The 53,264-nt window shown below is 61.6% G+C and carries 46 protein-coding genes, 2 tRNA genes and 1 pseudogene; 33 read left to right on the forward strand and 16 right to left on the reverse strand.

All coding sequences use genetic code 11. From position 1 onward, the window contains the following. The first annotated feature begins 294 nt into the window (after positions 1-294). Entirely contained in the window at positions 295-1,032 is a 738-nt protein-coding gene (locus tag ACQ4WN_RS23645; protein WP_436553720.1) for a PleD family two-component system response regulator, read from the forward strand. On the opposite strand, the gene ACQ4WN_RS23650 is transcribed toward ACQ4WN_RS23645, so the two are convergent. Both ACQ4WN_RS23650 and ACQ4WN_RS23655 read right to left on the reverse strand, forming a co-directional pair. Next, complete coding sequence (locus ACQ4WN_RS23650) at positions 1,029-3,560, reverse strand: ABC transporter permease (protein WP_436553721.1); 2,532 nt, start codon at positions 3,558-3,560, stop codon at positions 1,029-1,031. The genes ACQ4WN_RS23645 and ACQ4WN_RS23650 overlap by 4 nt on opposite strands. 27 nt (positions 3,561-3,587) lie before the next feature. Continuing rightward, positions 3,588-4,619 (reverse strand): adenosine deaminase, encoded by a 1,032-nt coding sequence (locus ACQ4WN_RS23655; RefSeq protein WP_436553722.1) that lies wholly within the window; start codon positions 4,617-4,619, stop codon positions 3,588-3,590. Positions 4,620-4,736: 117 nt separating this feature from the next. Between ACQ4WN_RS23655 and ACQ4WN_RS23660 the strand changes: the two genes are divergently transcribed. The 15 genes from ACQ4WN_RS23660 to ACQ4WN_RS23730 all read left to right on the forward strand — a co-directional run bounded on the left by ACQ4WN_RS23660 (position 4,737) and on the right by ACQ4WN_RS23730 (position 22,191). Next, positions 4,737-4,862 carry a hypothetical protein gene (locus ACQ4WN_RS23660; protein ID WP_436553723.1) on the forward strand — a complete coding sequence of 42 codons (126 nt, stop codon included), beginning with the start codon at positions 4,737-4,739 and terminating at the stop codon, positions 4,860-4,862. A 327-nt stretch (positions 4,863-5,189) separates the two neighbouring features. Continuing rightward, positions 5,190-7,112 (forward strand): PrkA family serine protein kinase, encoded by a 1,923-nt coding sequence (locus ACQ4WN_RS23665; protein WP_436553724.1) that lies wholly within the window; start codon positions 5,190-5,192, stop codon positions 7,110-7,112. Positions 7,113-7,185: 73 nt separating this feature from the next. Then, positions 7,186-8,454: a YeaH/YhbH family protein gene (locus tag ACQ4WN_RS23670; RefSeq protein WP_436553725.1), complete on the forward strand. Its 1,269-nt coding sequence runs from the start codon at positions 7,186-7,188 to the stop codon at positions 8,452-8,454. Continuing rightward, positions 8,454-10,055 carry a SpoVR family protein gene (locus ACQ4WN_RS23675; RefSeq protein ID WP_436553758.1) on the forward strand — a complete coding sequence of 534 codons (1,602 nt, stop codon included), beginning with the start codon at positions 8,454-8,456 and terminating at the stop codon, positions 10,053-10,055. The genes ACQ4WN_RS23670 and ACQ4WN_RS23675 overlap by 1 nt, the downstream gene beginning before the upstream one ends. Before the next feature lie 538 nt (positions 10,056-10,593). Beyond that, on the forward strand, positions 10,594-11,250 hold the full coding sequence (locus tag ACQ4WN_RS23680; protein WP_436553726.1) for an energy transducer TonB: 657 nt from the start codon (positions 10,594-10,596) through the stop codon (positions 11,248-11,250). Between the two features lie 86 nt (positions 11,251-11,336). Beyond that, entirely contained in the window at positions 11,337-12,257 is a 921-nt protein-coding gene (locus tag ACQ4WN_RS23685; protein ID WP_436553727.1) for a MotA/TolQ/ExbB proton channel family protein, read from the forward strand. A gap of 5 nt (positions 12,258-12,262) precedes the next feature. Next, entirely contained in the window at positions 12,263-12,691 is a 429-nt protein-coding gene (locus ACQ4WN_RS23690; RefSeq protein ID WP_071075811.1) for an ExbD/TolR family protein, read from the forward strand. Between the two features lie 105 nt (positions 12,692-12,796). After that, complete coding sequence (locus ACQ4WN_RS23695) at positions 12,797-13,228, forward strand: ExbD/TolR family protein (RefSeq protein WP_170840419.1); 432 nt, start codon at positions 12,797-12,799, stop codon at positions 13,226-13,228. Between the two features lie 78 nt (positions 13,229-13,306). Then, on the forward strand, positions 13,307-14,518 hold the full coding sequence (locus ACQ4WN_RS23700; RefSeq protein WP_436553728.1) for a tetratricopeptide repeat protein: 1,212 nt from the start codon (positions 13,307-13,309) through the stop codon (positions 14,516-14,518). 296 nt (positions 14,519-14,814) lie between these two features. Then, positions 14,815-15,786, forward strand: coding sequence for a bifunctional riboflavin kinase/FAD synthetase (locus tag ACQ4WN_RS23705; RefSeq protein WP_436553729.1), 972 nt, complete (start codon positions 14,815-14,817; stop codon positions 15,784-15,786). 81 nt (positions 15,787-15,867) lie between these two features. Next, positions 15,868-18,768 (forward strand): isoleucine--tRNA ligase, encoded by a 2,901-nt coding sequence (gene ileS / locus ACQ4WN_RS23710; RefSeq protein WP_436553730.1) that lies wholly within the window; start codon positions 15,868-15,870, stop codon positions 18,766-18,768. 86 nt (positions 18,769-18,854) lie between these two features. Then, positions 18,855-19,364, forward strand: coding sequence for a signal peptidase II (gene lspA / locus ACQ4WN_RS23715; RefSeq protein WP_102119961.1), 510 nt, complete (start codon positions 18,855-18,857; stop codon positions 19,362-19,364). A 17-nt stretch (positions 19,365-19,381) separates the two neighbouring features. Then, entirely contained in the window at positions 19,382-20,602 is a 1,221-nt protein-coding gene (gene coaBC / locus ACQ4WN_RS23720) for a bifunctional phosphopantothenoylcysteine decarboxylase/phosphopantothenate--cysteine ligase CoaBC (protein WP_436553731.1), read from the forward strand. Between the two features lie 25 nt (positions 20,603-20,627). Then, positions 20,628-21,077: a dUTP diphosphatase gene (dut, locus tag ACQ4WN_RS23725; protein WP_034785229.1), complete on the forward strand. Its 450-nt coding sequence runs from the start codon at positions 20,628-20,630 to the stop codon at positions 21,075-21,077. A 10-nt stretch (positions 21,078-21,087) separates the two neighbouring features. Further along, positions 21,088-22,191: a M48 family metalloprotease gene (locus ACQ4WN_RS23730; protein ID WP_436553732.1), complete on the forward strand. Its 1,104-nt coding sequence runs from the start codon at positions 21,088-21,090 to the stop codon at positions 22,189-22,191. Positions 22,192-22,319: 128 nt separating this feature from the next. On the opposite strand, the gene ACQ4WN_RS23735 is transcribed toward ACQ4WN_RS23730, so the two are convergent. Next, a complete protein-coding gene (locus ACQ4WN_RS23735) occupies positions 22,320-22,460 on the reverse strand; it encodes a hypothetical protein (protein ID WP_162835767.1) in 141 nt (46 codons plus the stop codon). Positions 22,461-22,558: 98 nt separating this feature from the next. Here ACQ4WN_RS23735 and ACQ4WN_RS23740 point away from each other — a divergent pair, with 98 nt between their 5' ends. The 7 genes from ACQ4WN_RS23740 (at position 22,559) to ACQ4WN_RS23770 (ending at position 29,267) form a co-directional block, all read left to right on the forward strand. Then, the gene (locus ACQ4WN_RS23740) at positions 22,559-23,566 is read left to right on the forward strand and encodes an XdhC family protein (protein WP_436553733.1); all 1,008 of its coding nucleotides are present in this window, start codon (positions 22,559-22,561) and stop codon (positions 23,564-23,566) included. A gap of 67 nt (positions 23,567-23,633) precedes the next feature. After that, positions 23,634-24,557 carry a DNA-3-methyladenine glycosylase family protein gene (locus tag ACQ4WN_RS23745; RefSeq protein WP_436553734.1) on the forward strand — a complete coding sequence of 308 codons (924 nt, stop codon included), beginning with the start codon at positions 23,634-23,636 and terminating at the stop codon, positions 24,555-24,557. A 57-nt stretch (positions 24,558-24,614) separates the two neighbouring features. Next, on the forward strand, positions 24,615-24,986 hold the full coding sequence (locus ACQ4WN_RS23750) for a COG4315 family predicted lipoprotein (protein ID WP_436553735.1): 372 nt from the start codon (positions 24,615-24,617) through the stop codon (positions 24,984-24,986). 21 nt (positions 24,987-25,007) lie between these two features. Beyond that, on the forward strand, positions 25,008-25,535 hold the full coding sequence (locus tag ACQ4WN_RS23755; RefSeq protein WP_436553736.1) for an RNA polymerase sigma factor: 528 nt from the start codon (positions 25,008-25,010) through the stop codon (positions 25,533-25,535). 2 nt (positions 25,536-25,537) lie between these two features. After that, positions 25,538-26,332, forward strand: coding sequence for an anti-sigma factor family protein (locus ACQ4WN_RS23760; RefSeq protein ID WP_436553737.1), 795 nt, complete (start codon positions 25,538-25,540; stop codon positions 26,330-26,332). Positions 26,333-26,484: 152 nt separating this feature from the next. Further along, a complete protein-coding gene (locus tag ACQ4WN_RS23765; RefSeq protein WP_436553738.1) occupies positions 26,485-26,961 on the forward strand; it encodes a (2Fe-2S)-binding protein in 477 nt (158 codons plus the stop codon). Then, a complete protein-coding gene (locus tag ACQ4WN_RS23770; protein ID WP_436553739.1) occupies positions 26,958-29,267 on the forward strand; it encodes a xanthine dehydrogenase family protein molybdopterin-binding subunit in 2,310 nt (769 codons plus the stop codon). The genes ACQ4WN_RS23765 and ACQ4WN_RS23770 overlap by 4 nt, the downstream gene beginning before the upstream one ends. Here ACQ4WN_RS23770 and ACQ4WN_RS23775 read toward each other — a convergent pair. Continuing rightward, a complete protein-coding gene (locus ACQ4WN_RS23775) occupies positions 29,264-30,460 on the reverse strand; it encodes an MFS transporter (RefSeq protein WP_436553740.1) in 1,197 nt (398 codons plus the stop codon). The two genes, ACQ4WN_RS23770 and ACQ4WN_RS23775, sit on opposite strands and share 4 nt — an antisense overlap. A 110-nt stretch (positions 30,461-30,570) precedes the next feature. Between ACQ4WN_RS23775 and ACQ4WN_RS23780 the strand changes: the two genes are divergently transcribed. Next, on the forward strand, positions 30,571-31,371 hold the full coding sequence (locus ACQ4WN_RS23780) for a helix-turn-helix transcriptional regulator (protein ID WP_436553741.1): 801 nt from the start codon (positions 30,571-30,573) through the stop codon (positions 31,369-31,371). Between the two features lie 266 nt (positions 31,372-31,637). Here ACQ4WN_RS23780 and ACQ4WN_RS23785 read toward each other — a convergent pair whose 3' ends face one another. Beyond that, positions 31,638-32,252: a hypothetical protein gene (locus ACQ4WN_RS23785; RefSeq protein ID WP_436553742.1), complete on the reverse strand. Its 615-nt coding sequence runs from the start codon at positions 32,250-32,252 to the stop codon at positions 31,638-31,640. A 250-nt stretch (positions 32,253-32,502) separates the two neighbouring features. Between ACQ4WN_RS23785 and ACQ4WN_RS23790 the strand changes: the two genes are divergently transcribed. Continuing rightward, positions 32,503-32,778, forward strand: coding sequence for a helix-turn-helix transcriptional regulator (locus ACQ4WN_RS23790; RefSeq protein ID WP_436553743.1), 276 nt, complete (start codon positions 32,503-32,505; stop codon positions 32,776-32,778). A 1-nt stretch (position 32,779) separates the two neighbouring features. On the opposite strand, the gene ACQ4WN_RS23795 is transcribed toward ACQ4WN_RS23790, so the two are convergent. The 5 genes from ACQ4WN_RS23795 to ACQ4WN_RS23815 all read right to left on the reverse strand — a co-directional run bounded on the left by ACQ4WN_RS23795 (position 32,780) and on the right by ACQ4WN_RS23815 (position 37,444). Then, complete coding sequence (locus ACQ4WN_RS23795; RefSeq protein WP_436553744.1) at positions 32,780-33,961, reverse strand: rep family protein; 1,182 nt, start codon at positions 33,959-33,961, stop codon at positions 32,780-32,782. Positions 33,962-34,139: 178 nt separating this feature from the next. Next, entirely contained in the window at positions 34,140-34,772 is a 633-nt protein-coding gene (locus tag ACQ4WN_RS23800; protein ID WP_436553745.1) for a hypothetical protein, read from the reverse strand. Between the two features lie 1,256 nt (positions 34,773-36,028). After that, complete coding sequence (locus ACQ4WN_RS23805; RefSeq protein WP_436553746.1) at positions 36,029-37,021, reverse strand: site-specific integrase; 993 nt, start codon at positions 37,019-37,021, stop codon at positions 36,029-36,031. Between the two features lie 125 nt (positions 37,022-37,146). Then, a tRNA-Met gene (locus ACQ4WN_RS23810) sits at positions 37,147-37,223 on the reverse strand. Positions 37,224-37,367: 144 nt separating this feature from the next. Further along, a tRNA-Met gene (locus ACQ4WN_RS23815) sits at positions 37,368-37,444 on the reverse strand. Positions 37,445-37,641: 197 nt separating this feature from the next. Between ACQ4WN_RS23815 and ACQ4WN_RS23820 the strand changes: the two genes are divergently transcribed. From ACQ4WN_RS23820 to ACQ4WN_RS23830, 3 genes are read left to right on the forward strand one after another with little or no spacing between them, the layout of a single operon-like run. Beyond that, positions 37,642-38,232, forward strand: a complete 591-nt coding sequence (locus tag ACQ4WN_RS23820; RefSeq protein WP_436553747.1) for an NUDIX hydrolase — start codon at positions 37,642-37,644, stop codon at positions 38,230-38,232. Between the two features lie 31 nt (positions 38,233-38,263). Continuing rightward, positions 38,264-38,980, forward strand: coding sequence for a leucyl/phenylalanyl-tRNA--protein transferase (gene aat, locus ACQ4WN_RS23825; RefSeq protein WP_436553748.1), 717 nt, complete (start codon positions 38,264-38,266; stop codon positions 38,978-38,980). Positions 38,981-39,040: 60 nt separating this feature from the next. Further along, entirely contained in the window at positions 39,041-39,763 is a 723-nt protein-coding gene (locus tag ACQ4WN_RS23830) for an arginyltransferase (protein ID WP_436553749.1), read from the forward strand. 35 nt (positions 39,764-39,798) lie between these two features. Here the strand turns inward: ACQ4WN_RS23830 and ACQ4WN_RS23835 are convergent, their stop codons facing one another. Next, entirely contained in the window at positions 39,799-43,110 is a 3,312-nt protein-coding gene (locus ACQ4WN_RS23835; RefSeq protein ID WP_436553750.1) for a S41 family peptidase, read from the reverse strand. Positions 43,111-43,292: 182 nt separating this feature from the next. Between ACQ4WN_RS23835 and ACQ4WN_RS23840 the strand changes: the two genes are divergently transcribed. The 5 genes from ACQ4WN_RS23840 to ACQ4WN_RS23860 all read left to right on the forward strand — a co-directional run bounded on the left by ACQ4WN_RS23840 (position 43,293) and on the right by ACQ4WN_RS23860 (position 49,211). After that, entirely contained in the window at positions 43,293-44,342 is a 1,050-nt protein-coding gene (locus ACQ4WN_RS23840) for a quinone-dependent dihydroorotate dehydrogenase (RefSeq protein WP_436553751.1), read from the forward strand. After that, positions 44,342-45,388, forward strand: coding sequence for an aldo/keto reductase (locus ACQ4WN_RS23845; protein WP_436553759.1), 1,047 nt, complete (start codon positions 44,342-44,344; stop codon positions 45,386-45,388). Before ACQ4WN_RS23840 ends, ACQ4WN_RS23845 begins: the two co-directional genes overlap by 1 nt. Positions 45,389-45,684: 296 nt before the next feature. Then, complete coding sequence (locus tag ACQ4WN_RS23850) at positions 45,685-48,105, forward strand: TonB-dependent receptor plug domain-containing protein (protein WP_436553752.1); 2,421 nt, start codon at positions 45,685-45,687, stop codon at positions 48,103-48,105. Between the two features lie 144 nt (positions 48,106-48,249). Beyond that, positions 48,250-48,861, forward strand: coding sequence for an immunity protein Imm33 domain-containing protein (locus ACQ4WN_RS23855; protein WP_436553753.1), 612 nt, complete (start codon positions 48,250-48,252; stop codon positions 48,859-48,861). Next, positions 48,858-49,211 carry an MmcQ/YjbR family DNA-binding protein gene (locus tag ACQ4WN_RS23860; protein WP_436553754.1) on the forward strand — a complete coding sequence of 118 codons (354 nt, stop codon included), beginning with the start codon at positions 48,858-48,860 and terminating at the stop codon, positions 49,209-49,211. Before ACQ4WN_RS23855 ends, ACQ4WN_RS23860 begins: the two co-directional genes overlap by 4 nt. Here ACQ4WN_RS23860 and ACQ4WN_RS23865 read toward each other — a convergent pair. From ACQ4WN_RS23865 to ACQ4WN_RS23885, 5 genes and pseudogenes are all read right to left on the reverse strand, one after another. Continuing rightward, entirely contained in the window at positions 49,208-50,140 is a 933-nt protein-coding gene (locus tag ACQ4WN_RS23865; RefSeq protein ID WP_436553755.1) for a CysB family HTH-type transcriptional regulator, read from the reverse strand. The genes ACQ4WN_RS23860 and ACQ4WN_RS23865 overlap by 4 nt on opposite strands. A gap of 12 nt (positions 50,141-50,152) precedes the next feature. Then, on the reverse strand, positions 50,153-51,223 hold the full coding sequence (locus tag ACQ4WN_RS23870; protein WP_034747519.1) for a sulfate/molybdate ABC transporter ATP-binding protein: 1,071 nt from the start codon (positions 51,221-51,223) through the stop codon (positions 50,153-50,155). Between the two features lies 1 nt (position 51,224). Next, on the reverse strand, positions 51,225-52,151 hold the full coding sequence (gene cysW / locus ACQ4WN_RS23875) for a sulfate ABC transporter permease subunit CysW (protein ID WP_436553756.1): 927 nt from the start codon (positions 52,149-52,151) through the stop codon (positions 51,225-51,227). After that, complete coding sequence (cysT, locus tag ACQ4WN_RS23880; RefSeq protein WP_436553757.1) at positions 52,148-52,957, reverse strand: sulfate ABC transporter permease subunit CysT; 810 nt, start codon at positions 52,955-52,957, stop codon at positions 52,148-52,150. The genes cysW and cysT overlap by 4 nt, the downstream gene beginning before the upstream one ends. Positions 52,958-53,156: 199 nt before the next feature. Beyond that, positions 53,157-53,264, reverse strand: a pseudogene (locus ACQ4WN_RS23885) (IS1595 family transposase); the annotation flags it as partial.

Here is a 53,264-nt window from a genome sequence, read left to right on the forward strand (position 1 = left end):
GTTTTCCACTGGGCTGGCTGCATGGAAGACTCCCGTTTGTCTGCTATGTACCGTCAGACAGCAGGTCCCCAGGAAAATTCTCGGAATTCCCCTACTTATCGGGGACAGAGCCTTTTTATTCCTATCCCGTGCATAACGGCAGCGGCATTGGCCTGGCACTGTGCCGGCAGATCGTCACCGCCTGGCAAGCGCATCCGCAGCGTATCGCGCGAGCATGCGTATGCGATCTTCATCCTGGAATTTCCCCAGCTCCTGCCTGCCCGCTTCCAACCCTCTTCTCGCGCAAGGTGACGCATGCAACTGCCCGTCTACACCCATCCGACCCTGAGCGTATTGATCGACGACAGCGATTCCTTCCTGAAAAGCCTGGCGTTCCAGCTCGATCCCGGCCTGGCGCGCAAGACTTTCCACGACACCAGCAGCGTGCTGCACTGGCTGCGCCACAGCACGCCACTGGGCGAGATGCCACTGCACGTCAATTTCGACACGCAAAACCTGCCGCCCGACCAGTGCAACGTGGCGCTCGATCTCGAACGCATCTGGCGCATCAGCGCCCAGGCACAGCGCTTTGCCGTGCCCTCCGTGCTGGTGGTCGATTATTCGATGCCGCAAATGAATGGCCTGGAATTCTGCCAGCGCCATGGCTTCGTCGAGTTTTACATCTTTCCCAATCCCAGCGGCATCCTGTTCTTCACGCGCGATGGCCACGCCAAGTTGATGATCATCGAGACGGAACGCAGCTTGCACACACAGTACGAAATGGCGCGCGACAGCGACGCGCCGGCGTCCTTGCTGCTGGCCCTGCTGGAAATGCGTGTGATCCCGTATTTTTCGGACGCCGACAGCGACGGCATGTATGCGGCGCACATCGGCGAAAACTGGTTCCGCTACTGCGCCGCGCCCACCATCTGCCTGGGCCGCGTGACGTACTTCTGGGCCCTGTTCGACGTGCCGCCGCACCAGCTGGGCAAGCCGGTCACGTCCTACGCGCAATTTCTGCGCGCCCAGGCGGGCGAGAGCGTGGGCGCTTAGCTCTCGCGCAGCGTTTGCAGCGGCGGATGTTTCAAGACATTGCGCAAGCCCAGCCAGCCGCCGGCGATCGCGCACAGGGCGCCGGCCAGTAAACCAAAGGCCCACACGCCCGGCGCGAAGCTCCAGGCGAACTTGAACTGGTAAGTGGCCAGGGCCCAGCCCATGGCGGCCGCGCCCGTGGCCGCCAGCAAGCCGGCCAGCGCGCCCACCAGCGAAAACTCGATCAGCTGCGCCTGCGCCAGCTGGCGCCGCGTGGCGCCCAGCGCGCGCAGCAGGCCCGCTTCGCGCGTGCGCTCGTCCTGCGAACCCATCAATGCTGCATACAGCACCAGCAAGCCCGAGGCCAAAGTAAACGCGAACAGGAATTCGACGGCCGTGACCACCTGGTCCAGCACGCCCTGGATTTGCTTGAGCACGCCGCCCACGTCCACCACCGTCAGGTTCGGGTAATCGCGCAGCAAGGCGTTGCCCAGATCCGCCTGCGAGGGAGGCAAGTGAAATGCCGTGATCCACGTCTGCGGCGTATCCGCCATGGCGGCCGGGTTGATGATGACAAAGAAATTGACGCGCATCGAGCCCCATTCCAGCTTGCGCAGGCTGGTGATCGCCGCTTCCACGGGCTGGCCGGCGATGTCGAAGCGCAGCTTGTCGCCCAGTTTCAGCTTCAGGGTCTTGGCAATGCCCTCTTCCACCGACGCTTCTGCCGGCGCTCCGGGCGCATTGCTGAACCACTTTCCGGCCACGAGCTTGTTTTCTTCCTGCATGGTGGCCATCGTCGACAGGTTGAATTCGCGGTCGGCCAGGCCCTTGGCGCGGTCATCCTCGTAAGTTGCTTCCGTGATGGTGTTGCCATTCACGGCCACCAGGCGCCCCCGTATCATCGGATACAAAGGCGCGTTGGCCACGCCGGCTTGCGCCAGGCGCGCGGCAATCGGGTCTTTCTGTTCCGGCAGGATATTGATCATGAAGCGGTTCGGCGCGTCCGGCGGCGTGGCATTGCGCCAGGCCACCATCAGGTCGCCGCGCACTACGGTCAGCAGCAGCAAGGCCATCAGACCCAGGGCCAGCGACACCACCTGGATGACGGTGGCGCCCGGACGGCGCTGCAGGGACGTGACGGCGAAGCGCCAGCCCTGGTGATTGAATGCGCCACGAAGCGATTTGAGCGACTTGATGCCCAGCCAGCCGGCCAGGCCGAACAGGGCAAAGCCGCCCAGGAAACCGGCCGCCGTCAGCAGCGCCAGTTTCACGTCGCCCGCCTGCCACAAGAGCAGCACGACGAAGGCGACGATGCCCAGGCCATAGGTCGCCAGGGCCAGCGCCTGCGGCGGCTCCTGCTCGCGGCGTATCACGCGGTTATGCGGAACATTGCGCAACTGCAAAATTGGCGGCAGGGCAAAGCCCAGCAACAACAGCATGCCGGTGGCCACGCCTTGCAATGCGGGCAGCATGGAGACGGGCGGCAAGTCGCTCTGCACCAGCTTGCCCAACAGCTCCAGCAGCACCAGGTGACCACCGAAGCCCACCATCACGCCGACCACACTGCCGGCCAGGCCGACGTGCAGGAATTCGATCACATACATGGCCGTGACCTGGTTTTGCGTCAAGCCCAGGCAGCGCAGCATGGCGCAGGCATCCAGGTGGCGCAGCATGAAGCGGCGCGCTGCCATGGCCACGGCGACGGCCGCCAGCATGGCCGACAGCAAGCCGACCAGCGACAGGAAACGGTCGGCGCGGTCCAGCGTCGATTGCATCTGCGGGCTGCCCGATTCCAGCGATTCGATGCGCACGCCCTTGATGGCCTGCGTCTTGATCTGGCTTTCCAGCCAGGCTTGATATTGCGCAAGCTCCGCCGCCTTGGCCGGCGGCGCCGACAGCAGCAAGCGGTAAGACACGCGCGATCCGTTCTGCACCAGCGCCGTGGCGGCCAGGTCGGACAGGGGCAGCATCACGCGCGGGGCGAAATTCAAAAAGGAGGCGCCCCGGTCCGGTTCGCTGGCGATCAGTTGCGTGACGGTAAAGGCCTTGTCGCCCAGTGTCAAAGTGTCGCCCAGTTTCGCGTTCAGGCTGGACAGGATCGCCGCATCGACCCACAGGGTGCCGGGCGCTGGCACCTGATCGGTGGGCCGCCCCACGGCATCCTGCGCTTCGCTCGGTTGGGTGGTGATTTTCAGCTTGCCCCGCTGCGGGTAGCCGGGCGAGACAGCCTTGATGGACGCCAGTTGCGACAGCGACTGCTCGCCCTCGCCCGCCTGCGCCATGCTGGGAAAGGTCACCGTGTCGGCCAAAGTAAAACCGTGCTTGACGGCTTCGGCGCGCCAGACGGGATTGACAGGCTGGTCAGCGCTGATGACCAGGTCGGCCCCCAGCAACTGGTGCGCGTCGCGATTCAGGCCGGCGCGCAGGCGGTCGACGAAGAAGCCCACGGCCGACAGGGCCGCCACGGCCACGATCAGCGCGACGAGCAGAAAACGCAATTGCCCGGCGCGCCAGTCGCGGCCGGTCATTTTCAGGGAGAGGCGGAGCATGGGCGGCGGGTCTTTATGAACGTTTATTTACTGCGCCGCACCGTGGGCAGCGGCGTGCCGGGCAAAATACGCATCGACGGTAGCGAGGAAGGCATCTTTCTGCGCCTGCGGCAGGAAGGCGGCGATGAAACCGTTGCGCGCCAGGCGTTGCGCGTGGGACAGGCCCAGCGGCAAGGCATCGAAAATGGCATCGAAATTATCGTTCATGTAGCCGCCGAAATACGCGGGATCGTCCGAGTTGACCGTCACCAGCAGGCCCGCATCGAGCAGTTGCACCAGGTTATGGTCATGCATCTGGTCAAACACGCGCAGTTTGGTATTCGACAAGGGGCACACGGTCAGCGCGATTTGTTCGCGCGCCAGGCGGGCTGTCAGTTCCGCGTCTTCCAGGCAGCGCACGCCATGGTCGATGCGTTCGACTTGCAAATCGTCGAGCGCCGTGCGGATGTAGGCTGGCGGGCCTTCTTCGCCGGCGTGGGCCACCAGGTGCAGGCCCAGCTCGCGGCAACGGGCAAACACACGCGAGAATTTCTCGGGCGGGTTGCCCACTTCCGAGGAATCGAGGCCGATGCCGATGAATTTGTCGCGGTGCGGCAAGGCGTCTGCCAGGGTGTCGAAGGCTTCTTCCTCGCTCAGGTGGCGCAGGAAACACAGGATCAGGGCCGCGCTGACAGGGCTGTCCTGGCAGGCGCGGTGAATGCCATTAATAACATCCGCCATCGCCACACCGCGCGCCGTGTGCGTTTGCGGGTCGAAGAAAATTTCCGTGTGCAAGACGTTATCGGCTTCGGCACGCTGCAGATAGGCTTGCGTCATGTCATAGAAATCCTGCTCTTTCAAGAGCACGCTTGCGCCAGCGTAATAAATGTCGAGAAAGGACTGCAAATCCGTAAAAGCATAGGCGCTGCGCAAGTGTTCCACCGATTCATAGCCCAGCGGCACGCCATTGCGCTCGGCCAGTGCGAAAATCAGTTCTGGCTCCAGCGAACCTTCGATATGGATATGCAGTTCGGCCTTCGGCATGCCGCGGACGATCGCGCGCAATTGGGGGTTCATCATGGGTATTCCTTATAAGGTGACGATAAAAGTGCTGGCACGCGCACGCGCGGCGCGCAGCGCCATCAGACATGCAGGCATCTTAGCGCAAGATGGCCGGCCTCACCGGCGCTGGCCGCCATGGCACTGGCGCCGGCGGCTGCATGGCCGGCACCGGCACGCGCTGGCGAATTGTCGTATGATGGTTTAAAAGGTACAAAAAAGTTCATTGAAATCGCTGAAAAATTTGATAATTTATCCAATTAAATCAACAATTTACAAACAAGTATTAAGGATATGCTGACATATCTTTTGACTTCCTGATCCTTTAGAGCAATAATTAATTTCATGGGGTAAAGGTAGGTGCAACAAGCGCTATCAACAGTGAAAAAAAGCCGGCTGGCCACGTCAGCGCACGGCATCAAGCGCCAGTTTTTTGGTCCGGGCAATCCGGACTCGCAAAGACAGCCGGGCTTGAAACAACAATAAAAATCGGTACGGGGTACAGGAAAAGTTCAGACGGCAAGCCCAGGCGAGTGCCAGGCGGGCGGCCATGGTGACTGGCAGTTCAGGTTTACATTAAAGGACATTGACATGACCATTTTTGATAACTATGCAGCACGCTACGAGCGCACCCGCGAAGAGGAAATGTCGCTCACCGAATACCTGGCCCTGTGCAAGAAGGACAAGCTGACCTACGCCAGCGCGCCCGAACGCATGCTGGCCGCCATCGGCGAACCGCAACTGGTCGACACGCGCAACGACACGCGTTTGTCGCGCATCTTCGCCAACAAGGTGATCAAGATCTACCCCGCCTTCCGCGAGTTCTACGGCACCGAGGAAGTCATCGAGCAAGTCGTCTCGTATTTCCGCCACGCGGCGCAGGGCCTGGAAGAACGCAAGCAGATCCTGTATCTGCTGGGGCCGGTCGGCGGCGGCAAGTCGTCCATCGCGGAAAAACTCAAGTCGCTGATGGAACACGTGCCCTTCTATTGCCTGAAAGGCTCACCCGTCAACGAATCGCCGCTGGGCCTGTTCAACGAGGAAGAGGACGGCACCATCCTGGAAGAGGATTACGGCATCCCGCGCCGCTACCTGCGCAACATCCCCAGCCCGTGGGCCGTCAAGCGCCTGCATGAATTCAACGGCGACATCAACCAGTTCCGCGTCGTCAAGCGCTACCCGTCCGTGCTGAAGCAGATCGCCATCTCGAAAACGGAGCCGGGCGACGAGAACAACCAGGATATTTCCTCGCTGGTGGGCAAGGTCGACATCCGCAAGCTGGAAGACTACGCGCAGGACGACCCGGACGCCTACAGCTATTCGGGCGGCCTGTGCCTGGCCAACCAGGGCTTGATGGAATTCGTGGAAATGTTCAAGGCACCGATCAAGGTGCTGCATCCGCTGCTGACGGCCACGCAGGAAGGCAATTACAAGGGCACGGAAGGTTTTGGCGCGATTCCGTTCGACGGCATCATCCTGGCCCACTCGAACGAGTCGGAATGGAAGACCTTTAAAAACAACCGCAACAACGAGGCTTTCCTTGACCGTATCTATATCGTCAAGGTGCCGTACTGCCTGCGCGTGACCGATGAAATCAAGATCTACGACAAGCTGGTGGCCAATTCCTCGCTGGTCAAGGCCCCGTGTGCGCCCGGCACCCTGCGCATGATGGCGCAGTTCGCCATCCTGTCGCGCCTGAAAGACCCGGAAAACTCCAGCATTTTCTCGAAGATGCTCGTCTACGATGGCGAAAACCTCAAGGATACGGACCCGAAAGCGAAGTCCATGCACGAATACGTGGATTACGCGGGCGTGGACGAGGGCATGAACGGCCTGTCGACGCGCTTTGCCTTCAAGATCCTGTCGAAAGTGTTCAACTTTGACAATTCCGAAGTGGCAGCCAATCCCGTGCACTTATTATATGTACTGGAACAGCAGGTCGAGCGCGAGCAGTTCGCGCCGGAACTCGAACAGCGCTACTTCTCCTATATTAAAGAGCACCTGGCGCAGCGCTATGTGGAATTCATCGGCAAGGAGATCCAGACGGCTTACCTGGAAAGCTATTCGGAATACGGCCAGAACATTTTCGACCGCTATGTGACGTTTGCCGATTTCTGGATACAGGACCAGGAATACCGCGATCCGGACACGGGCGAAAGCTTCGACCGCGAATCGCTGAACAATGAACTCGAGAAGATCGAGAAGCCGGCGGGCATTTCCAATCCGAAGGATTTCCGCAATGAAATCGTGAACTTCGGGCTGCGCGCGCGGGCCTCGAACGGCGGCAAAAATCCCGCCTGGACCAGTTATGAAAAATTCCGCACCGTGATCGAAAAGAAAATGTTCTCGAATACGGAAGAATTGCTGCCCGTGATTTCCTTCAATGCCAAGGCCAGCGCCGACGATGCCAACAAGCACGCCGACTTCGTGGCCCGCATGGTGGAAAAAGGCTATACGGCCAAGCAGGTACGCCTGTTATGCGAATGGTACTTGCGCGTACGCAAGTCATCCTAGCGCGGACAGCGGAGGCGCGCTCCCGCCCGGCGACTGGCGGGGGCGCGCAAGACGAGAGGCAAGGAGGCACCCTTTGACATACCTCATCGACAGGCGCTTGCAAAGCAAGAACAAGTCCGCCGTCAACCGCGAGCGTTTCCTGCGGCGTTACAAGGGCCAGATCAAGGATGCCGTGGGGCGCGCCATCAAGGGGCGCTCGATCACGGACGTTGAAAATGGCGAAAAGGTCAGCATCCCCGTCAAGGACGTGGGCGAACCGTCGTTCGGCCACGCGCATGGGGGCGTATGGGAAGTGGTCAATCCCGGCAACAAGGAATACCTGAAGGGCGACCAGATCGCCAGGCCGAAAGGCGGCGGTGGCGGCGGGCGGGGCAAGGCCGGCAATAGCGACGAGACGACGGAAGACGACTTCATCTTCGAATTGTCGCGCGAAGAATTCATGAATTATTTCTTCGAGGACTTGGAATTGCCGCACATGGTAAAAACCCAGCTGACGGCCACCACGGAATTCAAGAACCAGCGCGCCGGCTACAATATGTCGGGCACGCCATCGAACATCCATGTGCTGCGTTCCCTGCGCGGCGCACTGGGCCGGCGCATCGCCATCGGCGGCGGCGCCCGCAAGCAATTGGCGCAGGCCGAGGAAGACCTGGCGGCCCTGCTGCACGAAGGCGTGCCCGAGGATGACATACTGGTGCAGGAACTGCGCCGCCAGATCCACCACATCCACACGCGCTTGCTGGCGATTCCCTTCATCGACCCGTTCGACTTGCGCTACAGCAATCGCATCAAGGTGCCCAAGCCGATGACGCAGGCAGTGATGTTCTGCATCATGGACGTCTCCGGTTCCATGGACGAATCACGCAAGGACACGGCCAAGCGCTTCTTCATCCTCCTGTATCTGTTCCTCAAGCGCGCCTACGACAAGATCGAGGTCGTCTTCATCCGCCACCATACGGCAGCGGCGGAAGTGGACGAGCATGAATTCTTCAATTCGCGCGAGTCCGGCGGCACCGTGGTGTCTTCCGCCCTGCACTTGCTCAATACCATCATCGACGAGCGCTATGGCGCGGGGCAATGGAACAGCTATGTGGCACAGGCGTCCGACGGCGACAACTGGGACAACGATTCCGTGCTGTGCCGCCAGTTGCTGATCAACACCATCATGCCCAAGGTGCAGTACTACACGTATGTCGAGATCACCGATGGCCCGCAGCAAAACCTGTGGGAGCAATATGCGGGCGTGCTCGACCATCATGCCCATTTCGCCATGCAAAAGATCGTCACACCGGCCGATATCTACCCGGTCTTCCGCGAACTGTTCAAGAAACAGGTGAAATGATGAGTGCAGCCTTTGACCGCGCCAGCAACACCCCGGGCGAACCGTTCGTGCGCCTGCGCCACCCGAACGCCCTGCCCGAGCAATCGGAATGGACGTTCGAGCTGATCGAGCAAATCCACGAGGAAATCCGCCGCGTGGCGAAACAGTTCGGCCTCGATACCTATCCGAACCAGCTGGAAATCATCACGGCCGAGCAGATGATGGATGCCTACACCTCGGTCGGCATGCCCGTCTCCTACAACCACTGGTCGTTCGGCAAGCATTTTCTTTCCACAGAAAAAAGCTACAAGCGCGGGCAGATGGGCCTGGCCTACGAGATTGTCATCAACTCGAACCCGTGCATCGCCTATTTAATGGAGGAAAACAGCCTGACCATGCAGTCGCTGGTGATCGCGCATGCGGCCTATGGCCACAACTCCTTCTTCAAGGGCAACTATCTGTTCCGCGCCTGGACGGATGCCGATGCCATCATCGACTATATGGTGTTTGCCAAGAATTACATTGCCGAATGCGAGCAGCGCCATGGCGTCGATGCGGTGGAATTGCTGCTCGACTCTTGCCACGCCATCCAGAACTATGGCGTGGACCGCTACAAGCGCCCGGCGAAACTGTCGATGGAGAAGGAATATGCGCGCCAGAAAGAGCGTGAAGCGTATGTACAGTCGCAGATCAACCAGCTGTGGCGCACCCTTCCCCGGCGTGAAGATGATGAGGACGAGGAAGATCAGCGCAAGGCAGCCCCCCGCTTTCCGCCCGAACCCGAGGAAAACCTGCTGTACTTTATAGAGAAGTACGCGCCGCTGCTGGAGCCATGGCAGCGCGAGATGGTGCGCATCGTGCGCAAGATTTCCCAGTATTTCTATCCGCAGCGGCAAACCCAGGTGATGAACGAGGGTTGGGCTACCTTCTGGCACTACACGATATTGAACCAGTTATATGACGAAGGCGTGGTGGGCGACGGCTTCATGATGGAATTTCTGAAAAGCCATACCAACGTGGTCTATCAGCCGCCCATCGACAGCCCCTATTACAGCGGCATCAACCCGTATGCGCTGGGTTTTGCCATGATGAGCGACATCCGCCGCATCTGCGAGCATCCGACCGACGAAGACCGCGCCTGGTTCCCCGACATCGCCGGCAGCGACTGGCGCAAGAGCCTGGACTTTGCCATGCGCAATTTCAAGGATGAAAGCTTCATCGCCCAGTATCTGTCGCCGCGGCTGATCCGCGAATTCCATTTCTTTGCCGTGCTCGACGACGACAAGAATGAAAAACTCGCCATTTCCGCCATCCACGACGATGCCGGCTACCGCTACGTGCGCCAGCAGCTGGCCGAACAATACAACCTTGGCAACCGCGAGCCGAATATCCAGGTCTGGTCCGTCAATACGCGCGACGACCGCGCATTGACCCTGCGCCACACGCAATTCCTGCGCCGCCCGCTGAACCAGCAGGCGGTCGAAGTGCTCAAGCACGTGGCACGGCTGTGGGGCTTCGATGTGCACCTCGATACGGTCGATCCGCAAGGCCTCGTCCTCGGCACCTTGAATTGCCGGCGCGAGAAGCGCAACCGGCGCGACGATGCGCCGGCACGGCCATAAGTGATATTATTGACAATTATTTTGGCAAGAATATAAGCGCTTCCTATACCACCATAGGAATTCCGTATGGCCTGGCGACGTCGAAATCGCCGCCAGGAGCGTCTTTTTTGACCTGGGTGAAGTTCCTTTCGCACCCGATTGGTGCGCGCACATGGCTAAGTGGTCTGGTTCCGAGGTAAAACATTCCTTAAAGGAAATATTTTTCTCCAAATTTAGCGGTTTCTATATTGAATATCACGAAATATAATTCCGTCATATCGGCACATCGAAGAACTTAGCAGTGGTAGCCCAAAACGGCTGTAAAAAACCGATAAGACCGCCTTTTTTTATGTCCGAAAGCGTGCAAAGATGACATAAGCAAGTACGTTTTCAGGGCGCAAAAGCGCCAAAAATTTAACCGGTTTTAGGCGTTAAAAATCTGTGTAAAATAAAGAATTCGTATGTATAATTCGGCGACGTCCCGGATACGGCTGGAGCTTTGTGTCGTCATTTTGGGGTTCAGTTGCAAGACAAGAGATGGTATTTGGAGAAAGCAGGCATGAATTTTTCGAACGAGAAAAGTCCCAAGAACTACACAGGCATCACTGTCGTTGTCCTGCTGCACGTTCTCGCGGCTTACGGGATCGCGACGGGCTTGGGCAAGCGGTTAGTTACCAAAATGATGGAACCGGTTGAAACCAAGATTATCGAGGAAGTCAAACCGCCTCCACCGAAGGACCTTCCACCGCCACCACCGCCGCCAGAAATGAAAGCGCCACCGCCGCCATTCATTCCGCCAGTCGAGGTGAACGTGCAGCAGCCGCCACCACAACAGAACGTGATTGCAAATGCGACTGCTGTGAAGCCAGCCACGAATGTATTGGCACCGCCAGCGGCGCCTGCACAGCCTGCGCCAACTCCTGGACCAGCCAAATCGGTGCGTACACCGGCCGTGGTTGACTTCAGTGTCTGCGAAAAACCGGTTTATCCAAAGTCGTCGCAGCGCAATGAGGAAACCGGTGTGGTGACACTGTCGTTCCTGATCGGTGTAGACGGCAAGGTCGCTGATTCGAAGATCGTGAAGTCCAGCGGCTTCAGAGACCTGGATAAGGCCGCGCAGCAAGGTATCGGCCGCTGCACATTCAAGCCGGCAACAGTTGACGGCAAGCCGGAACAAGGCTGGCAGCAAATGCAATACGTTTGGTCGCTGGATTAAACCCCGAGACAGTTATCCCCTGTCTCACACTATGATTTCGTTGTCATTACGTTCAGCGATCTGTTATTTTTAATTTTGGAGGAAGCATGTTTAAGAATACCCGTTTGTCCGCATTTTTTGCCGCGGTTCTGTTGTCCGTTACCGCTACTACCGCTCTGGTAGCAGCTCCGGCATTCGCTGACGCGCCAGCATCGGCTGCCGCTTCGGCTCCTGCGGCAGACGCTGCTCCAGCACCAGTTGCCGCAGATGCCGCCGCTCCAGCAGCCGCTCCAGCCGCTGACGCAGCAGCTCCAGCCAAAACCGAAGAAGTGCACAACCCGTTCGGCCTGTCCGCAGTATGGGACGGCGGTTTCGTGCCACGCGCTACCCTGATCATCCTGTCCATCATGTCGATCGGCAGCTGGTACATCATCATCACCAAACTGCTGGATCAAATGAAGATCTTCAAGCAATCTAAAGAAGCCGCTTCCAAATTCTGGAAAGCTCCTTCGATCGCTGCTGGTTCGGCAACCCTGAGCGAAGGCTCGCCATTCCGCTTCATCGCTGAATCGGGTACCAAGGCAACGGCGCACCATGACGGCGCCCTGCTGGAACAAATCGATCTGTCGACCTGGGTGACGATGTCGATCCAGCGCGCTTCGGACAAAGTCCAATCGCGTCTGCAAGATGGCCTGTCGTTCCTGGCAACCGTTGGTTCGACCGCACCGTTTATCGGTCTGTTCGGTACCGTTTGGGGTATTTACGGCGCGCTGACCGCTATCGGCATGACCGGTAACGCATCGATCGACAAAGTTGCAGGTCCAGTTGGTGAAGCACTGATCATGACCGCTTTCGGTCTGCTGGTCGCCGTTCCTGCCGTTCTGGGTTACAACTGGCTGGTGCGTCGTAACAAATCCGCAATGGAAGACATCCGCTCGTTCAGCGCCGACGTTCACTCGGTTCTGGTTTCCGGCGTCATGTCGACCAGCGAAGCTGGCCGTGCTGCCGGCGCTAAAAAGATCGGATAAGAATCATGTCGATGTCCGTCGGCTCCGACAGCGGAGATGAAGATCAAGTAATGTCAGAAATCAACACGACGCCGCTCGTCGACATCATGTTGGTTTTGCTGATCATTTTCTTGATTACGAGTCCGGTTGTCCTCAAGCTGCAGAAAATCGATCTGCCGATTGAGGCCAATCAAGCCCTGCAAACCAAACCAGAGAACGTTAACATCGTTGTTAACAAGGACGGCGAGATCTACCTGGGCCAGACCAGACTGAAAGACACGAACGAACTGTTCGATTATCTTAAAGTTGAAGCAGTGAAAGTACCGCAGCCGGAAGTACACGTTCGTGGCGACCAAGAAACACGCTACGAATCGATCGGCCGGGTTATTTACACGACCCAACGTGCCGGGATCCAGAAGGTCGGCTTCATCACCGAACCACCTGACAAGGGCTGATAGCGGCTGGCAGCGGCGTCCCGGCAACATGGGGATGCCACTGGCGGAAGCTGACCGGGCGGTAGTTTCGCCCGGTGCTTCGTTGGACTTCTTAAAGGAAACACTATGAGTATGAATGTCGGTTCGGGAAGCGCAGCAGGCGCGGATCCGGAACCAATGATGGAACTGAACATGACGCCCCTCATCGACGTGATGCTGGTGCTGATTATCATGTTGATCATCACGATTCCTAAGCAAAACCACTCGGTGAACCTGAACATGCCGGTCGGCACCCCGCCGCCACCGACAACCGAACCAGTGGTCGTCACGATCGATGTCGATTTTGATGGCACTATCTTGTGGGACAATCAGGTCGTACCTGATCGTAATACGCTGGAAGCCAAGCTGAGCAACGTTGCTGCGCAAGCAGACCAGCCAGAAGTGCATCTGCGTCCTAACAAGCTGGTGGAATACAAAGTCGTCGCCGGTGTGATGGCGTCGGCGCAGCGTCTGGGCGTGACCAAAATCGGTCTGGTCGGCAACGAGCAATTCCAGTAAGCTGTAGCAATCAGGTTATCTTTACATCCGAATAGGCAGGACTTCCTGCCTATTCGCTTTTTACTGAAAGACTTTCTTATGTCCAAGTTTCGTCTCGCTCATCTCGGCCTCGTCATGGCCGCTATCGGTTTTACCGCAGCAACTCCCGTAATCGGCCTGGGCTCGCTGGCATACGCCGCGGACACCGTGCGTGCCGAAGTGGGCAAGCCACTGCAAGAAGCGCAAAAACTCGCTAGCAGCGGCAAAAACAAGGAAGCGCTGGCCAAGCTGCGCGAAGCTGACAGCGTCGGCGGCAAGACCGCCTTTGAAAGCTACCAGATCGAGCGCGTACGCGCCTCGGCCGCTGCTGCCGCCGGCGATAACGGCACCGCCATCAAGGCCTTTGAAGCCGTCATCAATTCCGGCCGCCTGAGCGCCGCCGAAGCCCCCAAATTCACGCAAGCGCTGGCAGGCATGTACTACCGCGCCAAGGACTGGCCGAACACCATCACCTGGATCAAACGCTCGCTGAAAGACCGCGAAGATCCACAGATGCGCGAACTGCTGATCCAGACCTACTACGTCAGCGGCAACTTCGCCGAAGCGGCCAAGGAACTGCAAGCACGCGGCGGCAACTCGGAAGCGAGCCTGCAAATGCTGGCCAACATCCAGTTGAAGCAAAACGACAAGGCCGGCTATGTGGCCACCCTGGAAAAACTGGCATCGAGCTATCCGAAGACCAGCTACTGGGCCGACCTGCTGAACCGCGTTTCGGGCAAACCAGGCTTCTCGCAACGCCTGGGCCTGGACGTCCAGCGCCTGCGCCTGGCCAACGGCCTGTTCACCAAGCCGTCCGAATACATGGAAATCAGCCAGCTGGCCCTGCAAGCAGGCAATCCGGGTGAAGCATTGAGCATCATCGAGCAGGGCTACAAAAAAGGCGTGCTGGGTACCGGCGCCGATGCCGCCCGTCACCAGCGCCTGAAAGACCTGGCCCTGAAAACCCAGGCCGACCTGAAAGCCAGCGCCGCCAAGTCGGAAGCAGAATACGTCAAGAACAAGGACGCCGACAGCTTGAGCAAGCTGGGCTTTGCCCTGGTCTACGACGGCCAGGCTGAAAAGGGCCTGGGCTTGATGAATGATGCCGTGAAACTGGGCACCGCCAAGTACGCGGAAGAAGCCAAGCTGCATCTGGGCATCGCCTACATGCACGCCGGCAAAAAGTCCAATGCCACGACGGCGTTCAAGGCCGTCAAGGGCACGGATGGCGCTGCGGACCTGGCCCGTTACTGGACCTTGATGAACAAATAATTGACATCGAACCCAAGCTACTGCGCGTCGCGCTTTGCGGCCTGTGATGCTCACCGTACTAGCGTACGGTTGCGTTTCTTGGCCACAAGGGGGCGCCGAGCCTCACTGCCGCTCGCTACGCCTGGGTTCGACGTTGATAGTGTATTGAATCAATACTAAAGCGTTGCCAGCACACCCGCCGGCAACGCTTTTTATCATTTCAGCAGGGAAATTACCCCTGTGCCCGCCCTGCCGGGTGTGCATCCCTGAAACAGTCCGTATAATCCCCCTTTTGGCACAGTTTTCATCAGATTCCTATGAAGGTATTCCGCGGACTTCCCAATGCCCAGGCACGAGCGCCTTGCGCTCTGACCATCGGCAATTTTGACGGTGTCCACATCGGCCATCAAGCCTTGCTGGCGCGCGTGCGCGGCGCTGCGACCGAACTCGGCATTGAAGCGGCCGTGATGACGTTCGAACCGCACCCGCGCGAATTCTTTGCGCAGCGCGCGGGCGACCTGTCCAAAGCCCCGCAGCGCATCGCCAACCTGCGCGACAAGCTGCAATCGCTGGACGACGCCGGCATCGACAGAGTGGTCGTCGAGCACTTCAGCGCGCAATTCGCCGCCTTGACGCCGCAGGAATTCACGCAAAAAGTCCTCGTCGACGGCTTGCACGTGAAATGGCTAATGGTTGGCGACGATTTTTGCTACGGCGCCCGGCGCGCCGGCGACGTCGCCATGCTGCAGGAAGCGGGCCGCGAATACGGTTTCCATGTAGAGACATTACCTACCGTCATGAATGGCAGCACGCGCATCTCGTCGTCCGCCGTGCGCCTGGCCCTGGCCGCCGGTGATTTCCCGCTAGCCACGCAGTTGCTGGGCCACCCGTACGCCATTTCCGGACACGTGATCCACGGCCAGAAGCTGGGCCGTACCCTGGGTTTCCCCACCCTGAACCTGCGCGTGGCGCACCGTCCTGCCCTGTCCGGCATCTTCATCGTGCAAGTGCACGGCCTGGGGCCGCTGCCGCTGCCGGCCGTGGCCAGCCTGGGCGTGCGCCCTACCGTCGACGACAGCGGCCGCGTCTTGCTGGAAGTACATCTGTTTGATTTCGCCCAGTCCTGTTACGGCAAGCTGGTACGCGTGGAGTTTTTGCAAAAACTGCGCGACGAAGAAAAGTATGACGACTTACCCACCCTGACGGCCGCCATCGAGCGCGACTCGAACCAGGCGCGCGCCTATTTTGAGCAGCGCAGCGGCGCCATTACCGCTACCGACCGAATTTGACGCCGGCCAACTCCGCCGCCTGGCGGCGCCTGCCGCCACAAACCCGCTACAAAAATAGACTCCATACCATTAAAGAAGATTATGTCCGATCAAAACAAGCCAGCCACGCCCAAGCAGAACAAGAAGCCTGAAAGCAAATACCCGGTCAACATGACGGAAACCCCGTTCCCGATGCGCGGCGACATGGCCAAGCGCGAACCGCAATGGGTACAGCAATGGCAAGACAAGAAAATTTACGAGCGCGTGCGCAAGGCAGCAGCCGGACGTCCTAAATTCATCCTGCATGACGGTCCGCCGTACGCGAATGGCGACATCCACCTGGGCCACGCCGTCAACAAGATCCTCAAAGACATGGTCGTCAAATCGCGCTCGCTGGCCGGCTTCGATGCGCCGTATGTGCCAGGCTGGGATTGCCACGGCATGCCGATCGAGATCCAGATCGAAAAACTGCACGGCAAGAACCTGCCGACGGCCGAAGTATTGGAAAAGGCCCGCGCCTATGCGAATGTGCAGGTCGAACGCCAGAAGAAGGATTTCATCCGCCTGGGCGTGCTGGGCGAGTGGGACAACCCGTATCTGACCATGGCGCACGGCAATGAAGCCGACGAATTGCGCGCGCTGGGCAAGCTGCTGGAAAAAGGCTATGTCTACCGCGGCCTGAAACCCGTCAACTGGTGCTTCGACTGCCAGTCGGCGCTGGCCGAGGCGGAAGTGGAGTACGCGGAAAAGCGCGATCCCGCCATCGACGTCGGCTTCAAATTCGCCGAACCGGAAAAACTGGCCGCAGCTTTCGGCCTGCCATCCCTGCCGACGGATAACGGTTTCATCGTCATCTGGACCACCACGCCGTGGACCATCCCGTCGAACCAGGCGCTCAACGTGCACCCGGAAGTGAAATATGCGCTGGTGAAGACCGAGCGCGATGGCCAGCCGCTGCTGCTGATCCTGGCGCAAGACCTGGTCGTGGCCAGCCTGGCGCGCTTCAAGCTCGATGGCACGACGATCGCCACCTGCGACGGCGCGGCCCTGGCCGGCATCAGCTTCCGCCACCCGCTGCATGCGAGCGACGCTTTCTACGACCGCTTGTCGCCTTTGTACCTGGCCGACTACGTGACCACGGAAAGCGGCACCGGCGTGGTGCACTCGGCGCCAGCCTATGGCCTGGACGACTTTATCTCGTGCAAGGCGCACGGCATGAAGGACGACGACATCATCAAGCCCGTCATGGGCGACGGCAAGTTCGCCTCGACCCTGCCCCTGTTCGGCGGCATGACCATCTGGGAAGCGTCGAAACCGATCTGCAACGCCTTGCGCGAAGCGGGCGCGCTGTTCGAAGTGAAGATGTTCGACCACAGCTACATGCATTGCTGGCGCCATAAGACGCCGATCATCTACCGCGCTACGTCGCAGTGGTTCGCCGGCATGGACGTGACGCCGAAGGACGGCGGCGCGACCCTGCGCGAGACGGCATTGAAAGGCATCGCCGAGACGGAGTTCTTCCCGGACTGGGGCCAGGCGCGTCTGCACGGCATGATCGCCAACCGTCCCGACTGGACCCTGTCGCGCCAGCGCCAGTGGGGCGTGCCGATGGCTTTCATCGTGCACAAGGAAACGGGCGACCTGCATCCGCGCACGCCGGAACTGCTGGAGCAGGTGGCCAAGCTGATCGAAAAGAACGGCATCGAGGCATGGCAGGCGCTGGACTTGCAAGACCTGATCGGCGACGAAGCGGCCATCTACGCCAAGAACAAGGACACGCTGGACGTGTGGTTCGATTCCGGCGCCACGCACCAGACGGTATTGGGCGGCCCGCAAGGCCATGGTTCGCACTCGACGCAGCTGCAATTCCCGGCCGACCTGTACCTGGAAGGCTCGGACCAGCATCGCGGCTGGTTCCACTCGTCGCTGCTGGTGTCGTCGATGCTGAATGGCCGTCCACCGTACAAGGCACTGCTGACGCACGGCTTCACGGTCGATGGCGAAGGCAAGAAGATGTCCAAGTCACTGGGCAACACGCTGGCGCCGCAAAAGATCTCGGATACCCTGGGCGCGGACATCCTGCGCCTGTGGATCGCTTCGACCGACTACACAGGCGAGCTGTCGATCTCCGACGAAATCCTGAAACGCGTGACCGAAGCGTACCGCCGCATCCGCAACACGCTGCGCTTCCTGCTGGCCAATACCTCGGATTTCAACCCGGCCACGGACGCCGTGCCGGTCGCGGAGATGTTCGAAATCGACCGCTATGCGCTGGCCAACATGGCATCGCTGCAAACGCAGATCGAGAACAACTACGCGCGCTACGAGTTCCACCCGGTCGTGTCGAAGCTGCAGACGTACTGCTCGGAAGACTTGGGCGGCTTCTACCTCGACATCCTGAAGGACCGTCTGTACACCTCCGGCCTGACGTCGCACGCGCGCCGTTCGGCGCAAACTGCCCTGTGGCACATCACGCAAAGCCTGCTGCGCCTGATGGCCCCGGCCCTGTCGTTCACGGCCGAAGAAGCATGGGCCGTCTTCGCCGGCGCGGAAGCGTATGCCGCCAGCGATGAAACCATCTTCACGCAAACCTGGTGGCAGTTGCCGGAAGTGTCGGACGCGGCCGACCTGCTGCAGAAATACACGGCCCTGCGCGCCGTGCGCACGGACGTCACAAAACAGCTGGAAGACTTGCGTACCTCGGGCGCCATCGGCTCCTCGCTGCAGGCGGAACTGACGATCAAGGCCGCGCCGATGAAGTACAAGCTGTTGACCACCCTGGGCGACGACTTGAAATTCGTCTTCATCACCTCGCAGGCCACCGTGGCCGAAGTGGCCGACGAAGCAGCCGAAGAGGTGGTCGTGGCCGCGTCGACGGCACCGAAGTGCGAACGCTGCTGGCACTACCGTAGCGACGTGGGCACGGACGCCGCGCATGCCACCTTGTGCGGCCGCTGCGTCAGCAACCTGTTTGGAAAAGGCGAATCGCGCCGTTTCGCATAGACTGTCATCCTGGGGCGCTGCCTGCGCCCAGCTACCGTCCGCCACCTGGCATCAGGTGGCGGCGGCTTTATCTTCCCTGGAAAAATATGGCCACTAAAAACCGTTTTTCATCGAAATCGTCCTCCTCATCGTCGCTGGTGCCCTGGCTGGGCATTGCCGCCATCGTTATCCTGTTCGACCAGATCACCAAGATCACGATCCTGAAGACCTTCCGCTATGCGCAGGAAATGGTCATCACCTCGTATTTCAACCTGGTGCTCGCGTATAACAAGGGTGCTGCATTCAGCTTCCTGTCCGACCAGGGCGGCTGGCAGCGCTATTTCTTCACCGCCATCGCCCTCGCGGCGGCCATCTACATCATCTACCTGCTGAAAAAGCACGCCGGCCAGCGCATGTTCTGCTGGGCCCTGGCGCTGATACTGGGCGGTGCGCTGGGCAACGCCATCGACCGCCTGATCTACGGCCATGTGGTCGACTTCCTCGACTTCCACTGGAAAAGCTGGGGCCATTTCCCCGCCTTCAACATCGCCGACAGCGCCATCTGCATCGGCGCGGCCCTGTTCATCATCGATGAACTGCGCCGGGTGAACAAATAAACACGCAGGAGAACGGCATGGAATTGTCCGGCAAAAAAATCGTCCTGGGACTCTCGGGCGGCGTCGCCTGCTACAAGGCGGCGGAACTGTGCCGCGCCCTGACCAAGTCTGGCGCCTCGGTGCAGGTGGTGATGACGGATGCGGCCAGCCACTTCATCACGGCCGTGACGATGCAGGCCCTGTCCGGCCACCCCGTGCACACGAGCCAGTGGGATGCGCGCATCGATAACAACATGGCGCATATCGATTTGACGCGCCACGCCGATGCCATCCTGATCGCGCCGTGTTCGGCCGACTTCATGCGCAAGCTGGCGCACGGCGTGTGCGACGACCTGCTGTCAACCCTGTGCCTGGCCCGCCCGGCCCACCTGCCCTTGCTGGTGGCGCCGGCCATGAACGTGGAAATGTGGCAGAACCCCGCCACGCAGCGCAATGTGCAGCAGCTGCGCGACGACGGCATCCAGCTGTTCGGCCCTGCGGCCGGCGAACAGGCATGCGGCGAAACGGGACTGGGACGCATGCTGGAACCGGAGCAGCTGTTGACGGAGCTGATCGCCGCCTTCCAGCCGAAAGTGCTGGCGGGCAGGCGCGTGCTGGTCACGGCCGGCCCCACCTTTGAAGCCATCGACCCCGTGCGCGGCATCACCAATCTATCCTCGGGCAAGATGGGCTATGCGGTGGCGCGCGCGGCGCGCGAAGCGGGCGCCGAAGTGCTGCTCATTTCAGGTCCCACGGCCCTGGACGCGCCATTCGGCATACGCCGCATCGATGTGCAAAGCGCGCAGCAGATGCATGATGCGGTGCTGGCCCACGTCGACGGCCAGCATGTCTTCGTCGCTGTAGCCGCAGTGGCCGACTGGAGAGTCGCCAACGCCAGCGAACAAAAAATGAAAAAGCAGGCCGACGGCTCCGTTCCCGAACTGCAGTTCGTGCAAAATCCCGACATCCTCGCCACCGTGGCTGCACGCACCAACCTGGCCGGCTATCCCTACTGCGTGGGCTTTGCCGCCGAATCGGAAAACCTGGTGGAATTCGGCGCAACCAAGCGCGAGAAAAAAGGCATTCCTCTGCTGGTCGGCAATATCGGCCAGAACACCTTCGGCCAGGATGACAACACCATCATCCTGTTCGATGAAGACGGCCATACCGTGCTGCCGCGCGCCTCGAAACTGAACCTGGCGCGCCAGCTGATTTCGGAGATCTCCAAGCGTCTCGCCAAGAATTCGCTACTCAAATAACTCCTTTATATACGACTCAGCTTCAATGAAAAATATCGACATCAAGATCCTCGACGCCCGCATGAAAGAACTGTTGCCGGCCTACGCCACGCCCGGCAGCGCCGGACTGGACCTGCGCGCCTGCATCGACGAAGCCATCACCATCGAAGCGGGGCAGACGGTGCTCATTCCCACTGGCCTGGCGATCCACATCGGCGACCCGTCGTATGCGGCCATGATCCTGCCGCGCAGCGGCATGGGCCACAAAAACGGCATCGTATTGGGGAATCTGGTAGGCTTGATCGACTCCGATTACCAGGGCCAGCTGATGGTATCGACCTGGAACCGGGGCCAGAGCGCATTCACGCTCAACCCCATGGAACGCCTGGCGCAACTGATTATCGTGCCGGTGCTGCAAGTGGGCTTTAACGTCGTCGAGGAATTCGGCGACAGCGAACGCGGTGTTGGCGGTTTCGGCAGCACCGGCAAACATTAAGGATTTTCTTATGCCAGGTTTCCGCCATCTGATCCCAGCCACGACTTCGCTGCGCCGATTGGCCACTCCCCTTCTGTTGGCCGGCGCGGCCATACTGACCGGCTGCACTACGCCGACGACGAATGTCAGTGGCCCGTTCAACGTCGTGCCGGCGCCCGATGCGCCGGCCCTGACGGCGCAGCAAAGGGCGGCGCAGGAAGAACTGGTGAAGATGGTGGCGCTGCAGGACCGCCTGTCGAAAGTCTCGGCGCCCCTGCTGATCAACAATGCAGACCTGTGCAAGACGTATGCGCGCAACCTGCTGGGCTTCACGGCGCAAAATAAGTATTCCTACCCGGGCATCTATGCCGACGCGGCGCAGGCAGCGCTTGGCTATGGCGAGCAGATGCAGGTCTCGGGCGTGCTGCCGGGCAGCGGCGCCGCGCGCGCCGGCTTGCGCAAGGGTGACGGCTTGCTGGCCGCCGAAGGCAAGCCGCTGCCCGCCGGTCCCAAGGCGGAAGGCCCGTTTGGCGCCATCGTCGGCCCGCTGGCCTCGAAAAGCGCGAGCCTGAACATGACCATCGCCCGCGATGGCCAGCAGCAGGACCTGAAGATTCCCGTCACGCGCGCCTGCGCCTTCCGCGTCGCCCTGGGCAATGCGGACAATATCAACGCGTATTCGGACGGCGCGCGCATCATGCTCACGCGCGGCATGGTCAATGCGGCGCAAAACGACGAAGGCATCGGCTTCGTGATCGCCCGCGAAATGGCGCACAACATCCTCGACCACGCGCGCAGCCAGCGTTCGGCCGGCACGGCCGGCAGCATCATCGACAGCCTGAGCGCCGTGCAGCCCGACGTATCGATGCTGACGGGCGCCGCCGGCATCAAGGCCATGCCGCAGGAACTCGACGTGCAAGCCGACACCCTGGCCATCTATCTGCTGGCGCGCGCCGGCTACAACATCGACAACGCCGCCCGCTTCTGGCAGCGCCTGGCCACGCAAGTGCCGGCCACGGTGGCCAACGGCTACACGGCCCTGCATCCAGGCACCAACTCGCGCATGGCAGCCATCAACCGCGCCGTCACCGACGTGCGCGCCAAGCAGGCGGCAAAGAAGCCGCTCAAGCCTTAGGCCTGATTAGCAAGGGAGGCGCCTGACAAAACCGTCGCGAGCGGCAGTGATTTGTGGCTAAGAAGCGCAACCGTGCTCTAGCACGGTGAGCATCGCAGGCCGCAAAGCGCGACGCGCAGCAGGTTTGGTCAGGCGCCCGGGAAGTTCGGGAAGTAGGTGCCCATAATCCATGTCAGGGCACCGCAGAACACCACGGCTAAAAACAGCACAATGAGCAGCTTGCCGAACTTGGGAATACCCTCTTCTTGCGTCTTGACTTCATTGGACATGAAAATTCTCCGCAGGGTGGTGGAGCAGGTAGTATATCCACAATCTTGAATACTTTTCCATACTTTGCCGCAAACATGCGGCATCACTCCCGCACCCCATGGACAGCATCGACCTTGAAGTTCTGAAAACCAGCGCCGCCTGGCTCGCCGCCGGCCACCGCTGCGAACTCGTCACCGTCATCAAGACCTGGGGCTCCAGCCCCCGTCCCGTGGGCGCCACCCTGGCCATCTGCGACGATGGTACGGTGGTCGGTTCCGTTTCCGGCGGCTGCATCGAGGATGACCTGATCGACACCGTCCGCGTGCACGGCATCGTGCGCACGCAGCCCGACATCGTCAGCTACGGCATCAGCGCCGACGAGGCGCACCGCTTCGGCCTTCCCTGCGGCGGCACCATCGAACTGGCCATCGAACCACTGCATGCGGGCAGCGGCGTGGCCGAACTGCTGGCGCGCCTGGAAGCGCATGAACTGGTCGAGCGCCGGCTCGACTTGCACAGCGGTGCCGTCACCCTGCACAACGCCGTGCCGGGTGCCGTGCTGGCCTTGGACGATGGCATACTCACCACGCAGCACGGCCCGCGCTGGCGCTTGCTGATCATCGGCGCCAGCCAGCTGTCGCGCTTCGTGGCGCAAATCGCCACGGCCATGGATTACCACGTCATCGTCTGCGACCCGCGCGAGGAATACCGCGGCGGCTGGAACGTGCCCGGCGTGCCCCTGCTGCACGCCATGCCCGACGACCTGGTGCTGGAATTGAAACTCGACAGCCGCAGCGCCGTCGTCGCCCTCACGCACGATCCCAAGCTCGACGACCTGGCCCTGATGGAAGCACTGAAGTCGCCCGCCTTTTACGTGGGCGCCATCGGCTCGCGCGCCAACAACGCCAAGCGCCGCGAGCGGCTGCTGCAGTTCGACGTCAGCGCGGAACAGCTGGCGCGCCTGCACGGCCCCATCGGCCTGTACATTGGCAGCAAGACGCCGGCCGAAATCGCCATTTCCATCCTGGCCGAGCTGACGGCCGTGAAAAACGGCGTGCCCGACACGCTGCAAATCCAGCACGCGGCCGCCCTGACGCCACCCACCACCGATATCTGCGCGCGCTAAGACAGAAAGCAAGAAACGGGATGCCCCAGCATCACCCTCCTGATACCGTCCCTGACTTTGGCCCACCATGACACTGCTGCACTGGACCCTCCCCCTGCCTGCCGGCTACCGCCGCGACGATGTCATCGCCTTCCACAGCCGTGACACGGAAGCCGTGGCCGAACACGTCACGCCGACGGGCCTGCGCAAGGGCATCCTGCTGCAAGGGGTGCCTGTCGTGCTGGATGTGGCGTTCACGGACGATGCCGCCGTCTGCCAGGCCGAGATTGACGACAATGACAATACCGTCGCCGATCTTCGAGCACCCCTGCACGGCGCGCTCCTGAACATCCTCGGCCTGCGCATCGATCCGCAGCCATTCGCCCAACTGGCCGCCGGCGATCCGCTGCTGGCGCCATTGATCCGCGTCAATCCGGGCTTGCGCATCGTGCAGTCGGCCAGTCCCTTCGAGGCGCTGACCTGGGCCATCATCGGCCAGCAGATCAACCTGTCGTTCGCCATTTCCCTACGCCGCACCTTCATCTTGCAGGCGGGGCGCCGGCACGGCAGCGGTTTGTGGTGCTACCCGGAGGCCCGCGACGTGGCAAGGCTGTCGGTGGAAGAACTGACCAGCCGCAAATTCTCGCGCGCCAAGGCGGAAACCGTGCTGCGCCTGGCGCGCCTGGTCGACGAGGGCACCCTGTCGCTGGAGTTGCCGGCATCCGGCGACGTGGCGGCCATTTCGCAGGCGCTGCTGGCCGTGAAGGGCATCGGCCCGTGGACCGTCAACTACGCGCTGCTGCGCGGCTACGGTTACGCCGACTGCTCGCTGCATGGCGACGTGGCCATCCGCGCCGCCCTGCAAAGGCTGCTGGGCGAGGAAACGAAACCGGACATGGCGCGCACGGAACAGTGGCTGCGCCAGTATGCGCCGCACCGTACCATGGCCGCCGCCCACCTGTGGGCCAGCCTGCATGCGCCGGAAAAAAATAGTTTGCCTGCCCGGGAATAAACGGCAGGCGGCACGCGTCTATCCCTTGCAAGCCCTCAAAACCTCAAGGAGACCATCATGCGCTTTACCACTTTTACCGCTACCGCCCTTTTCACCGCCTTGTCCGCCCCGATGGCCTTCGCCGCCGACGTCATGCCCGCCAACGGCATGCTGGTCAACGCCAGCGGCATGACCGTGTATGTGTTCGACAAGGATGTCGCCGACAGCGGCAAGAGCGCCTGCAGCGGCGGCTGCCTGGTCGCCTGGCCCGCCGTCATCGCCACCGACGCGGCGCCCGCCGCCCCGTATGGCAGCATCAAGCGTGAAGACAACGGCGCCATGCAGCTGACCTACAAGGGCAAACCCCTGTACCTGTACAAGGAAGACAAGAAGCCGGGCGACGTCGCAGGCGACAATTTCAAGAACGTGTGGCACGTCGTCAAGCCTTAAGCTACCCGCCCCCTCTCCACGATGACCACGCAAGAGGACAGCCGCCAGCTGCAAGCGTGCCTGCCAGGCCTGCGCCGCTATGCGCGCGCGCTGGTGGGACGACTGCATGCGGACGACCTGGTGCAGGACACCGTGGAGCGGGCCTGGCGCAGACTGGATCAATGGCAGCGGAGCGGCGAAATGCGGCCCTGGCTATTCTCCATCATGCACAACCTGCACGTGGATCAGCTGCGCCGCCCCGGCCTGGCGCTGCAGGAGCTGGACGATGACACTGTGCTGCACGCCCCGGAGCGCGCGCCGGGGCAAGCGATCGCCATCGGCGAAATGGATGCGGCGCTGGCCCGCCTGCCGCTGGGGCAGCGCGAAGTGATCCTGCTGGTCGCGCTCGAACAAATGTCGTACGAGCAGGTGGCGGCCACGCTGGACATCCCCGTCGGCACCGTGATGTCGCGCCTGTCGCGCGGGCGCGACAAACTGCGCACCCTGCTCGATGGCAGCCCTGCCTGCAGCCAGGGTAGCGGCCCTCCCACCCTGAAAGTCGTGAAATGACAATGCAAGCCATCAGCGAAGCGCAATTGCATGCCGTGGCCGACGGCGTCTTGCCGGAAGAGCAGCGCGCGGCCATCGACGCCCACCTGCGTGCACACCCCGAGGACGCCGCCAGGGTGCACGCCTGGCGCGAACAAAACCGGCAATTGCGCGCCCTGTTCGATCCTGTGCTGGACGAAGCCGTGCCACCGGCGCTGCGGCAGGCAGCGGCCCCGCCGGCGGCCAATTACGCCTGGTACCGCCCCGCCATGCAGGCGGCAGCGGCCGTCGTGCTGGTGCTCGCCGGCGGCATGGGCGGCTGGCTGCTGCGCGGCGATGCCGGCGATGGCGGCGACATGCGGGCCGCCAGCGCCAGCCCCCTGGCCCTGGCGCGCAGTGCCGCCATCGCCCATGCCGTCTACACGCCCGAAGTGCGCCACCCTGTGGAAGTGGGGGTCGAACAAGAGGCGCACCTGGTGCAATGGCTGTCGAAACGCCTGGGCAGCACCTTGCAGCCGCCCGTGCTATCGCCGCTCGGCTACCACCTGATCGGCGGACGCCTGCTGCCCGGCGATGGCGATGGTCCCGTGGCGCAGTTCATGTACGAAGAGGGCACGGGCAAGCGCCTGACCCTGTACGTGGCCAGGGAGCGGGCCGGCAGGCAGGAAACGGCATTCCGCTACACGCGGGAAAAGGACCTGGGCGTGTTTTACTGGATCGATGGCCAGATGGGCTACGCCCTGTCGGCCAGGCTGCCGAAAGCCGAGTTGGGCAAGATCGCCGACGCCGTGTATGCGCAGCTGGAACAGCCTCGCTGAAGCAGGTCGACGTGGGGGTACCCGACCGCGGCCACCGGCTCCACGCCCTGCAGCGAAGGGCGGCTGGTGCTACCATCCGGTATTGATGCGCTCATCCCTTTGCCGGATGGCCGTAGCGCTTCCCCGTACCATCCCCACCCCGAGGAATAAATATGACGACCCTGACCATCAATGGCAAGCAGCACGACCTCGCCCTGCCTGACGACACGCCCCTGCTGTGGGCCTTGCGCGACGAGCTGGGCATGACCGGCACCAAATTCGGCTGCGGCATGGCCCTGTGCGGCGCCTGCACCGTGCACCTCGATGGCGAAGCCATCCGCTCCTGCGTGACGCCGGTGTCGGCCGCTGCAGGCAAGAAGATCACCACCATCGAAGCGGTGGGCGAAGACAAAGTCGGCCTGGCCTTGCAGCAAGCCTGGCAGGAACACGGCGTGCCTCAATGTGGCTACTGTCAGGCAGGGCAAATCATGTCGGCCACGGCCCTGCTGCACAAGACGCCGGCGCCGAACGACCGGCAGATCCGCGAAGCGATGAGCGGCAACATCTGCCGCTGCGGCACCTACACGCGCATTCACGCGGCCATCAAGCAGGCCGCGACCAGCATCAACGCGAAAGGAGCTACCAAATGAGCATCCTTGAAAACATTCCCTCCCCCGCTTCCCCTGCGCGGCGTAACTGGCTCAAGGCCGCCGGCGCACTTGCCGGTTTGAGCCTGGTGGCAGGCCCTTCCGGCCTCGTGATGGCGGCCGACGCCGTCAAATACGGCGGCGACAAGATGGCCGGCGGCGTGGTCGACGATACCCTGGTCTTCCTGTCGATTGCCGCCGACGGCATCGTCACCATCGTGGCGCACCGCTCCGAAATGGGCCAGGGCATCCGCACCAGCCTGCCCATGGTGGCGGCCGACGAACTGGGCGCCGACTGGGCGCAGGTGCGCGTGCAGCAGGCGCCCGCCGACGAAGCGCGCTACGGCAGCCAGGATACGGATGGTTCTCGCAGCATGCGCCACTCGTTCCGCGCCATGCGCCACGTGGGCGCCACGGCACGCCTGATGCTGGAAACAGCGGCCGCCGTGCGCTGGGACGTACCCGTGACGGAAGTGAAAGCCAACAACCATGCCGTCGTGCATACGGCCAGCGGGCGCTCGCTGTCCTTCGGTGCACTGGCCGGGGAAGCTGCCAAATTGCCGGTGCCGCCACGCGCGCGCATCAGCCTGAAAACGGCCGGCGAGCTGCGCTACATCGGACAAACCAGCACGCGCGGCATCGACCTGCATGACATCGTCACGGGCAACACCCACTTCGGCATCGACACGCGCCTCGATGGCATGGCGTATGCCGTCATCGCCCGCCCTCCCGTATTTGGCGGCAAGCTGAAAAGCGTCGACAAAGCGGCGGCCATGAAGGTGCCGGGCGTGCTGCGCATCGTCGAACTGGCAGGCAGTCCGCCGCCGGCCATGTTCAATCCGCTGGGCGGCGTGGCCGTCATCGCCAGCAACACCTGGGCCGCCATCAAGGGCCGCGAAGCGCTGGTACTGGAATGGGAAGATGGCCCGAACGGCAGCTACGATTCGAAGGCCTTCCGCAAGACGCTGGAAGCGGCCGTGCGCCAGCCGGCCAACCCGGCGCGCGACCAGGGCAAGACGGTGGACACCCTGGCCGCCGCTCCCGCAGCGCGCAAATTCAGCGCCGAATATTATCTGCCCCACCTGGCTCACGCCACCATGGAGCCGCCCGCCGCCACCGTGCGCATCGCCGACAGCAAGGCCGAAGTGTGGGCCTGCGTGCAGGCGCCGCAAGCGACGCGCAGCAACGTGGCCAAGGCCCTGGGTCTGGCGTACGACGACGTGACGGTGCACGTGACCCTGCTGGGCGGCGGCTTCGGGCGCAAATCGAAACCCGATTTCGCCGTCGAGGCTGCGCTGCTGTCGCAAGCCATGGATGGCGCGCCCGTCAAGCTGACGTGGACGCGCGACGACGACCTGCAGCACGACTACCTGCACACGGTGTCCGTCGAACGGCTGGAAGCATCGCTGGACGCGAAAGGCATGCCGACGGCGTGGCTGCACCGCACGGCCGCGCCCACCATCACCTCGACCTTTGCCGCCGGCGCGAACAAGCAGGCGCCGTTCGAGCTGGGCATGTCGGCCATCAACGTGCCGTTCGCCATTCCAAACATCCGCGTCGAAGTGCCCGAGGTGCCGGCCCACACGCGCATCGGCTGGTTCCGTTCCGTGTCGAATATCCCGCACGCGTTTGCCATCCAGTCGTTCACGGCCGAACTGGCGCATGCGGCGAAGAAGGACCACCGCGACTACCTGCTGGCACTGCTGGGCCCCGCGCGCAAGATCAACCCGGCCGACCTGTCCGATGGCTGGAACTATGGTGAAGACCCGGCGAAGTATCCGGTCGACATCGGCCGCATGCGCCACGTGATCGAGCTGGCGACAGCCAAGGCGGGCTGGGGCCGCAAGCTGCCCAAGGGCCGGGGACTGGGCCTGGCCGTGTCCTACAGCTTCGTCACCTATGTGGCGGCCGTGATCGAGGTGGAGATCAATGCGGCCGGCGAAGTCATCGTGCCCAGGGTCGATATCGCCATGGATTGTGGCCCGCAGATCAACCCGGACCGCGTGCGCTCGCAGATCGAGGGCGCCTGCATCATGGGCCTGTCGCTGGCCATGAGCGGCGAGATCAGTTTCAAGAATGGCCGGGTCGAGCAAAGCAATTTCCACGACTATAGCGTGCTGCGGGCCGCCGACGCGCCGCGCGTGATCCACACGCACCTGGTACCGGGCACCCTGGACATGGAGCTGGGCGGCGTGGGCGAACCGGCCACGCCGCCCATCGCGCCCGCCCTGTGCAACGCCATCTTCGCCGCCACGGGCAAGCGCATCCGCGCCCTGCCCGTGGGCATGCAGCTGGCGAAAAAGGCTTAAGTCCGCCGCGCGGCGGGCAACTGCAACAACAGCGCTACGGCGGCGATAAAGGCGGCGGCGGCCGCCAGCAGCCACATGGGCCAGTCCAGCAGGAGCAGCAAGCCGCCTGCGGCGGCGCCGATGGCGCTGCCCAGGTACAGCGCCGATTCGTTGAGGGCGATGGCCAGGTTGCCGTCGCCCTGCCGCGCGCGCACAGCCAGCAGGCGCTGGTTCTGCGGCACTTGCAGGGCCCAGCCAGCCGCGCCCCACAGCGCGATCGGCGCCAGCATCAGCCAGGCCGACCAACCAGCCGCCAGCGGCAGCGCGCACAAAGCCAGCGCCAGCAACAACAAGATAAACAACGTCAGTTTCGGTGCCGCCACCTTGTCCGCCCATGGCCCCACCAGCATGCTGCCAGCGATCCCCCCCACGCCCCACGCCCACAGGAAGGGCGTGGCGGAAATCGGTGCGCCCTGCGCGGACCACGCCAGCAGCGGCGCGATAAACGTGTACATGCCCAGACTGGCGATGGCCGCCAGCAGCGACACCAGCAGGATGGCCAGCACCTGCCCGTCGGCCAGCAAGGACAGCTTGCGGCGCAGCGAGATCGCCGGCACTGCCGGCAGCGCGGGCAGCTTCCACAGCAAGCCCGCCAGCGCCAGCGCACCGAGCATGGCGACCAGCCACAGGGCCGCCGTCCAGCCCAGCTGCTGCGCCAGCAACAGGCTCAAGGGCACGCCCAGCACCGTGCCGCCCGCCATGCCGCCCATGATCACGCCGATGGCCTTGCCCCTTTGCTGCGCCGCCGACACGCCGGCAGCCGCCGCGATGCCCAGCGCCAGATAGACGCCCGCACCGATGCCGGCAATGGCCCGCCATGCCAGTAAACTGGTGAATCCGGGCGCCAGTGCGCTGGCCCCGTTCGCCAGCACGAACACCGCCAGGGCAATCAACAGGCCGGAGCGCTGCGCGCGCGCCGGCAGCAAGGCCACGACAAGAGGCGAGCCGAGGCCGTAGGCCAGCGTAAACGCCGTCACCAGCTGCGCGGCCATCGCCAGGGAAATGGAAAACGCACCGGCGATCATCGGCATCAAGCCCGCCGTCACATACGACGCCATGCCCAGCGCGAACGCGCCCACGGCGATCAGGTAGACGGTGGCAGGCAACACGGTGGCGGCAGGCGCTGCGGCACTGGAAGAAGAATAGTCAGACATGGGCAAGCTTTCGGAAAGAAAGCAGGCATTCTGAAATACAATATAAACAATTACAATTTAACTGTTTATGCTATTACTGATAGCAACAGCATTACCGGAAAGACAGCACCATGCGCACTTTGGCCCGCACCCGCCACGAACTGGCCGCCTACCTGCAGGCGCGGCGCGCGCGGCTGTCGCCCGAAGATATCGGCTTGCCCGGCGGCGGAAGGCGGCGTACGCCGGGCTTGCGGCGCGAAGAAGTGGCAGCGCTGGCCGGTGTGGGGCTGACCTGGTACACCTGGCTGGAGCAGGGGCGCGACATCGGCGTCTCCAGCGCCTTTCTCGACAAGCTGGCCGAAGTACTGAAACTGGACGCGGGCGAACGCCGCCACCTGTTCCTGCTGGCGCATGCGCGCCCGCCCGCCGAAGAAGGCAAGACGCATTGCGTGGTGCCGCCGCAGGTACGCCGCTTGATGCACGAACTGGCGCATCCGGCGTATGTGCTCAACCTGCGCTGGGACGTGCTGGCGTTCAATGCGGATGCGGACGCCCTGTTTGGCTTCGGCGCGCATGCTGCCGCGCGGCGCAATCTGCTGTGGCTATTGTTTACCGATCCCCGGCTGCGCTCACGCTTCGCCGGCTGGGAAGAGCAGGCGCCGCTGATGCTGTCGAGCTTTCGCCGCGACTACGCGCGCGCCACGCAGGAAGCCGATATCCACGCGCTGGTGGAAGAGCTGGAAAAAGTGTCGCCCGAGTTCAAGCTGTGGTGGCGCCGCCATGACGTGCATGCGCCATGTGTAGGCGTGCGCCGCCTGACAATCGACGGCGAACAGGTCCCCTATGAGCATACCTCGCTGACCATCGATGCGGACCGCCACTTGCGGCTGGTGGTGTATGCGCGCCAGGTGGCAGAAGAAATCGCCCCGTAAACGAAAAAACCGCTGGCCCTCTTGCGAGGAACCAGCGGCTTCGAAATGGTTGCGGGGACAGGATTTGAACCTGTGACCTTCGGGTTATGAACCCAAATCATCACAGCCTGTTTCCGACGATTTTCCAATAAAATCAATGCATTGGGCTACCGTTGCTTACCGCATTTTACCGGTATTTACCGCAAATGGTGCGGCAAATTTGTGGCAGCACCCTACGCCACAGTAGGTATTGGTAGCACACTCAGAGTCCACAATGGCGCAGGCATTCAACGCGTATTTTCAACCGTAACTTTAGAAAAATGAATGAGCGCCGTGGAGCAAAATAGACTCAGGCGTGCGGGTTCAAATGCGCCAACAGCCATTTTTGCAGATTGACCGGCAACCGATACCTCTAAATCACCCGCTTGGCTAAGGCTTACCTCAAAAGGAATCAGTGCATCGGTTACCTTGGTGGTTGCAAAGACGTTGCGCTCTTGCGCGTCACCCTTACCGGTGATCGCGAATTGAATGGTATTTGGCTCGTCTGGCATGATGAGCGCCTGCAGTCCCAAAAATGGCCGTTGGCGTGTTGGACCGGCAAAGGTCACGGTCGCCGATGCAGCCCATCCTGGGTGCGAGCGCAGCTCTAAGAATCGTAGTGTCCCCGAGGCGCGCAGCTTGTCCCCAGAAGCTGGAACATTGGATTCATCGAAGCGTCCCGGTGGTGCGTCGCATTCAAAGCTATACGGACCAGGACCACCTTGGTAGTTTAGTTTGTTTACATCCTCTTTGACCACAGAAGGCGGGCTCGTTGCCGCACAGCCCGTTATCAGTAAAATCGCGACCGCGAGGAGCCCCGTTGACAAGGACCCGCTTGTTAAAATGCCGCAGCCATTACGCATTCAATCTCCAGAGTTCAAAATTCATACATACCTACTGTTTTCCTGAGCCGTCATCTGGTCAAGCCAGTCCATGTTGCCAAGGATAGCATCTTGCTCAGGTGGAAAGTACACGGATTCTCACATCTGCAAATCGGAAGGATTGGTCGTTTTACAGCTTTGCTGTAAAAAAAGGGGTTACGGCAGATTAGACAATGGGGACTCTTCCTATACTTGAAGCAGTCATGTGGCTGCTTTCAAGGAACATGACGTCATGGAGAAAAAGCTCCTTACCCCAAAAGCCCTGGCCGAACTGCTTGGCCTGGCCGAACAGACCATCTACAACCGTCATTCCACTGGTGGCGATCTGCCTCACGCAATTAAGCTGGGTCGGTTGCTCCGCTTTCACACTGCCGATGTTGATTCTTGGCTTGAACACCAGCGGCAGCCTGCCATTCCTCCGGCTACGCCGCCCCGCCCGGTGCCACCTGCCCGGAGGCCTGGTCGCCCAACCAAAGCGGAGCAAGTCGCTGCTCGCGGTTCGCTGTGACTTAACACACGGCCAAGGCCTCAAGGGGGAGGCCTTGGCTTGACCTTATTACGGTTTTCGTTTTGGCCGTGAACGCCAATCGCATCCACCCTAAGGGAATACGTCCATGCCCTGCGCCGAGTGCTGCGCGGAGCATGATCGCTACCACCTCCCGGCGCGACTTCACCACAGTCAAGGCCTCCCGCAAACCAGCCTTGACGATTGCGCGCCAGGCTTCTGGGGAGACAGTGCCCAGGACCTCCTCCACGACCTCAACGCAGGCAGCGTCCACTGCCTTAACAGCGTTATTCCTGGAGGCTTTGGCCGATCCGATGAAAGTCAAGGTGTGCTTGCCTTTGATGGCGGTGGCGTATTCCGCGAACAGGCGCTTGGCGGCATGTACGGTAGCGCCATCGGTTACTTGTGCGACGATGCGCAGCAAGTCAGTCGGCGTCAAGCTGTTGGGCTTCTTGCAGTAGCCCATATTCTTCGTGTTGTAGCTGATCGCTTTTTGGGCATCTACATGGCCGATGATGGCGACGGCTGCCTGAGCTTCTTCACTGATGGCGAGACCTGTCTTCTTCCCGGCCTGCTGCCAATGGGTAGATACGATGCTGAATGCATCGTCCAGCGCTGTGCTCCATGAGCGCCCTTTGATTTCCTGCGCAAGGTCCAGCTTGCAGAGGAAGCTAACGTGTAGGTGCGGGTGCCAGCCATGGTGTCCCAATGTCACCTCCAGGCGGCGTACACATCCAACAATGCCGAGCTCCCTGCTGATCCCCTTCCAGATCGGCGAACTGCGAAGGCCCTTCCAGGTTGAGTCCAGTCGATCCAGAACGGTCGCTAGAGGCTCGTTAAGCCGGTGAGGGACCGTTAATACCGCATCGACAAGAACCCCGGCGGCTTGGTAATGTTCATGCACAAGGTGGGAAACGATGTGCTGCTCCCTGGCCATCTTGCGGGCATGGCAAACGGGGCAGATATGTCCGGCATCGCAAACCATCAGACCACCAAGCCGTGTCGTGCCTCGATTGGTGGTGCTGACCATGACTGATGAGTCGCCCAGTCGATGCCGGAAACAGGCACCAACCCGGCTCTCAGGGAGGATTTCTCGAACGATGTTCTGGAGCTCTCCGCTCTCGTACTTGCCACCATCGCGGTGCAAGAACGGGAGCGTAGCTAAGACTTGCTTGATGTGTGACATAGACGCACTCGATGTGCGCCGCAGTCCAGCAGATTAGTTACGTGCCTCGCCTGCCTGATGGCAGCTAAAATATGCCCTCGCGCTGGGTGATGCGACGAGTTTAATGAAGGGGGAAGTGCCGCCGATTCCGGCGGAACTTGAATCAATATAGGAAACAATCAGCGTGATTACCCGACCGTCATTTCCCCAAATGCAGACGTTCACCATGGCTGATTTTTTGAACGTAGAAGAGATGCGGCAGCTCGCCTTGGTAGCCGTGCTGGCGAGCATGCTGGCACAATGCCCATGACTGCTCGCGGACGCCGTGAAAGCCGGGCTGGTTTGCAATCCGCGATAGGTGGAACTCCACGGCATCATGGTGGCGCTTGGCCAACGACGCGTCTAGCAAGGCATAGTGATCGGCCATCTCGATTTTGGGCCGCCGCCAGGTCCAGCTTGCAGCGCCACGAATCGGATGGCGAACAAGTTCATAGCCCAACCATCCAAGGCGGTGCTTCTCGGTCGCATCGCACAGATGCTCTTGCGAATCAAGCTGGCCGATAGTGAACAGCATCAGCCATTCCACCTGTGTCGCGCCCAGCGGCCAATACATGACCAGCAGGGCGTTGGCCTTGCCGCGCTTCTTGCGCATGAGGCGTTGAGCTGGCGTCGCACCGATGGCATGACGCTCATGCAGCTTGCGGGCAAGGTGCTCGGCTTTATCGGCGGACACGGTGCCGCAGCAGTAAAGGCGGTAGCCCTTGCAGATCGAGTCGATGATGCGGCTCATGGCGGCGGTTTTGCTACGGCTGATAGGGGTGGTTGCAGTCATGGTGCTTTCCGTTGATGGTGACACTCGGTATAGCGTCAAACTGCCAATGAAGTGTGATTGTGTTGGCGGTGATGAGACGTAATGATGTTCCGTGCGCAGCGCGGTAAACGACATCTTGCAAAACCTGTGTTCATGAAGCTCTCGTTACGCTATACATTGGTAGGGCAGATGGAGTTGGAAGGCCAATACCTCAGCGAAGGCTGAGAAGCAATCGCAAGCATGGTGGTCCGCTCGGTGAGCCTTCAATGACATGGAGGGCTTAGCGAGCGGACCGCCAGACTGCAAACACATACGTCCGTAAGGACACGTCGGATCGCCAATCCGACAGGTTCCAGGTCGCCAACCTGGAACTAAGCAAACGCTGTAGCCGCATGCCTCTAATAGGGCTGGTGCGGCTGCGAAGGGCGCTGGAGGGTGTAATTCCCTCCTTCGACCCAATCTCGCCGGGCCCCTCCGGCGGACGTTGGGCGACACGGAAACGGCGCCAGGCAGGCAATGGTCTGGTGACCTGTTATCAAGTGAAAGCCGGTGAAAGACCGGCTCAGGGGGCGTACCGTAAGGGCGCAACCTGTACCGCACACGTAGGCTGATGAGCGCGTAGCGATGCGCGAGGGCAGCAAGGGGAAACCTGGCGCTGTCGGCACCTCGGGAAACTGTGGGCCTCTGGATAGCTTAAGCGTGTAACGGCACCCCTTGAAGGGTGCTGTGCGGAGCAACGTGGAGCCATAGGCATGAAGCCGTGGTTCGTAGTCGATGAAGCATGACCTGAGTACCTGAGCCGCTATGGAACATCGAGCCGGGGAAACCTACGGGGAGCCGGAAGGCTAGGTGATTGTGGAGACAGTGGCGCTACGTTGCGCAGTAGCTGGTAACTAACGTGGGAACCTCTCTCCGTACCGTGTTGGCTGGCACCGCACGGGTTGATGGCAGAGAGGGGGAGACTGACTGAGTAGGGTTTGACTCATGGCGCGATACGACCGAAGCGCCTGGGGAGCCACAGCAGTGGCGGCACGGCTGGCACCGTGTTCCGAAAGGTTGGAGCGTTTGCGAAAGTGTGTGGCAGGGCCTGGCGGCCCGTTGTAGTGATATGCCATCCAGGACGCCTGGCGGCGGTTTGGATGACCTTCGACCTTGGCTGGCCGGGGAGCGAGACGAGGGAACATCATTTAGGCATACGTTTTCTCAAGGCCGGGCATCACTCTCGATGCCCGGCCTTTTCAAAAGCCATCCAGCAAGCATTGGATGGCTTATTTACATTAGGCCGCAGCCCGTACCGCGTCAACCAATTCGTCATTAGTCGGGTTGTAATAGCGCATCGCCATCTGCAACGTGCGCCATCCCATGACCTTTGCCAGTGTGGCGACCTCCATCTTGCGTGCCAAGCGGGATGCCGCTTCATGGCGCAGATCGTGGAAATGCAGGTTAGTGATACCTGCTCGGTGGCAGACCCGGCGGAATGCAGCCCCCAGTCCGTTAGAGTCATGGCAGGTAGCCACAGGCCCACCGTGCAAAGGACGCGGCAATGCGCGGATTGCAGCTTCTGCGGCCTCGGAAAGAGGCACGGTACGGCAGTCTCCATTCTTCGTCATATCCAGCCGGATCACGCGGTTAAGCAGGTCAATTTGATTCCAGGTCAGCCCTGCAATCTCGCCCCGGCGCATGCCAGTTTCAACGGCGAGAGCAATGCAGAATGCCAACGTGGGCACTCGGCTAGCTTGTGCAGCATCAAGCAGACGGGCTTCTTCGTCACCAACGAGGCGACGCTTACGATCCAAAGGCAGCGCAGGTTTGCGAATGTTGGTGATGGGATTCGTGACAGGGATGGACCACTCGTTTGCCGCCACGTTGAACACGGCAGACATCACGGACAATTCAAGGCAGATAGTCTTGGGGCCAACCGCCATCTTCCGTTCCTTCACATAATTGCTAAAGTCAACACTGCGGAGACTGCTGAGCATGCGAAGAGCTAACGGATGGCGTTGGAACTGGCGAATTCGGCTGCTTTCGGCGCGCCAGCCACGTTTATCGGGCGTAATCTCCTGCAAGTAGCGTTCCAAAAGCTCGCCGAAGCTCGTGCGATCAGCTTCGGAGCGGTCAACAAACGTGCGCTGCCGCATTTCAGTTTCAATTTTTTTGGCCCAGTCTTCAGCGTCACGCTTGGACTCAAAGGTGCGCGTTTGAGTGGGGTAGCCTTTGCGGCGAACCTGGGCCTGGTGCTGGTGAGGGCCGCGATTGGTGATAGTTGCCATACTGTTTCTCCATAAGGTAGGTCAACGGTATAGCGCTAAAATCGTCAAGTGCCGCAAAATTGCAGCAGAAACTCGACGAACAATGCGAAAGGGCCTATCGCGATGCGATAAGCCCTTGATTTGTTTGGTTGCGGGGACAGGATTTGAACCTGTGACCTTCGGGTTATGAGCCCGACGAGCTGCCAGACTGCTCCACCCCGCAGCAGAATTATATACCAGATTGTGGCGGGGCGTAAAGGGCATGATTTGACAATGTCATTCGCGCCCCCCCCCTTGCGGAGTTTGGCTTTGGCCAGCAATGGAAAAAGCCGCTGATCTTTTTCAAGAGTCAGCGGCTTTCAGGTATTGGTTGCGGGGACAGGATTTGAACCTGTGACCTTCGGGTTATGAGCCCGACGAGCTGCCAGACTGCTCCACCCCGCACTCGAATTATAAGGGCAAACGGGTGGCTTAGGCAATAGCTATCTCAACTTCTACTGCAATAGCGCCATTTAATTAAAAAGTGCGGTAAAAAATGTGGCCAATTGCCGGTTGGCATTGTGTCCGCCTGTCACGCCACGGCGCACGCAATCGGTGTACAGTAAGCGTTACACTAGACACCCATTTCCCGAAGCCCGCCCATGAAATTCTGCTCCGAATGCGCCCATCCTGTCAGCCTGTCCATCCCGGAAGGCGACAATCGTCCGCGCTATGTCTGCGCCAACTGCGACGCCATCCATTATCAGAACCCGAAAATGGTGGTCGGCTCCATCCCCGTCTGGGAAGAAGATGGGCAGCTGCAGGTCTTGCTGTGCAAGCGGGCCATCGAGCCGCGCCTGGGCTACTGGACTCTGCCGGCCGGCTTCATGGAAAACGACGAAACCACGTCGGATGCGGCCGAGCGCGAAACGGTGGAGGAAGCGGGCGCCAATATCGAACTGGGGCCCCTGTTTTCGCTGCTGAACGTGCAGCGCGTGCACCAGGTGCACCTGTTCTACCTGGCGCGTTTGCGCGACCTCGATTTCGCGCCGGGTATCGAAAGCCTGGAAGTGCAGCTGTTTACAGAAGCGCAGATCCCCTGGGATGACCTGGCCTTCCCCACCATCCGCGCCACCCTGGAACTGTTCTTTGCCGACCGCGTCAAAATGCGCGAAGGCGGCAGCTACGGCGTCCATACGGGCGACATCACGCGCCCGATGGCGCGCACGGATGCAGAACAAGCCCACGAGTAAGCCTCCACCAACTACCACCTTTTGACGCCGCATGATTCCCTGGCTCGATATCCACACACCCTTTCCCGACGTCTCGCGCGCCCTGACGAACGAAGCGCCCGGCCTGCTGGCAGCCGGCGCCGACCTGTCACCCGCGCGCCTGCTCGATGCCTACAAACACGGCATCTTCCCCTGGTTTTCCGAAGGCCAGCCTATCCTGTGGTGGAGCACCGATCCACGCATGGTGCTGATGACGGAGGACTTCAAGGTCTCCGATAGCCTGGCCAAGACGCTGCGCAAGGTCGAGCGCAGCGCTGCCACGGACGGGCGCTGGCAGCTGCGCTTCGACGGCGATTTCGAAGCGGTGATGCGCGCCTGCGCGGCGCCGCGCAAGGATGGGCCGGGCACCTGGATCTCGGACGAGATCATCGCCGGCTACACGGGCTTGCACAAGCTGGGCTACGCGCATTCGTCGGAACTGTGGCTGGACGGGGAACTCGTGGGCGGCGCGTATGGCGTGTCGATCGGGCGCATGTTCTATGGTGAATCGATGTTCGCGCGCGTCACGGATGGTTCGAAGATCGCGCTAGCCCACCTCGTACGGTTTTTGCAGGCGCGCGGCGTGACCATGATTGACTGCCAGCAAGAAACAAAACACCTGGCCTCGCTGGGCGCGGCGCCCATTTCACGCGCGCGCTTCCTGGCCCACGTCCGTATTGCCATTGAAACAGCGCAAATCACCGACTGGCATGCTGCGCCGCCCGCGTAAAAAAGCTATGATATCTGTACGCAGACATCCATTGCCGCGGCCAGACCAGACAGGATCAGCATGACGCACCTGAACGAACTACCGTTTGCCACCCTGCAGTTCTACACGACGGCACCCTACCCGTGCAGCTACCTGGACGACCGCCAGGCGCGCTCGCAGGTAGCCACGCCTGCGCACCTGATCAACAGCGACGTGTATTCGGAACTGGTGCGCAACGGCTTTCGCCGCAGCGGCATTTTCACCTACCGCCCGTATTGCGATGGCTGCCAGGCCTGCATCCCCGTGCGCGTGGTGACGCAATCCTTCGCGCCCAACCGCAACCAGCGCCGCGCCTGGAGCCGGCACGCCGACCTGCAGGCAGGCGTGGCCACCCTGTCCTTCCTTGACGAGCATTACGAGCTGTATCTGCGCTACCAGAGCACGCGCCACGCAGGCGGCGGCATGGACCAGGACAGCCGCGACCAGTACGCGCAATTCCTGCTGCAAAGCCGGGTCAACACGCGCCTGGTGGAATTTCGCGATGCCGAAGGTACCCTGCGCATGGTCAGCATCATCGACGTGCTGGCCGATGGCCTGTCGTCCGTCTACACCTTCTTCGACCCGGACGTGCCGGGCGCCTCGTACGGCACCTATAACGTGCTGTGGCAAATCGCCCAGGCGCGCGAACTGGGTCTGCCGTACATCTACCTGGGCTACTGGATCGCGCAAAGCCCGAAGATGGCCTATAAAATCAACTTCAAACCGCTGGAAGCGCGCATCAAGGGACAGTGGGTGATCCTGTAAAAAAGGGGCTTGCGCCCCTTTTTTACTGATCTTCCTTACTTGCTCTTGTCCGGAAACGCCGGACGTGCAGGCCGCACGGGCGGGTTCTTTGCCAGCTCGGCCTGGATCACTTCAATCGCTTTTTCCAGTTGCGGATCACGGCCGGCGATGACGTCGGCTGGCGTTTGCTCGACTTCGATATCGGGCGGCACGCCTTCGTTTTCCACGCCCCAGCCGTTTTCGCGCGTCCAGAAGGCCAGGTTCGGTGCCGTGATGAAGCCGCCGTCCATCAGCACGGGGAAGCCGAGGATGCCCACCAGGCCGCCCCAGGTCGCCTTGCCGATCAGCGGGCCCATGTTGTTTTTGCGGAACATCCACGGCAGCAGGTCGCCGCCCGAGCCGGCCGTCTCGTCGATCAGCATGGCGCGCGGCCCCTGGATCGAGGCCGACGGCGTCTTCATGTCGGCGCCATAGCGCATGGTCCACCAGGCGATTTCCTTTTTCTGCAGGATCTCGATGTAGTAATCGGCCACGCTGCCGCCGCCATTGAAACGCTCGTCGACGATGATGGCCTGCTTGTCCGCCTGCGGGAAGAAATAGCGTTTGAAGTAGGTGTGGCCCAGGCCCGCCGTATTGGGCACGTACACGTATGCCACTTTGCCGCCCGTCGCCGCATTGACCTTGCGCATATTGCCTTCGATCCAGTCGCGGTTGCGCAAGGCATCTTCGGTCGGCACGGGCACCACGGTGATGGTGCGCGCACCCTTGCCGTCGGCCGATGGCCCCACGGTCAGGTCGATGGCCTTGCCGGCCGTGTTCTCGAAGGCGCTGTAGATATTCGTCGGCGGCGTCAAAGGACGGCTGTCGACGGCCAGCAGGTACTCGCCCGCCTTGACGTTCAGGCCCGGCTCCGTCAGCGGCGCGCGCAGGGCCGGATTCCAGTTCAAGCCGCCATACACTTTCTTGAAGCGGTAATGGCCGTCACTCACTTCATAATCGGCACCCAGCAAGCCCCCCGGCACCTTCTTCGCCTCGATAAAATCGTCGCCTCCGCCACCGCGGTGGTGGCCCACGGCCAGTTCGCTGCACATCCACTGGATCAACCGGTTCAGGTCGGCGCGGCTGGACAGCTCGGGCAGGAAGACGGCGTACTTGTCACGCATGGCCTTCCAATCCACGCCATGCATGCCCGGATCATAGAAATAGTCGCGGTTGATGCGCCAAACTTCATTGAAAATCTGCGTCCATTCGGCGCGCGGATCGGCTTTTACTTCGATGGCGTCGACCTTGATCTTGCCTTCGCCCGGCGCCAGCAGCTTGCCCGTGGCCGAACCCATGGCCCAGTTATCCTTCTGGCGGTACAGCAGCTTCTTGCCGTCGGCCGAGACCTCGAAATCATCGGCCTCCGCCACCACGGTTTCCGCCTTGCGCTCCTTCAAATCGAAGCGCTGCACGGCCTTCTTGCCGTCGCTTTCGCGCAGCAAAAAGATCTGCCCTTCGGCACCGGCGGCCAGGCTGGAGAACTGCGCGGCCGGCAGCGGCAAGTCGACGATGCGCGTGGCGATGCCGTCGAAATCGATGCTGATCGGCGCCACGGGCGCCACGACCACTTTCGGGTCATCGCGGCCCGTCTTCGGATCGACCTTCGCTTCGTTTTTCGCTTCCGGCTCCACCTTCGCCGTGTCTTTTTTGACGTCAGCGTTGGCGGCCTTTTCCTCGTCGCTTTCCTTGATCAGGGGCGACGGCAAGTCGCGCCGCAGCACGGCCATCCACACGGTGCGCGTCACCAGGTTGTCTTCATTCTGCTGCGAGAACCAGTTGTTGCTGGGCCCCGCATTGGTCGAAGCGAAGAAGTACAGGTATTTGCCGCTCTTGTCGAACACGGGTTCGGCCACGTCGGACAGGCCATCGGTCACCGGCATCGACTTGTTCTGCTCGACGGAATAGATATACGCGCTGCGCGTGTAGGTGGGCGAATTGAGCGTGTAGGCCAGCGACCGCGAATCGGGCGCCCACGAAGCGCGCATGCTCTTGTCGACGCCATACATCGGCTCCGTGGCGATTCTTTGCAGCTTGCCCGTGCCAATGTCGATCACATACAGGCTCCAGCCATTGTCGGCAAACGCGATCTTCTTGCTGTCGGGCGACCAGACGGCGTTGTCGTAAAAGCCGCTGCCATTGAGCTTGAATTTTTTCACCGCGCCCTTGCCGTCCTGGGCCCGCACATGCAGCGCGTATTCGCCGGACTCGTCCGAGAAATACGCGACCGAACGGCCATCGGGCGACCAGATGGGCGTGCGCTCGTGGGTGCCGGCCGTCTGCGTCAGGTTGCGCACGTCGCCCTTGTCGGCGGGGATGGTGACGATCTCGCCCCGGTATTCGAAGGCGACGCGCGCGCCCGATGGCGAAATCGACGCATCGCGGATGTATTTCGCGTTCTTGACCCAGCGGGGGCGTGCCTGCCCCAGGTCGCTGGCCACGCCGATGGTGAGCTTGTGCGCCTGGCCGCTGGCGATGTCAAACGCGTGCAGATAGCCGGCCTGCTCGTAGACGATGGTGCCGTTCGCCGCCGAGGCGTTCAGCACGGGGAAATCCGTGTGCTGCGTCAGCTGGCGCACGGCCTTTGTTTTGACGTCGTAGGCAAACAGGTTGAATTCGCCGTTGCGGTCGGAGCGGAAGTACACGCTGTCGCCTATCCACATCGGATCGACGTCGTTCGAGCGCGTGGTCGGCTGGGGGATTTTTTCGATGGATTTGTCAGCCGAGGAAAATAGCCACAGCCAGGAATTGGTGCCGCCCCGGTAGCGCTTCCACTGCTTGAAGGCCGGCATCAGGGGGTTATAGGCGATGCGCTTGCCGTCCGGCGAATACGTGGCGCGCGACGCGTTGGGGATTTCCAGCTGGGTCTCTACTCCGCCCGTCACCGGCACCGTGAACAGCTTCTGGAAGCGGTTGTTGAAGGCGGCGCGGGGCGAAGTGAACATCACGGCCTGGCCATCGGGCGTGAACGATTGCGCCAGGTCTGCACCGGGATGGAAGGTCAGGCGGCGCGGCACGCCACCCGCCGCCGCGATCACATACACGTCGACATTGCCGTCGATGTTGGCGCTGTATGCGATCTGGCTGCCGTCGGGCGAAAAGACGGGGTTGGACTTGTCGCCCAGGTCCGACGTCAATCGCCGCGCGCCGCCGCCGTCCAGGTTCGACAGCCACAGGTCACCCGCATAAATGAAGGCGATATGGCGGCTGGAGACGGCCGGTTCGCTCAGCATGCGGGTGTCTTGCGTATTGGGCAGGGCGAGGGCCGGGTGGCTCAGCAGCAGTGCGCTGGCGGCGGCGATGGCGGTCAGGATGCGTGTCTTTTTCAATCGATGTCTCGCTTATTGTGTAAGAAAACAGAGGATGTCAACAGTCTGGGCTGGACTCAATGTTGCTTGAGGCCAATGACAACTATACACCGGAGCCGGCGCGGAACACGGTAAAATACCGGCAATTACATAGCCGGCCACCAGCCCTTCCCGGTGGCCAGCACACCTACTCAAAGCGCCCCATGTCCGAAAAATTCCTGTACTCCCTCGCCCGCCCGCTGCTGTTTTCGATGGATGCCGAAGCGGCCCATCATCTCACCCTGCCTGCCCTGAAACGCGCCAGCGCGCTGGGCCTGACGAAGCTGGCAGGCAAACCGGCAGCCGATCCGCGCACGGTGATGGGCATCACCTTCCCCAATCCCGTGGGCCTGGCCGCGGGCCTGGACAAGGATGGTGCCTACATCGACGCGCTGGCCGACCTGGGTTTTGGCTCCATCGAAGTGGGCACCGTCACGCCGCGCGCGCAGGCCGGCAATCCGAAACCGCGCATGTTCCGCCTGCCGCAGGCGCAGGGCATCATCAACCGCATGGGCTTTAACAACGGCGGCGTGGACGCCTTCGTGGCGAATGTGCAGGCGTCGAAGTTTTACCAGAACCGCGCCGGCGTGCTGGGCCTGAACATCGGCAAGAACGCCGACACGCCGATCGAACGGGCGGCCGACGACTACCTGCTGTGCCTGGAAAAAGTCTATCCTTACGCCAGCTATGTGACGGTGAACATCTCGTCGCCGAACACGAAAAACCTGCGCCAGCTGCAGGGTGCGTCCGAACTCGACGCCCTGCTGTCGCAGCTGAAGCAAGCGCAGGCGCGCCTGGCGGACCAGCACAAGCGCTACGTGCCGCTGGCCCTGAAAATCGCCCCGGACATGGATGGCGAACAGGTGAAAAGCATCGCCGAGTCGCTCACGCGCCACCGGATCGACGGCGTCATCGCCACCAACACGACCCTGTCGCGCAGCGCCGTGGAAGGCATGCCGCACGGTGCGGAAGCGGGCGGTCTGTCGGGCGCGCCCGTGTTCGAACTGTCGAACAATGTCATCCGTTTGCTGAAGGCAGAACTGGGCGACGCGCTGCCCATCATCGGCGTGGGCGGCATCATGCAAGGCAAGGATGCCTTGGCCAAGTTCGAGGCAGGCGCACAGCTGGTGCAGCTGTATAGTGGCCTGATTTACGCGGGCCCGGCGCTGATCAAGGATTGCGCGCGCGCGCTGCGCGGCAAGCAGCCAGCATGATAGATAAGGTCAGACTCGGCTCCAGCAGCCTGGAAGTGAGCCGGATCTGCCTGGGCACGATGACCTTCGGCGAACAGAATTCGGAAGCCGAAGCGCACAGCCAGCTCGATTACGCGCTGGAACGGGGCATCAATTTCATCGACACGGCGGAGATGTATCCGGTGATGGCCAGCGCGCAGACGCAGGGCAGCACCGAGCGCTACATTGGCAGCTGGCTGAAGAAAAGCGGCAAGCGCAGGCAGATCATCCTGGCCAGCAAGGTGGCGGGGCCGAACTCGCGCATGCACTGGATACGCAAGGGCAAGACGGACCACGACGCGGTCAACATCCGCGCCGCCGTCGAAGACAGCCTGCGCCGGCTGCAAACGGAACACATCGACCTGTATCAGTTGCACTGGCCTAGCCGCAACCTGCCCATCTTTGGCGCCAGCGTGTACAACCCGCGCAAGGAACACGCCTCGGTCGCCATCGAAGACACGTTGGCCGTGCTGGGCAAGCTGGTCGAGGAAGGCAAGATCGGGCACATCGGCGTGTCGAACGAATCGTCGTGGGGCGTGTGCGAGTATATCAAGCAGGCGGAACTGAAAGGCTTGCCGCGCATCGCGTCCATCCAGAACCTGTACAACCTGACGGCGCGCCATTTCGAGACGAGCCTGCTCGACGAAACCTGCCACCGGGAAAATGTCGGCTTGCTGGCCTACAGCCCGCTGGCGTTCGGCCAGCTGACGGCGAAATACCTCGACGATCCGCAGGCCAAGGGCCGCCTGACGCGCTTCCCTGCCGGCTGGAGTCCCCGCTACGTGCGCCCCGCCACCATAGCGGCAGCCAGCCAGTATGCGGCGCTGGCCCGCGCGCACGGCTTGACGCCAGCGCAACTGGCGCTGGCCTGGTGCTACTCGCGCTGGTTCGTGGCCTCGACCATCATCGGCGCCACCAGCGTGGCGCAGTTGCAGCAAAATATTGATGCCCATCAAGTCACGCTGTCACCAGAACTGGTGGCGGCCGTCGACGCCATCCACGCCAGCTTGCCCAATCCGGGGCAGTAAACGCCCGCCGCCTGGCGGCGCATGCCGCCGCCAGGCTACCCACCCTCCTCGCAGATAGTCGTATTTATACAACAGCTGGTCATTTACTGCTGTGCAGCATTGCAGCCTTGCCATACCCGGTCGTATGCTGGAAACGAGGCCATATGCGCTACTCGCGCCATTTTGACGTCTTTCAGATATTTATTGCATATCGATAGACAGAACGATTCGTAAGCACGCCACGTACCCACTGTTAATCTGATTGCATCACCGGACCGCCATGGTTCGCGCAACCACCAACCGAAGAGATATTGTCGATGAGTTCAAGCACCGCCCGCTCCCAGTTTCCCGCCCTGCCCGTAAAAACCGTTATCGCCGCCAGCCTGATCGCCTGCTTCAGCCTGCCGATGCATGTGCAAGCGCAGCAAGAACTGCCGGCCGAAGGTGAATTGCAATCGGTGGTGGTCACCGGCACCTTCGCCAAGAACCGCCGCACCATCGACTCCGAATCGCCGGTCGACATCCTCACCTCGCGCGACCTGCAAAGCACGGGTTCGGGCGAACTGGCCACCGTGCTGGCACGCCTGCTGCCATCGCTGAACTTTGCCCGCGCCACGGGCGCCGACGCCAGCGACGCCGTGCGTCCGGCGCAATTGCGCGGCCTGTCGCCCGATCAGACCCTGGTGCTGGTGAACGGCAAGCGCCGCTATACCTCGGCCGTGGTCAACGTCAACGGCTCGCTGGGCCGCGGCTCGGCGCCCGTCGACCTGAACGCCATTCCCCTGGCCGCCATCGACCACGTGGAAGTGCTGCGCGATGGTGCGGCAGCCCAGTACGGCTCCGACGCGATCGCCGGCGTGATCAACATCATCCTGAAAAAAGGCGCGGCCGGCGGCGATATCGAAGTGGGCTATGGCCAGACGCAGGAACGCGACGGCAAGCAGAAATCCATCAAGGGCTCGGCCGGCTTCGCCCTGGGCGACGACGGCTGGGTGCGCGTCTCGGCCGAAGTGGCGGAACGCGATCCGACCAACCGTGCCGGCGCCGACTTCCGCAATCCGCTGGAGCCGCGCTACGGCAAGGTCAACCAGCGCTACGGCGACCCGGAAAGCAAGCCGGCGACGATTTTCCTCAACAGCGAATACCGCATCAACGACAATATTGACTGGTATGCCTTCGGCAACTATGGCAAGCGCGACACGTCGGCCGCCGCTACCTGGCGCACGGCCCTGATCCAGGACTCTGTCACCAAGGCGTACTCGCAGCGCACGCCGATCTATCCGGAAGGCTTCTTGCCGCTGCAAAACAGCACGCTGACGGACCAGTCCATCGTCACGGGCTTGCGCGGCGAAGCGGCCGGCTGGCGCTGGGATGCCAGCCTGAACTACGGCAGCAACAAGTTCGAACTGGACCTGGACAACACGGTCAACCAGTCGCTGGGCGCGAACAGCCCCACGCATTTCTATGCCGGCTCGCTGAAAAACGAACAGACGGTATTCAACCTGGACGCGGCGCGCGAATTTCCCGTGTCTTACTTTACAGGCCCGCTGACAGTCGCCGTGGGCGCCGAAGCGCGCCATGAAAAGTACAGCATCGGCGCCGGCGACGCAGCGTCGTACTCGGGTAGCGGCTCGCAGGGCTTTGCCGGCTTCCGTCCTGCCAACGCAGGCAGCCACTCGCGCCACAACGAGTCCATCTATGTGAACCTGGAAGCGGAAGCGACGAAAAAGCTGTCCGGCGGCGTGGCGCTGCGCCATGAGCGTTACAGCGACTTCGGCAGCACCACTTCGGCCAAGGGTTCGGCGCGTTACTCATTCACCGATGCGCTGTCGCTGCGCGGCACCGTGTCGAGCGGCTTCCGCGCGCCATCGCTGGCACAGCAGTACTACACCATCACCACCACCAACTTCCAGGTCGTCAACGGCGTCAACACGCCGATCGAGACGGGCACCTTCGCCGTGAATACGCCGCAGGCGCGCGCTCTCGGTGCACAGGACCTGAAACCGGAAAAGGCCCGCAACTACAGCCTGGGCCTGCAGTTCCAGCCCAGCCGCAACTTCACGACGACAGTCGACGCCTACCGCATCGATATCGACAACCGCATCCTGTTCTCGGCCAATCTGATCCTCAACAATGATTTGAAAAGCATCCTGGCCGCCCAAGGCACGCCGGTGGGCTCGGGACGCTATTTCACCAACGCCGTCGATACGCGCACGGAAGGCGTGGACATCGTCAGCACCTACCGCATCGACCTGCAGGACAAAGACCGCCTGGACCTCACCGTGGCGTACAACCATAACAAGAGCACGGTACGCAAAGTCGCCGACAATCCGGCTATCCTGACGGCCAACAACCTGAAACTGATCGACCGCCAGAGCATCGACCGCATCACGGTGGCGTCGCCGAAGGACAAGTTCAGCCTGGCCGCCGACTACGGCTTCGGCATCTGGAACGCGCACGGCGTCGTGACGCGCTACGGCAGCTTCACCGTGCCGCAAAACGATATCAAGCTGGACCAGACGTATGACCCGCAATGGGTGCTGGATGTCTCCGGTTCCGTGAAACTGGGCAAGAACTGGCGCCTGGTGGCCGGCATCGACAACGTCACCAACCGCTACCCGGCGCAAGTGACGAGTGCAGGCAACCTGAGCGTCAACGGCACCCAGCCGTACAGCATCTTCGCGCCGAACGGCTTCAACGGCCGCTATTACTACGCCAAAGCGGGTTATAGCTGGTAATAGCTGGTAATAGCTGGCAATAGCAACACAGCACGGGAGGCATCAGCCTCCCGTTTTTCATTCCAGCCTGCACACTGGCGTACGGGTGGCCATCCTGGCAGGCAATCGGCTACCATGGGCCTTCTTTCCTGACGATGGATAACCATGCCCAGCTGGCATCTGACCGACGCTGCCGAACTGGCGGCGCGCCACCCTTACACCTTCTATAAACCACCGCCCGAAGCCATCGCCCAGGTGCGCCCAGGCGACGTGGTCAAGCTGATCTTCGCCTTTCACAGCGACGATCCGCAGGCGCCGGGCGCCGAGCGCATGTGGGTGCTGGTGGAGACGGTGGACGCCAACGGCCATTTCACCGGCAAGCTCGACAACATGCCCGGCTACATCGCCGATTTGCACGCCAAGGACCCCGTCGCCTTCGAAGCACGCCACATCATCAACACGCAACACGACGATGACGACAATCTCGTCAACCGCTATGCGGGCCTGTGCTTTGTGACAAAACGCGTGCTGGAAGACGGCGCGCCCGTCGGCTATCTGTACCGCGAGGAACCCGACAACGTCGACGACAGCGGCTGGCGCTTCACGGCCAACGACGAGAGCGACGACTACATCAACGACAGCGCCAACGTGGCCCTCGTCTCGCTGGGCGCCGTGCTTAGCGTGGACGACCGTTTTATTGCGCTGCTGGATTCTCCGGCAGGGTCAGCCTATGCTTTCGACCACAAGACGCAACAATTCATGGCGGTTGAGGAATGACAACTGATGAACTGAAAGACTTTTGCGCAGCCCTGCCCGGCGCGCAAGCCGTGCTGTACGGTGCGCCGTCGAATATCCTCGTGGTTGCAGTGGCGGGGAAAAAATTTGCGTATTTCAAGACCAGCATGCCAGAACAATGGCGCTTCAGCCTGCGGGTCAGCGCGGAACGCTTTATTGAGCTGACGGACATGCCGGGCGTGAAACCGGCCCGCTACATGGGCCGCTTTCACTGGGTCACCATCGTCGATGTGGCGCGCTTCCCGGCCGATTACCTGCTGGAACTGGTGCAGGATTCCCATGCGCGCGCCGTGGCCAGCCTGACGCGTGCGCAACGGGCAGCCATCGGCTAGAGGGCTTCTTCTCCGGCCACGGCGCGGTCGATGTCTGCGCGCGTCAAGTCCGGCGCCAGTTGCAGGATGAACTCGTAGGCGTAGGCGCGCAGGTAGGCGCCACGGCGCACGGCCAGGCGCGTCGTGTTGGTGGCGAACAAATGCGACGCTTCCACCGCCCGCAAGCCCTTGTCGCGGCCATGGTCGAAGGCCATCGAGGCCACGATGCCCACGCCCAGGCCCAGCGCCACGTATTGCTTGATGACGTCGGAATCCATGGCCGTCAGGATGATGTCGGTGGCCACGCCCGCCTTGGCGAACGCATCGTCGATATGGCCGCGCCCCGTGAAACCCTTGTCGTAGGTAATCAGCGGATATTTCGCCAGGTCTTCCAGGCGGATGGGCGCATGCTCGAGCAGCGGGTGGCCGTCCGGCACGACGATCAAATGGCTCCAGCGGTAGCATGGGAACGACACCAGGTCGGGGAACTGGCTCAGGCCTTCCGTGGCGATGCCGATATCGGTCTTGCCCGACAGCACCCACTCCGCGATGTGCTCGGGCGCACTTTGTTGTAGTGCAATACGCACGTCGGGATAGGCGGCACGGAAGCCCTGCACCACTTTCGGCAGCGCATAGCGCGCCTGCGTGTGCGTGGCCGCCACGGACAAAGTCCCGCTGGTCTGGCCGCTGTATTCGAGGCTGGCCTGCTGCAGGTTTTCCGCCTCGATCAAGAGGCGGTCGACGATTTTCAGGATGCCCTTGCCCGGTTCCGTCAAGCCAGTCAAGCGCTTGCCGTTGCGCTCGAAGATGACCACGCCCAGCTCGTCTTCCAGTTCGCGGATTTGCCGGCTCACGCCCGGCTGCGACGTGAACAGGGCATTCGCCACTTCCGTCAGGTTGTAGCCGCGGCGGGCCGCTTCGCGGATCGAGCGCAGTTGTTGAAAATTCATAGTGTTCCAGCCTCAGGTTCTTGTCGGTTCAACGAACACGTGTAATCGTTTCGGGCGGACAACTAGCGTCTCGCCCTCTTTGAGTTGCAGATGGGTAAAACGCTCATTCGACATCACCGCTTCGATCAGCTCGCTGTTATCGACGCGCTGCAAGTCCAGCTGGGCCAGCGGGCCGATCGCATGGGCGCGGCTCAGCTTGACCACGATGCCTTCGGCGCCCTGCGTGTAACGGTCGATTTCCAGGTCGTGCGGACGCACATAGGCCGTGCCCTTGCTGTCGCTCACGCCCGCATAATCGGGCACCTCGAAGCTGGCGTCACCGGTGGCCATCACACCGTCATGCACGCGGCCGTGGAACAGGTTGACGTTGCCCAGGAAGCCGTAGACGAAAGGCGACGCCGGGTGGTTGTACACTTGCTCCGGGGAACCGAGTTGCTCGACGGTGCCCTTGTTCATCAGCACGACCTGGTCCGCCACTTCCAGCGCCTCTTCCTGGTCATGCGTGACGAAAATGCTGGTGACATGCAAGTCGTCATGCAGGCGGCGCAGCCAGCGGCGCAATTCCTTGCGCACCTTGGCGTCGAGCGCGCCGAACGGTTCGTCCAGCAACAGCACGCGCGGCTCGACGGCCAGCGCGCGCGCCAGGGCGATACGCTGGCGTTGCCCGCCCGACAGTTGCGGCGGATAGCGGTCGGCCAGCCAGTCCAGCTGCACCAGTTCCAGCAAATCTTTCACCTTGCGACGGATCTGGTCTTCCGACGGACGCTCGCTGCGCGACTTCACGCGCAAGCCGAACGCCACGTTTTCGAACACCGTCATGTGCTTGAACAGCGCATAGTGTTGAAAGACGAAACCCACCTGGCGCTCGCGCACGTGGCGGTTCGACGCGTCTTCCGCGTCCAGCAGCACCTGGCCGCTGTCCGGATGTTCCAGGCCGGCAATAATGCGCAGCAAGGTGGTCTTGCCGCAACCGGACGGGCCCAGCAGGGCCGTCAATTCGCCGGCGGGAAAGTCCAGCGAGATATTGTCGAGGGCGACGAAATCGCCGAAACGCTTGTGGATGTTTTTAACTGCGATGGTCATATCAGTGCTCCGTAGAACGTAAGGCGGAATCGTCGGCGTCGCTCTCGTTCAAACGCCATTCAATGAAAGCTTTCAAGGCCAGGGTCACCAGGGCCAGCAAGGCCAGCAGGGAGGCGACGGCAAACGCGGCAGCAAAGTTGTACTCGTTGTACAGAATCTCCACCTGCAGCGGCATGGTGTTCGTTTCGCCGCGGATATGGCCGGAGACCACGGACACGGCGCCGAACTCGCCCATGGCGCGCGCATTGCACAGGATCACGCCATACAGCAAACCCCACTTGATGTTTGGCAAGGTGACGCGGCGGAACGTATTCCAGCCCGACGCGCCCAGCACGAGGGCGGCCTCTTCCTCTTCGCTGCCCTGCGACTGCATCAGCGGGATCAGTTCGCGCGCCACAAACGGGAAGGTAATGAAGATGGTGGCCAGCACGATGCCGGGCACGGCAAACAGAATCTTGATGTCGTGCGCCTGCAGCCACGGGCCGAACCAGCCCTGGGCGCCAAACATCAGCACGTAGATCAGGCCGGAAATCACGGGCGAGACGGAAAACGGCAAGTCGATCAGGGTCAGCAGGATGCTCTTGCCGCGGAACTCGAACTTGGCGATGCACCAGGAGGCGGCCACGCCAAACACCAGATTCAGCGGCACGGCGATGGCTGCCGTGATCAGGGTCAGCTTGATGGCGGAAATCGCGTCCGGGTCGATGATGGCGGCGATATACGCTTCCCAGCCCTTCTTGAACGCTTCGGCAAACACGGCCACCAGGGGTACGATCAAAAAGGTCGTCAGGAACAGCAAGGCGATGCTGATCAATACCGTGCGCACCCACACAGGTTCCAGCACGACGGGGCCGATATTCGGCTCAAAACGGCGCGCTGTCGGCCGCGCCTTGTCCACGCCAGCGGCGGCAGTCGTATTCGTACTCATGATTTCTTCGCCTTTCCGCGCGTCCATGCTTGCAGCAGGTTAATTGTCAACAGCAGCAGGAAGGACGCCACCAGCATCACCACGGCAATGGCCGTGGCGCCCGCGTAATCGTATTGTTCCAGCTTGGTAATAATGAACAGCGGCGTGATTTCCGACACCATCGGCATATTGCCGGCGATAAAGATCACGGAGCCGTACTCGCCCGTGGCGCGGGCAAAGGCCAGCGCAAAGCCCGTCAGCAGCGACGGCAAAATCGTGGGGAAGATGACGCGGGTAAACGTTTGCAGCGAATTGGCGCCCAGACTGGCGGCCGCTTCTTCCAGTTCCTTTTCCGCGTCTTCCAGCACCGGTTGCACGGTGCGCACGACAAACGGCAAGCCGATGAAGGTCAGCGCCACCACCACGCCCAGCGGCGTGAACGCCACCTTGATGCCCAGCACGCCTTCGAGGAACTGGCCGAACCAGCCGTTCGACGAGTACAGGGCCGTCAGGGTGATGCCGGCCACGGCCGTCGGCAAGGCGAACGGCAAGTCGACCAGCGCGTCGATGATGCGCTTGCCGGGGAATTTATAGCGCACCAGTACCCAGGCCAGGATGCCGCCAAACACCACATTCAGCAGGGCGGCGATCAGCGAGGCGCCAAATGTCAGCCGGTATGACGCCATCACGCGATCGGACGTGACGGCGCTGAAGAAGGCGTCCCACGTCATGGTGAAGGTTTTCAGGAACACCGACGAGAGCGGTATGAGAACGATCAGGGCCAGGTAGAAGAGCGTGAAGCCCAGTGACAGCTTAAACCCCGGCATGACCCGAAACGGCGCTCCGCGCGCCTTGAGCGGCGCTGCTGATGCTGATGCTGCAGACATAGAAACCCCTTCTTATTACATTTTTGAGTTATAGAGTGCAATATTCACATGCAATCGTTATAAAAAGAACTAACCATTTCTCATTTGCTTAGATGGATTTCGCATACTTGCTGGCAGAATCGGCGGACGAAAAAAAAGGCTATGTCACCGTAAGGTGTGGGAACTCTCCCATGGTTGCCTTCAACAATGTTTCTGGGGAGCGGATGCGTCCGGCGTCGAGTATCCAGCGCCACCCCAGATAATTCGG

The organism is Janthinobacterium pasteuri, assembly GCF_051380775.1.
Taxonomy (GTDB): domain Bacteria; phylum Pseudomonadota; class Gammaproteobacteria; order Burkholderiales; family Burkholderiaceae_D; genus Janthinobacterium.

Coding starts and splice junctions, on each gene's coding strand:
- ACQ4WN_RS23645 (WP_436553720.1), top strand. CDS start 295: ATGCAACTGCCCGTCTACACCCATCCGACCCTGAGCGTATTGATCGAC.
- ACQ4WN_RS23650 (WP_436553721.1), bottom strand. CDS start 3,560: ATGCTCCGCCTCTCCCTGAAAATGACCGGCCGCGACTGGCGCGCCGGG.
- ACQ4WN_RS23655 (WP_436553722.1), bottom strand. CDS start 4,619: ATGATGAACCCCCAATTGCGCGCGATCGTCCGCGGCATGCCGAAGGCC.
- ACQ4WN_RS23660 (WP_436553723.1), top strand. CDS start 4,737: ATGGCACTGGCGCCGGCGGCTGCATGGCCGGCACCGGCACGCGCTGGC.
- ACQ4WN_RS23665 (WP_436553724.1), top strand. CDS start 5,190: ATGACCATTTTTGATAACTATGCAGCACGCTACGAGCGCACCCGCGAA.
- ACQ4WN_RS23675 (WP_436553758.1), top strand. CDS start 8,454: ATGAGTGCAGCCTTTGACCGCGCCAGCAACACCCCGGGCGAACCGTTC.
- ACQ4WN_RS23680 (WP_436553726.1), top strand. CDS start 10,594: ATGAATTTTTCGAACGAGAAAAGTCCCAAGAACTACACAGGCATCACT.
- ACQ4WN_RS23685 (WP_436553727.1), top strand. CDS start 11,337: ATGTTTAAGAATACCCGTTTGTCCGCATTTTTTGCCGCGGTTCTGTTG.
- ACQ4WN_RS23690 (WP_071075811.1), top strand. CDS start 12,263: ATGTCGATGTCCGTCGGCTCCGACAGCGGAGATGAAGATCAAGTAATG.
- ACQ4WN_RS23695 (WP_170840419.1), top strand. CDS start 12,797: ATGAGTATGAATGTCGGTTCGGGAAGCGCAGCAGGCGCGGATCCGGAA.
- ACQ4WN_RS23700 (WP_436553728.1), top strand. CDS start 13,307: ATGTCCAAGTTTCGTCTCGCTCATCTCGGCCTCGTCATGGCCGCTATC.
- ACQ4WN_RS23705 (WP_436553729.1), top strand. CDS start 14,815: ATGAAGGTATTCCGCGGACTTCCCAATGCCCAGGCACGAGCGCCTTGC.
- ileS (WP_436553730.1), top strand. CDS start 15,868: ATGTCCGATCAAAACAAGCCAGCCACGCCCAAGCAGAACAAGAAGCCT.
- lspA (WP_102119961.1), top strand. CDS start 18,855: ATGGCCACTAAAAACCGTTTTTCATCGAAATCGTCCTCCTCATCGTCG.
- coaBC (WP_436553731.1), top strand. CDS start 19,382: ATGGAATTGTCCGGCAAAAAAATCGTCCTGGGACTCTCGGGCGGCGTC.
- dut (WP_034785229.1), top strand. CDS start 20,628: ATGAAAAATATCGACATCAAGATCCTCGACGCCCGCATGAAAGAACTG.
- ACQ4WN_RS23730 (WP_436553732.1), top strand. CDS start 21,088: ATGCCAGGTTTCCGCCATCTGATCCCAGCCACGACTTCGCTGCGCCGA.
- ACQ4WN_RS23735 (WP_162835767.1), bottom strand. CDS start 22,460: ATGTCCAATGAAGTCAAGACGCAAGAAGAGGGTATTCCCAAGTTCGGC.
- ACQ4WN_RS23740 (WP_436553733.1), top strand. CDS start 22,559: ATGGACAGCATCGACCTTGAAGTTCTGAAAACCAGCGCCGCCTGGCTC.
- ACQ4WN_RS23745 (WP_436553734.1), top strand. CDS start 23,634: ATGACACTGCTGCACTGGACCCTCCCCCTGCCTGCCGGCTACCGCCGC.
- ACQ4WN_RS23750 (WP_436553735.1), top strand. CDS start 24,615: ATGCGCTTTACCACTTTTACCGCTACCGCCCTTTTCACCGCCTTGTCC.
- ACQ4WN_RS23755 (WP_436553736.1), top strand. CDS start 25,008: ATGACCACGCAAGAGGACAGCCGCCAGCTGCAAGCGTGCCTGCCAGGC.
- ACQ4WN_RS23760 (WP_436553737.1), top strand. CDS start 25,538: ATGCAAGCCATCAGCGAAGCGCAATTGCATGCCGTGGCCGACGGCGTC.
- ACQ4WN_RS23765 (WP_436553738.1), top strand. CDS start 26,485: ATGACGACCCTGACCATCAATGGCAAGCAGCACGACCTCGCCCTGCCT.
- ACQ4WN_RS23770 (WP_436553739.1), top strand. CDS start 26,958: ATGAGCATCCTTGAAAACATTCCCTCCCCCGCTTCCCCTGCGCGGCGT.
- ACQ4WN_RS23775 (WP_436553740.1), bottom strand. CDS start 30,460: ATGTCTGACTATTCTTCTTCCAGTGCCGCAGCGCCTGCCGCCACCGTG.
- ACQ4WN_RS23780 (WP_436553741.1), top strand. CDS start 30,571: ATGCGCACTTTGGCCCGCACCCGCCACGAACTGGCCGCCTACCTGCAG.
- ACQ4WN_RS23785 (WP_436553742.1), bottom strand. CDS start 32,252: ATGCGTAATGGCTGCGGCATTTTAACAAGCGGGTCCTTGTCAACGGGG.
- ACQ4WN_RS23790 (WP_436553743.1), top strand. CDS start 32,503: ATGGAGAAAAAGCTCCTTACCCCAAAAGCCCTGGCCGAACTGCTTGGC.
- ACQ4WN_RS23795 (WP_436553744.1), bottom strand. CDS start 33,961: ATGTCACACATCAAGCAAGTCTTAGCTACGCTCCCGTTCTTGCACCGC.
- ACQ4WN_RS23800 (WP_436553745.1), bottom strand. CDS start 34,772: ATGACTGCAACCACCCCTATCAGCCGTAGCAAAACCGCCGCCATGAGC.
- ACQ4WN_RS23805 (WP_436553746.1), bottom strand. CDS start 37,021: ATGGCAACTATCACCAATCGCGGCCCTCACCAGCACCAGGCCCAGGTT.
- ACQ4WN_RS23820 (WP_436553747.1), top strand. CDS start 37,642: ATGAAATTCTGCTCCGAATGCGCCCATCCTGTCAGCCTGTCCATCCCG.
- aat (WP_436553748.1), top strand. CDS start 38,264: ATGATTCCCTGGCTCGATATCCACACACCCTTTCCCGACGTCTCGCGC.
- ACQ4WN_RS23830 (WP_436553749.1), top strand. CDS start 39,041: ATGACGCACCTGAACGAACTACCGTTTGCCACCCTGCAGTTCTACACG.
- ACQ4WN_RS23840 (WP_436553751.1), top strand. CDS start 43,293: ATGTCCGAAAAATTCCTGTACTCCCTCGCCCGCCCGCTGCTGTTTTCG.
- ACQ4WN_RS23850 (WP_436553752.1), top strand. CDS start 45,685: ATGAGTTCAAGCACCGCCCGCTCCCAGTTTCCCGCCCTGCCCGTAAAA.
- ACQ4WN_RS23855 (WP_436553753.1), top strand. CDS start 48,250: ATGCCCAGCTGGCATCTGACCGACGCTGCCGAACTGGCGGCGCGCCAC.
- ACQ4WN_RS23860 (WP_436553754.1), top strand. CDS start 48,858: ATGACAACTGATGAACTGAAAGACTTTTGCGCAGCCCTGCCCGGCGCG.
- ACQ4WN_RS23865 (WP_436553755.1), bottom strand. CDS start 50,140: ATGAATTTTCAACAACTGCGCTCGATCCGCGAAGCGGCCCGCCGCGGC.
- ACQ4WN_RS23870 (WP_034747519.1), bottom strand. CDS start 51,223: ATGACCATCGCAGTTAAAAACATCCACAAGCGTTTCGGCGATTTCGTC.
- cysW (WP_436553756.1), bottom strand. CDS start 52,151: ATGAGTACGAATACGACTGCCGCCGCTGGCGTGGACAAGGCGCGGCCG.
- cysT (WP_436553757.1), bottom strand. CDS start 52,957: ATGCCGGGGTTTAAGCTGTCACTGGGCTTCACGCTCTTCTACCTGGCC.